Here is a 57671-nt window from a genome sequence, read left to right as displayed (position 1 = left end):
CTGAACCACACGCCGTACGGGCCCTACGACGCCCTCCACGACCGGCAGCCGGTCGAGGTGCTCGTCGAGCGCGAGGCGGCCTCGGGCCGCCTCGGCCAGGTCCGCGGGATCCTGCACGACATGGCCGCCGACCTCGCCGCCCGCGACACCACCCCGGTCCTCCTCGTCGGCGACTTCAACGTCCCCTCCCACCTGGACTGGACGGCCGAGACGGCGCCCCTGCACGGCGGGTACGGAGCCGTGCCCTGGCCGGTCACCCTCGCGACCGAGGCCGCCGGGCTGCGCGACTCCTACCGCGAGGCCCACCCGGACCCCGTGCGCGACCCCGGCACCACCTGGTCGCCCGTGAACCCCGAGCCGGAGCCGCAGGACCGGATCGACTACGTCCTGTACGCCGGACGGGGCCTGCGGGTGCTGGACGCCACGACCCTGGTGACCGGGGAGCCCCGCCCCGAGCCGCACGTGGCCGGCAACGCCTGGCCCTCCGACCACGCCGCCGTGGTCACCACGTTCGCCCTGGCCTGAACGGCGGGCCCGCGTGACCGCCCGGGTCGCGCGGGCCTACCGGCACTCGCTCATCTCGTCCGGTCTCGGCCGCTGGTCCGCCAGCTTCTGGGAGGCCAGCGGCTTGAGGTGCTTGACGTACGACGCGCGCCACGCCCCCGTGGAGATCTCGTCCTTGATGGCGTCGCATATGGCGTGCTTCAGCGCGGGCTCGTTCTTCTGCAGCCCCACGCCGTACTCCTCGGTGCCGAAGGGGACCCCCAGCAGGCGCAGTTGCTCGGTGTGCTGGGCGCGGTAGCCGGCCAGGATGATGTCGTCGGTGGAGACGGCGTCGACCTTGCCCGCGAGCAGTTCGTTGACGCAGAGCCCGTACGAGGCCTGCTGCTCGGTCCTTATCTGCGGGTACTCCTTGCGGAGCCGTTCCGCGGGTGTCGAGTCGGTGACGGTGCAGACCTCACGACCGAACAGGTCCTGCACGCTGTGGACGGGGGCGTCCATACGGACGAGGAAGTCCTGGCCGGCCTGGTAGTAGGGGCCCGCGAAGTCGACGTCCTTCTTGCGCGCCTCCGTTATCGAGTAGCTGGCCACTATGTAGTCGACGTAGCCGGCACGCAGGAAGTACTCGCGGGACTGGGTGTCCACAACCGTGAACTGCACCTTCTTGAACCCCAGATGCTCGGCGATGGCCCGCGCCAGATCGATGTCGAAGCCCTCGTAGCCGTCCCGGGCACTGCTGGAGGCCTCGCTGAGGCCCGGCTGGTCCTTCTTGACGCCGACGATGAGGTAACCGCGTTCGCGTGCCGTCCGGATGGTCGGCGAGGTGGAAAGGTCCGGCCCGTCGTTGCGCAGCCGGTCGACGGCGAACCAGCCGCCCGCCGCCAGGACCGCCAGACCCACCCCGCCCGCGACGAGCGCGTACCAGCGGCGGCGCCACGTCCGCGTCCCGGGCCCGGGCGCCGGCCGCGGATCGACGTCGGGCTCGGTGATGCGCGGCACGGGCAGGGCACCCGCGTCGGTCCGGGTGGCGTCCGGGTCGTAGTCCGGCTGGACGCCCACCGGGAACTGCGGGGTCTCCTGCGCCACGTGCTGCAGCAGTTGCTCGGCGCGCTCCGCGGTGAGCCGCTCCCCGGGGTCCTTGACCAGCAGCCCCTCGATCAGCGGCCGCAGCGGCCCCGCGTGCCCCATCGGCGGCGGCTCGGCCGTGCGGACCGCCTCCAGCACCTCGTACGGCGTCGGGCCGCGGAAGGGGGCCCGGCCCTCGACCATCTCGTACAGCGTGACGCCCAGCGACCACAGGTCCGCGGCGGGCGTGGGCGCGAGCCGGTTGGCCAGCTCCGGCGCCAGGTACTGCGGGGTGCCGACCGTCTCGTGCAGCCGGGTCACCTGGGCCGCGCCCTCGAAGGTCGCGATCCCGAAGTCCATGAGCACCGCCCGCCCGTCCCGGCGGAACAGGATGTTGTGCGGCTTCACGTCGCGGTGCAGCACGCCGGCGGCGTGCACGGCGCGCAACCCGCGCAGCACCTCCAGGCCGATCCGCGCCGCCTGCAGCGCGGGGATCCGGCCCCGCTCGCGCAAGTGGTCCGCCAGGGAATGCGGGTTGACCTGCTCCATGACGATCCAGACCTGGCCGTCGGCCTCGATCACGTCGTGCACGGCGACCACGTGCTCGTGCCCGATACGGGCGATGGCCTGGGCCTCCCGGCGCGCCCGCTCCACCCACTGGGCCTGCGTGTCCGGGTCCAGCGCGCCGCGGAACAGCAGCTCCTTGACGGCGACCTGGCGGCCGAGCCGGTTGTCGTACGCCTCCCACACCACGCCCATGCCGCCGCGTCCCAGCTGCCGTCGCAGTTCGTAGCGGCCGTCGACGAGGGTGTGCGGCGTCCCCCCAGAACTCATGCGTGTGCCCCCATCGGTACGTGGTCGGCAACAGGTTAGGGGGCGTTGACGGGGATGAACATCGTCCCCGGGGAGGGAGATGATCACATGTCGGGGCGGACCGGCGCGTACCGGCCCTAGGGCTTCACCGATTGGTAGTAGCGCTCGGCGCCCGCGTGCAGCCGCAGCGGATCGGTGAAGACCGCCGTCCGCAGGTCCACCAGCTGGGCGGCGTGCACCTCCTGCCCGATCCGGTCACGGCTGTCGATCACGGTGCGGGTGAAGCGGTCCACCAGCCCGATGTCCGTCCGGTCCGTGGTGATCAGCAGGTTGGCCACGGCGATCGTCTGCACCGCGCGGCCGCCCTGGATCATCGGGTACGCGTCCGCGGGCATGACCGCCTGCCGGTAGTAGGTCGACTCGTCGCCCTCGGCGTGCAGCCGGGCCACCAGGTCGCCGAGCTGGACCAGCTTCACGTCGGTGGTCTCCGCCAGGTCCGACACCGCCTTGGTGGGCAGCCCGCCCGACCAGAAGAACGCGTCCAGCTTCCCCTGGCGCAGCAGCTCCGGCGCCCGGTCGATGCCCACCGTCCTGCTCCGCACGTCCCCCGGTTCCCCGAGGCCGGCGGCCTCCAGCAGCCGCCGCGCTATCAGGTTCACCCCGGAGCTCGGCTGGCCGACCCCCACCCGCAGCCCGCCCAGGTCCTTCGCCGACCTGACCGGCGAGTCGGCGGGCACCACGAGCTGCATGTAGTCGTCGTACAGCCGGGCGCAGGCACGCAGCCGCGACGCGCCCCGGCCGTGGTAGTCGGCGACGGCGTCGGCCGCGGCGATCGCGAAGTCCGCCTTGCCGGTCGCCACCCGCCGGACGTTGTCCACGGACCCCTGGGAGGGCCTCAGGTGCACGCGCACCCCCGGCAGGTCGGTGCGCAGGTACGGCTGCAGCCGCTTCCCGTAGGTCTCGTAGACACCGTTGCGCGCGCCGGTGGCGAAGTCGACCGGGCCCTTCGGGTACGACGGCCCGTCCGAGGGCAGCACCCACCACAGCAGCATCGCGACCGCCGCCGCCACGGCCAGCACGGCCTGCACGGCCCGGCGTCTGCCGATGCGGGGGATGTCCATCCCCGCGATAGTGCCAGGCCCGGTGCCGCACTGGCCAGCGCCCTTCCGCAGGGGGCCCGGCGCCCGCCGCCCGCGCGATGGGGAGCGCGGGCACGAGCGCGCGCGGCACGCCCTTACCCTGGATGGGTGCAGCGTGAAGAGCAGGGTGTGAAGAGCTACGAGATCCGCACCTACGGGTGCCAGATGAACGTCCACGACTCCGAGCGGCTGGCAGGCCTCCTGGAGGCGGCCGGCTACGTCCGCGCGCCCAAGGGCGAGGACGGCACGGTGTCCGCAGATGTTGTCGTCTTCAACACCTGCGCGGTCCGCGAGAACGCCGACAACCGCCTCTACGGCAACCTCGGCCGCCTGGCGCCGCAGAAGGCCGCCCGGCCTGGCATGCAGATCGCCGTCGGCGGCTGCCTGGCGCAGAAGGACCGCGACACGATCGTCAAGAAGGCCCCCTGGGTCGACGTCGTCTTCGGCACCCACAACATCGGCAGCCTCCCGGTGCTGCTGGAGCGCGCCCGGATCGCCGAAGAGGCGCAGGTCGAGATCGCCGAGTCGCTGGAGACCTTCCCCTCCACGCTGCCGACCCGGCGCGAGTCCGCCTATGCGGCCTGGGTGTCGATCTCGGTCGGCTGCAACAACACCTGCACCTTCTGCATCGTCCCCGCGCTGCGCGGCAAGGAGAAGGACCGTCGCCCCGGCGACATCCTCGCCGAGGTCGAGGCGCTGGTCGCCGAGGGCGTCATCGAGGTCACCCTGCTCGGCCAGAACGTCAACGCCTACGGCTCGGACATCGGCGACCGCGAGGCCTTCAGCAAGCTGCTGCGCGCCTGCGGGCGGATCGACGGCCTGGAGCGCGTGCGCTTCACCTCGCCGCACCCGCGCGACTTCACCGACGACGTGATCGCGGCCATGGCAGAGACCCCGAACGTGATGCACCAGCTGCACATGCCCCTGCAGTCCGGCTCCGACGGGGTGCTGCGCGCCATGCGCCGCTCGTACCGGCAGGACCGCTACCTGGGCATCATCGAGAAGGTGCGCGCCGCCATGCCGGACGCCGCCATCTCCACCGACATCATCGTGGGCTTCCCCGGCGAGACCGAGGAGGACTTCGAGCAGACGCTGCACGTGGTGCGCGAGGCGCGGTTCGCGCAGGCCTTCACCTTCCAGTACTCCAAGCGCCCGGGCACCCCCGCCGCCGAGATGGAGGGCCAGGTGCCGAAGGCGGTCGTGCAGGAGCGCTACGAGCGACTGGTCGCCCTCCAGGAGGAGATCTCCTGGGCCGAGAACAAGAAGCAGGTGGGCCGCACCCTGGAGGTGCTGGTCGCCGAGGGCGAGGGCCGCAAGGACGACGCCACGCACCGCCTGTCCGGCCGCGCCCCCGACAACCGCCTGGTGCACTTCGCGCCGCCCGCCGAGCCCGTGCGCCCGGGCGACGTGGTCATGGCGGAGATCAGCTACGCCGCGCCGCACCACCTGCTCGCCGAGCACCCGGCCTTCGGCGTCCGCCGCACGCCCGCGGGCGACGCATGGGAGCGGCGCACCTCGGCCGCCGCCGCCAAGCCGGCGGGTGTCATGCTGGGGCTGCCGACGATCGGCGTACCGGCGCCGGCCGCGGCGGCGGCCGCACCGGGGTGCGGCTGCGACTGACCCGACCGCATCCGAGAACAAGGGGGGGATGAGCATGGCCCGTTGGGGTCTGTTCGTCGAGGAGACCGCGGGCAGCGGTGACGGCAAGCGCTGGGAGTTCGATCTCCTCGGTCACGCCGACGGCACCCGCGAGGACGCGCTGCGCGCACTGGAGGAGACGGCGCTGGCCTACCGGCCCAGCAAGCCCTTCAGCGTGCGGCGCAGCTGGCTGTACCGCAACGGGGACGGCTTCCTTCAGGTGAACGAGGGCGTGACCACGACCTACATCTGCCGATTCACGGTCGCGGAGCTGGTCCGGGACAGCAAGGACCCGAAGGTCGCCGCGATGGCCGAACCCTGGGACCGCGTGCCCGAGGGGTACTGAGGCGGCGGACGGTAGGGTTCCGATCATGCTGGTCGCCGCTGCCGTCTGCCCTGGTCCGCCGCTGCTCGTGCCCGACATCGCCTCGGGCGCGGCGCCGGAACTGGACCCGCTGCGCGCCGCCTGCGCGGACGCGCTGGCTGTGCTCGCCGCCGCCCGCCCCGATCTGCTGGTCGTGGTGGGCGCGGGGGAGTCCGCGCACGTCTGGGAGGGCGGCGGCACGGGCTCGCTGCGCCCGTACGGCGTGAACCTGACCGTGCGGCTGGGCGACGGCAGCGACCCCGAGCCCCTGGCGCCCTCGCTCACCGTCGCTGCCTGGCTCCTGGAGGAGGCGCGGTCCGCGGCGTCCCTGCACGCCTGTGCCGTGCCCGTGCACGCGCCCGCGGCGCGGATGCTGGAGCTCGGCCGGGGCCTGGCGGAGCTGGCCGACCGGGTGGCGCTGCTGGTCATGGGCGACGGCAGCACATGCCGTACGGTCAAGGCGCCGGGCTACCTCGACGAGCGCGCGGAGCCCTTCGACGCCTCCGTCGCGCGGGCCCTGGGCGCCGCGGACACCGCGGCGCTGGCGGCGCTGGACACAGCCCTCGCGGCAGAGCTGGGGGCGGCGGGACGCGCCCCCTGGCAGGTGCTGGCCGGCGCGGCGGCCGACGCCGGGCTCGGCGGGCAGCTGCTGTACGACGAGGCGCCCTACGGCGTCGGCTACTTCGTGGCGGCCTGGTCCTAGCAGGGCCTGCCCGGCGCTTGTCGGTCCCGTCACGCATCCGCGCGCGATCAGGCCCGTGGCGAACCGGCGGTACGACATCTGCGTCGGGCGCGGGCGCGACCGCCCGCCCGGGTGTGCGGCCCCCGCCGGAAGTCGGGCGCGGGCTGCTGCCCGCCCCGGGCGCCGGCGATCAATTCGGCCTCAAGGCGTTTCCTTGGTGCCGCTCTCCTTCAGGTGCTCCATGGCGCCCTTGGTCTTGTCCACACCCTTGTGGATCTTCCCGCTGTACTTGTGCTTGGTCTTCTCGTCGACCGTGCGCGCGACCTTGTCCAGCCGGGACCCGATCGCCTCGCCGTGGTGCTCCATGAAGTCCCCGGCCTTGGCGCCGGCCCTGGCCTTGGCGTGTTCGGCCTTGGCCTTCAGCGTGTCCTTGAGGCTCATGCGTCACCGTCTCCCATGGATACCTTTGCCGGAAATGACCCTTTTCCCGTAAAGATCTTACTCGTCCACCGGTAAATCCGCGCCGCCAGGATTTGCGAAACTGTGCACGTGAAGAACGACGCCCCCCACGTGATCGCCGTCGTCGGCCCCACCGCGGCCGGCAAGTCCGACCTCGGTGTCGCCCTTGCCCACGCCTTCGACGGCGAGGTGGTCAACGCCGATTCCATGCAGCTCTACCGCGGCATGGACATCGGCACCGCCAAGCTCACGGCCGAGGAGCGGGAGGGCGTGCCGCACCACCTGCTCGACATATGGGACGTCACGCAGGCCGCCAGCGTCGCCGAGTACCAGCGGCTGGCCCGCGCCGAGATCGACCGGCTGCTGGCCGCCGGACGCACCCCCGTCCTCGTCGGCGGCTCGGGGCTCTACGTGCGCGCCGCCATCGACGCCCTGGAGTTCCCCGGCACCGACCCGGACGTCCGCGCCAGGCTGGAGGCCGAACTGGACACCCTCGGCTCCGGACCGCTGCACGCCCGCCTGGCCGCCGTGGACCCGGAGGCGGCCCGCGCGATCCTGCCCAGCAACGGCCGGCGGATCGTCCGCGCGCTGGAGGTCGTGGAGATCACCGGCCGCCCCTTCACGGCGAACCTGCCCGACGCGCGGTCCGGCGAATCCGTGTACGACACCGTCCAGATCGGCGTCGACGTCCCCCGCCCCGAGCTGGACGAACGGATCACGCTGCGGGTCGACCGCATGTGGGAGGCGGGACTGGTCGGCGAGGTGGCCGTGCTCGAATCCGTCGGCCTGCGCGAGGGGCGCACGGCCTCACGGGCGCTCGGCTACCAGCAGGTGCTGTCCGCACTGGCCGGGGAGTGCAGCGACGCGGAGGCGCGCGCCGAGACCGTACGCGCCACCAAACGCTTCGCGCGCCGGCAGGACTCGTGGTTCCGCCGCGACCGCCGGGTGCACTGGCTGGCGGGGCGCGGACAGGAACTGGTCACCCAGGCGCTCGCCCTGCTGGGCCCCGCCCGGTCGGGCGGTCACAGCCTGATCACGTGATGGCATCGGGACGCTCCAGCGGCACTTGACGCCACTTCGACCGTGCCATCATCGAGCATCAGAGCTACGGTGTCGGACTTCTTGGGAGGGCGCGTGGCGATGGAAGCCGGCCCTCGCAACGGACCGCAGCCGGAACACACCGAGCGCACCCCCGGCGAAGACCTCGAGTCGCGCGACCAGCTCGTGGTCGACGGGCCACTGGAGGACCCGCTGGACCCGCAGACGCTCGCAGAGGAGGAGCAGTCCTTCCGCGAACTGCGGCCGGAGCGCCGACTGCGCGCGTGGCAGATCGCCCCGATCGTCGCCCTCGGCGTCCTGGGCTCGCTCATGTTCGCCTTCCCGCTGGCCTTCGAGGCCGGCGACGGCGGCGCGGTCGTCGCCATGCTCGGCTTCCTGCTGGGCTGCTGCTCCGCCGGCTGGGGTATCATCGCCGCCCGCCGGGTCGGCTACACATGGCCGGGACTGCCCGCCCGCGGCTCCGGCCGCCGCCCCGACTGGCGCTTCGTCGCGCTGTACGCGGCGATCACCGTGGTGCTGGCGCTGCTCGCCTTCTGGCGGGTCGCCCGCCTGCGCTGACCCGTAGACTCGGCGCATGACCACCGCAGCACCGCAGGGCCTGCCCTTCCTCAAGGGGCACGGCACGGAGAACGACTTCGTGATCATCCCCGACCACGACGGGGCCCTCGACCTGACCGCGGAGACGGTGGCGCGCCTGTGCGACCGCCGCGCCGGGATCGGCGGCGACGGGATGCTGCGGGTCGTGCGGTCGGCCAAGCACCCGGAGGCCGCCGCCATGGCCGCCGAGGCCGAGTGGTTCATGGACTACCGCAACAGCGACGGCAGCGTCGCGGAGATGTGCGGCAACGGCGTACGGGTCTTCGCCCACTACCTGGAGCGCGCCGGGCTGACCGGGGCCGGTGACCTGGCCGTGGCGACCCGCGCGGGCGTGCGCAGGGTGCACATCGCCAAGGACGGCGACGTCACCGTCGACATGGGCCGCGCGGCGCTTCCCGCGGGAGAGGTCGAGGTGGCCGTCGGCGACCACCGCTGGCCGGCCCGCAACGTGAACATGGGCAACCCGCACGCGGTCGCCTTCGTCGGCGACCTCGCGGACGCCGGCGAGCTGCAGGACCCGCCCGTCTGGACGCCCGCCGCGGCCTACCCTGACGGTGTGAACGTGGAGTTCGTCGTCGACCGAGGCGACCGGCACGTCGCCATGCGGGTCCACGAGCGCGGCTCCGGCGAGACCCGGTCCTGCGGCACCGGGGCCTGCGCCGTCATGGTCGCCGCCGCTCGGCGCGACGGCCGCGACCCGGCCGTGACCGGCGCCCCCGAGACGTACCGGGTGGACCTGCCCGGCGGCACCCTCGTGATCACCGAACACCCCGACGGCACCGTCGAGATGACCGGCCCCGCCGTCATCGTCGCCTCCGGGGTCCTCGACCCGGCCTGGCTCGACGCGCGCGGCTGAGGATACCCGCCGCGCAGGCCCGGTATTCGCTCGAACGGGTGATGCCGATCACGCTCGGCGAGAGCGTGGCAGCGGCTCGTGATGGGCTCGGTAGCATCAAGCACCGGCACGGAGGCCATCCCGCCGGTGGGTGACGCTGCCGGAGGTGCCGCATGAGACCGGACAACGCAGTGGAGACCGCCCCGGGCGCCGCAGGACGCAGGCGCATTCCACGGGCCGCGGACCTGCGCCGGCTGGGACGCGCGGCCCTGCTGGGCCCCGGCGGCCGCGCCGGCCGGCTGCCGGACGCCATCGAGCACATCGCCAAGGTGCACCGCACCCGACATCCCGGCGCGGACCTCGCCATCCTGCGCCAGGCATACGTGCTCGCCGAGTCCTCGCACCGCGGCCAGATGCGCAAGAGCGGCGAGCCGTACATCACGCACCCGCTCGCGGTGACCCTCATCCTGGCCGAACTCGGAGCCGAGACCACGACGTTGACCGCCTCGCTGCTCCACGACACCGTCGAGGACACCGATGTGACCCTCGATCAGGTACGGGAGGAGTTCGGCGAGGAGGTGCGCTTCCTCGTCGACGGCGTCACCAAGCTGGAGAAGGTGGACTACGGCGCCGCCGCCGAGCCCGAGACCTTCCGCAAAATGCTGGTCGCCACCGGCAACGACGTCCGCGTCATGTCGATCAAGCTCGCCGACCGGCTGCACAACATGCGCACCCTCGGCGTCATGCGCCCCGAGAAACAGGCCCGCATCGCCAAGGTCACCCGGGACGTGCTGATCCCGCTCGCCGAACGCCTTGGCGTCCAGGCGCTGAAGACCGAACTGGAGGACCTGGTCTTCGCCATCCTCCACCCCGAGGACTACCTCCGCACCACCGAGCTGATCCTGGAGCACGCGGCCGTGCCGGACCCGCTGGCCGCCGTCACCGAGGACGTCCGCAAGGTGCTCCGCGAGGCCGGCATCAGCTCCGAGGTCGAGGTACGGCCCCGGCACGTGGTCTCCGTGCACCGGGTCCGGCTCAAGCGCGGTGGCGCGCAGCCCGGCGGCAGCGACTTCGGACGGGTGCTCATCCAGGTCGCCGAGGACGCCGACTGCTACGCCGTCCTCGGCGAGCTGCACACCTGCTTCACCCCCGTCATCGCGGAGTTCAAGGACTTCATCGCGGCGCCCAAGTTCAACCTCTACCAGTCGCTGCACACCGCCATCCGCGACGGCGACGGCCGCGTCGCCGAAATCCTCATCCGCACCCGGCAGATGCACCACGTCGCCGAGGCGGGGGTCATCGCGCTCGGCAACCCGTACGCCACCGGCGACGCCCCGGACTCCGAGGAGGGCGAGCGCGCCGACCCCACCCGGCCCGGCTGGCTCGCCCGGCTGCTCGACTGGCAGCGCGACGCCCCCGACCCGGACTTCTTCTGGAGCACGCTGCGCGACGAGCTCGCCCAGGACCGCGAGATCACAGTCTTCTCCGCCGACGGCGGCACCGTGGGCCTGCCCGGCGGCGCCACCTGCACCGACGCCGCGTACGCACTGCACGGCGAGGGCGCCCACGCCTGCGTCGGCGTCCGGGTCAACGGGCGGCTCGCCCCGCTCGGCACGGTCCTCAAGGACGGCGACACCGTGCAACTGCTGATGACCGAAGCCGGCGACGGCGACGGGTACGGGCCCTCGCCCGAGTGGCTGGAGCACGCCCGCACCCCGGCCGCGCGCATCGCCATCGCCCGCTGGCTGGAGGCCCATCCGGTCCCCGCCGCCGAGGACGAGCCGGCCGTCCCGGCGGTCCGCGCCGCCGCGACGACCGCCCGCAGGGCCGCCGAGCCGCTCGCCGACACCGACCCGCCCGGCGCGGCCGTCCGCATGGCCCGCTGCTGCACCCCCGTGCCACCGGACGGGATCACCGGCTTCCCCATCCGCGGCGGCACCGTCGCCGTGCACCGCAGCGAATGCCCCGTAGCCGCCCGCATGGCCGGCTCGGGCCGCGCCCGGGTCGCCGTCCGGTGGCGTTCCGACGCCCCCGTGACCGGGCACCGGGCGACCCTGTACGCCGAGGCGCTGGGCCGGCCCCGGCTGCTCGCCGACCTCACCGATGTGATCGCCACCGAAGGCGTCGCCATCGTCTACGCCGCCGTGGAGCCGCCGCAGGAGCACCGCGTACGCCACACGTACACCGTCGAACTGCCCGACCCGGGAGCGCTGCCCGCCCTCATGCGCGCGATGCGCGCCGTCCCCGGCGTGTACGACGTATACCGCGCCCAGGAGGCCGTGGCCGCCGCGCAGCCGTAGAGGAGTACCCGATCGGGTGGGGTGCTGACGCGCCGCCGTGGGGCGGGCACGGTGCGCTGATAGCGGTATCCCATGATCGGATCCCTTGCGCGCCGCGCCGCCGTGACCGCTGCCGCCGTGGTGGCGCTCACCGCGGCCGGACTGCCCGGCGACACGACGCCCGCGGGGCTCGGTGACAGGCTCTTTCCCGACCTCGGCAACCCGGGGTACGACGTCTACGACTACGACATCTCGTTCACGTACCGCGGCAACGACCGGCCCCTCGACGCCGTGACCCGGATCGACGCCCTCGCCACGGAGACCCTGAGCCGCTTCCACCTCGACTTCGCCCGCGGCGACGTGCGCTCCGTCGAGGTCAACGGGCGCAGGGCGGCGTTCACCACCTGGCGCGAGGAACTGGTCGTCACCCCCGCCGTCCCCGTTCCCCGCGGCGAGCGCCTCCGGGTGACCGTCGTCCACACCAGCGACCCCGCGCCCAAGGGCGACACCGGCTGGATCCGCACCAAGGACGGCCTGGCCATGGCCAACCAGGCGGACGTCGCGCACACGGTCTTCCCCTGCAACGACCACCCCTCGGACAAGGCGCGCTTCGCCTTCCACGTGACCGCGCCCGGCGACCTCACGGTCGTCGCCAACGGCCTGCCCGAGACCGCCGTCCGCCGGGGCCCCGTGACGACGTGGAACTACCGCACCGTCCATGTGATGGCCACCGAGCTCGCCCAGGTCTCCATCGGCCGCTCCGCGATCCTCACACGCACCGGCCCCGGGGGCCTCCCGCTGCGCGACGTCGTCCCGGCCGCCGACCCCGACCGGGCCAAGCTGGAGCAGCGCCTGGCGATGACCTCCGGCCAGATCGCATGGATGGAGGAGCAGGTCGGCCCGTTCCCCTTCGAGACGTACGGCATCCTCAGCGCCGACACCGTCACCGGCTTCGAGCTGGAGACCCAGACCCTGTCGCTCTTCGAACGCCGGGTGCTGCTGGCCAAGGAGTCCGACGCGGGCCCTGTCATGGTGCACGAGCTCGCCCACCAGTGGTTCGGCGACAGCGTCTCGCCCGCGACCTGGTCCGACCTGTGGCTCAACGAGGGCCACGCCACCTGGTACCAGTGGCGCTACGCCGTCGAGCAGTACCACGAGCTCACCCTCGAGGGGCTCGCCAAGGCCGCCTACGGCGCCGACACACGGATGCGCCGCGACGGCGGCCCGGCCGCCGCCCCCAAGGTGCCCGGCACCGACGGCAAGCTCGGCATCTTCCGCGGCAACGTCTACTTCGGCGGTGCGCTCGTCCTGTACGCGCTGCGCCAGGAGATGGGCGCCGACGCCTTCCAGCGGCTGGAGCGCGCCTGGGTCGCCCGCCACCGCGACGGCGTCGCCTCCACCCGGGACTTCATCGCCCTCGCCTCCGAGACCGCCGGCCGCGACCTCGGCGGCTTCCTGCGCGCCTGGCTCTACGGGCCGACCACGCCCCCGATGCCCGGCCACCCCGACTGGAAGCGGTCCGTGCCCGCCAAACCGGTGCAAGGCCACGCGCACCAGCGGAAGGCGGGGAAAGTCGCGTGACCGGGCGGCGACGGGCGTGCGACCATCTACCTACGGCGACGACGGCGCGCCCGGACCGGGGGAATCCTCCGGGCCCGCGCGGCGTTCTCCCGTACGCGGGGCCAGGTGCCCCCCGTTCCCGTCGATCATCCGAGCAAAGGATCCAATGACCTCCTCTTCCTCCTCTTCTTCTGCCCGCAGCCGCCAGCGCCTCCCCGAGAGCCTTCGGGCCGACGCCCTGATGGAAGAGGACGTCGCCTGGAGTCACGAGATCGACGGAGAGCGTGACGGCGACCAGTTCGACCGCTCCGAGCGAGCGTCGCTGCGCCGCGTCGCGGGCCTCTCCACCGAGCTCGAGGACATCACCGAGGTCGAGTACCGCCAGCTCCGCCTGGAGCGGGTCGTGCTCGTCGGGGTGTGGACGGACGGCACGGTGCAGGACGCCGAGAACTCCCTCGCGGAGCTCGCCGCCCTCGCCGAGACCGCCGGCGCCCTCGTCCTGGACGGCGTCATCCAGCGCCGTGACAAGCCGGACCCGGCCACCTACATCGGCTCCGGCAAGGCCCAGGAGCTGCGCGACATCGTCATGGAGAGCGGTGCCGACACCGTGGTCTGCGACGGTGAGCTCAGCCCCGGCCAGCTCATCCACCTCGAGGACGTCGTCAAGGTCAAGGTCGTCGACCGCACGGCGCTGATCCTCGACATCTTCGCCCAGCACGCCAAGAGCCGAGAGGGCAAGGCACAGGTCTCGCTCGCGCAGATGCAGTACATGCTGCCGCGGCTGCGCGGCTGGGGTCAGTCGCTCTCCCGGCAGATGGGTGGCGGTGGCGCCGGATCCTCGGGCGGCGGAATGGCCACCCGTGGTCCCGGTGAGACCAAGATCGAGACCGACCGGCGGCGCATCCGCGAGAAGATGGCCAAGATGCGCCGGGAGATCGCGGAGATGAAGACCAGCCGCGATCTGAAGCGCCAGGAGCGCAAGCGCCACAAGGTCCCCTCGGTCGCGATCGCCGGCTACACCAACGCCGGCAAGTCCTCGCTGCTCAACCGGCTCACCGGAGCGGGCGTCCTGGTGGAGAACGCGCTGTTCGCCACCCTGGACCCGACCGTGCGCCGGGCGGAGACCCCCAGCGGCCGGCTCTACACCCTCGCGGACACTGTCGGATTCGTCCGGCACCTTCCGCACCACCTGGTCGAGGCGTTCCGCTCCACCATGGAGGAGGTCGCCGAGGCCGACCTCATCCTGCACGTGGTGGACGGCTCGCACCCCAACCCGGACGAGCAGCTCGCCGCCGTGCGCGAGGTCTTCCGCGACGTCGGCGCGCTGGACGTGCCCGAGATCGTGGTGGTCAACAAGGCGGACGCCGCCGACCCCGTGGTGCTGCAGTCCCTGCTGCGCCGCGAGAAGCACTCGATCGCCGTCTCCGCCCGCACCGGGCGGGGCATCGCCGAGCTGCTGGCCATGATCGACGACGAGCTGCCGCGGCCCGCAGTCGAGATCGAGGCCCTGGTGCCGTACACCCACGGCGCGCTCGTCGCCCGCGTCCACGCGGACGGCGAGGTGCTCTCCGAGGAGCACACCGGCGAGGGCACCCTGCTCAAGGCGCGGGTGCACGACGAGCTGGCGGCCGACCTGGAGCCCTACACGCTCGCGGCGCGCCGGTAGGCCCGCACGCACGCCTGTACAGGGCATGAGGAGGGCCCGCCCCCGACCGGGGGCGGGCCCTCCTCATGCCGTGCGCCCGCGCTAGCCGCGGACGGCGTCGAAGACCGCCTTCGCCTCGGACCCCAGATGCGGTCCCGCCAGCCAGCGGGGGCTGTCCTGCGGCCCGATGGAGGTGTTGCTGACCAGGGCCGGCTTCCCGCCCGGACCACGGGCGAACCAGCCGCCGCCGGAGGAGCCGGCCGTCATGGTGCAGCCGAGCCAGTGCATGGTGGGCGCGCCCGCGTCCAGCGCGAGCCGGACCGGGTCGCCGGAGCAGTGGTACTGCCGGTAGCCGAAGCCGTCGAAGGGGGCCGCCGCGGGGTAGCCGCGGATGTCCATGGAGTCGATGTCGGCCGAGGTGGGCGCGTCGAACCAGACGGGCACCGAGGCCCCGACCGTCTCCTCCAGGGACGTGGCGGAGTCCGGGTTGGTCACCTTCAGCACCGCGAAGTCGTAGGGGTAGGCGGAGCTGGTCTCCGAGGACTCCCCGCCCCCGTCGATCCACTGCTGCGAGGTTCCCGCCTTCCTCGCCCACCACGTGCCGTACGGGGCGAGCTGCTCCTTGCCGGCGTTCTGCAGCGCGGCGCCGCTCAGCCCCGCGTCGTTGAAGGAGGGCACGAAGACGATGTTGCGGTACCAGCCGCCCTGGGCGCCCGCGTGCACGCAGTGCCCGGCCGTCCACACCAGGTTGCTCCGGCCCGGGTTCGCCGGATCGCTGACCACGGTCGCCGAGCAGACCGCCTGGCCGTCGGGCATGTCGAAGAGCAGCTTGCCCGTCGCCGGGGAGGCGCTGTGGAACGGGGTCGCCAGGGGCTGCGCCCGGATCGGGGCCGGCTCCGGGTCGGTGGTGCCGTCGTCCGCCTGCCGGAGGTCGGGGGTCTGCTCGTCGTCCGGCGTCCCGTCGGCGTTGCGGAGCCGGTCCGCGTCCCAGAGGTCCTTGATGATGGGGTTGATGAAGTCGGCCGCGTCGCGCAGCCACTTGTCCTTGTCCCAGTCCTTCCAGCCGCCGTCCTTCAGCGCGTCGGCCCACTTCTGCAGGTCGTCGATGCCGGTGGGAAGGTCGGTCGGCAGTTGGAGGCCGCCGTCGGCGGACGTCGCGGTGGGCGACGGGCCGGTCTTGGCGTCGGCGTTGTCGTCGGACGGGCCGCAGGCCGTCGCCGTCACGGCGAGCAGTGCCGCGGTGACGGCGACCGCGGCCAACCGGCTTATCGATGCCATGGGTTGTGATCCCCCTGTTGTGGACATGTCGGCTGCTCGGCTGCCCGCTGAAGGGCAACCCCCCACTGTGCCCTCTCGTGGAGGGACGGCGGAGGCCGCGCCCGCGGTTCCGTCGCAGGATCTTCGGCGCAGGCAGTTGCCGGTGTGCGCGTGCCGTCGTTGGTAGCTCCGGGGACGCAAGCGCCGACACCGAGGAGGGAGCACGTGGCCGCCATGCCGAGCGCGGTGAGCCGACCGGCGGCGCACGAAGGCGGGTTCGACGACACCGAGGGCATCCTCCGGCGGCAGTCGATGCGCGAGTCCGCGGCCAGGACGTACGCCCGCTCCCTGCCCGTCGTCCCGGTGCGCGCCCGAGGCATGACCATCGAGGGCGCCGACGGCCGCCGCTACCTCGACTGCCTCTCCGGCGCCGGCACCCTCGCTCTCGGGCACAACCACCCCGTCGTCCTGGAGGCCATCCGCGCCGTCCTCGACTCCGGCGCCCCGCTCCACGTGCTCGACCTCGCCACCCCTGTCAAGGACGCTTTCACCACGGCCCTCTTCGAGACCCTGCCGCGCGAGCTCGCCGACCGCGGACGGGTCCAGTTCTGCGGCCCGGCCGGCACCGACGCGGTCGAGGCCGCCGTCAAACTCGTCCGCACCGCCACCGGGCGCGGCGGACTGCTCGCCTTCTCCGGCGGCTACCACGGCATGACCGCAGCCGCCCTCGCCGCCACCGGCGACACCGCCGTGCGCGGGGCGGCCGGCGGTACCGCCGACGCGCGGGTCACGCGGCTGCCGTACCCGTACGACTACCGCTGCCCGTTCGGGGTGGGCGGGGAGCAAGGCGCCGAGCTGTCCGCGCGGCTGACGGAGAGCCTGCTCGACGATCCCAAGGGCGGCATCCAGCCGCCCGCGGGCATGCTCCTCGAACCCGTCCAGGGCGAAGGCGGCGTCATCCCCGCCCCCGACACCTGGCTGCGGCGCATGCGTGACATCACCGCGGCGCGCGGCGTCCCGCTCATCGCCGACGAGGTGCAGACCGGCGTGGGGCGCACCGGGGCCTTCTGGGCCGTCGAGCACAGCGGCGTCGTCCCGGACGTGATGGTGATGTCCAAGGCGATCGGCGGCAGCCTCCCGCTCGCCGTCATCGTCTACCGCGAGGAACTCGACTCCTGGCGGCCCGGCGCCCACGCCGGCACCTTCCGCGGCAACCAGCTCGCCATGGCCGCGGGCGCGGCCACCCTCACCTATGTACGGCGCAACGGCCTCGCGGGGCGCGCCGCTCTGCTGGGCGCCCGCATGCTCGCCCACCTGCGGACCCTCGCCGCCGGGCACCCCTGCATCGGCGACGTCCGCGGCCGGGGCCTCATGCTCGGCATCGAACTCGTCGACCCGGACGCGGCCCCCGGCCTCCGCGGCGTCCTGCCCACGGCGCCGCGCCTGGCCGCCGCCGTCCGAGCCGCGGCCCTCGACCGCGGGCTCATCGTCGAACTCGGCGGCCGCGACAGCAGCGTGATCCGGCTGCTGCCCCCGCTCACCATCACCGAAGAACAGTCAGAAGCCGTCCTGGACCGCCTCGCCGACGCCCTCGCGGCGGCGACGGCCGGCCGGATGTGACCCCGCGCCCGCCGGCCCGCACCCGGGCCGGAGCCCACCGGGCGCCGATCATTCACGGAGCGAAGCGATGACCGTACGTCCCGGCGACGAAGCCACCGCGGCCGTCCCGCCCCAGGCACGACGCGCCGCGGCGGCCCACCTGCCGGGCCCCGCCGGACCGCTGGAGCGGGCCGCCCCGCAGGCCGAGGCCGACCGGCTGGAGCAGGCGGATCCCTGGGCGGCCGCCGACGCGGCCGGCACGGAGGCCCTGCTGCGCTGCTGGGTCCGCGAGACGGGGCTGCCGAGGGAACCCGACGGCACCCTGCGGGTCCCGCTGCCAGCGAGCGGCGCGGAACTCCTCGTCCCGGTCCGCCACTGGTCCGCCGTCGGCCACCACCGCTTCGGGGCGCCACGGCCCGCCGCCGGAGGCACCCCGCTGGACGCCGTCACCCTCGCCGCGCTGCTCGCGCGGGAGGCCGCCACGGCCGGACAGGACGGCCCGGACCTGGTCGCGAGGGTCGCCGACTCCGTACGCCACACGGCCGCGTTCCTCGCCGAACAACGCGCCCGGCCCGTCGCCCCGCACGGCACCCACCCCTTTCTCGACGCCGAGCAGGCACTCGTCCTCGGCCACCCGTTCCACCCCGCCCCCAAGGGCCGGGAGGGGCTCACCGAGTCCGAGGCCGCGGTGTACGCGCCGGAGCGGCGCGGGGCGTTCACCCTGAGCTGGTTGTCCGTGCACCGGTCGCTGCTGGCCTCCGACTCCGCCTGGACCGAGCGCGGCCGTCCCGTCCCCGCCGAGCGCCTGCTGGCGAACCTCGCCGGACCGGAGCTCGCCCGGCGGCTCCCCGCGGGCACCGTCCCGCTGCCCCTGCACCCCTGGCAGGCCCGCGACATCGCACACCGCCCCGGCGTACGCGAACTGCTTGAGGCCGGGCTGCTCCACGACCTCGGCGCCGTGGGCGGCCCCTGGCACCCCACGTCCTCGCTGCGGACCGTGTACCGGCCCGGCGCCCCCGCGATGCTCAAGCTCTCGCTGGCCCTGCGGATCACCAACTCCCGCCGGGAGAACCTCCGCAAGGAACTCCACCGGGGCGTCGAGGTGCACCGGCTGCTCCGCGCCGGCCTCGCCGAACGCTGGCACGCCGTCCACCCGGCGTTCGACATCGTCCGCGACCCCGCCTGGCTGGCCGTCGACACCGCCGCCGGCGCACCCGTGACCGGGCTCGACGTCGTCCTGCGGCACAACCCCTTCGGCCCGGGCGACGAGGTGCGCTGCGTCGCCGGGATCACGGCCCCGCGCCCCGCGCCGGACGGCCGCGGCGGCCTGCGCTCCCGGCTCGCGGAACTGCTGGCGGGGCTCGCGACCCGCACCGGACGGCCCGTGGCGGCCGTGGCCACCGAGTGGTTCCTGCGCTACCTGGACGCCGTGGTCCGGCCGGTGCTGTGGCTCGACGGCGAGGCGGGCATCGCCCTGGAGGCCCACCAGCAGAACACCCTGGTCGTCCTCGACGGCGACGGCTGGCCGGCCGGCGGCCGCTACCGCGACAACCAGGGCTACTACTTCCGCGAATCCGCACGGGCCGGCCTCAGCGCCCTGCTCCCGGGTGCCGGCGAGAAGAGCGACACCTTCGTCGCGGACGCCGTCGCGGACGAGCGCTTCGCGTACTACCTCGGCATCAACAACGTCCTCGGCCTCGTCGGCGCCCTCGGCTCCCAGCGCCTCGCCGACGAACGGGTGCTGCTCGCCGCCCTGCGCGGCTTCCTGGAGCGGGCCGCCCGCACCGGCCGGTCCGGCCTGCCCGCGCGGCTGCTCGACGCGCCCGTCCTGCGCTGCAAGGCCAACCTCCTCACCCGTCTGCACGGCATGGACGAGCTGGTCGGCCCCGTCGACACCCAGTCCGTGTACGTCACCGTGCCCAACCCCCTCACCGCCTGACGAGAGGAGGCGGCGACCGCCATGACGACCGCCGACCCCACCCGCTCCGCAGCGCCCCAGCCCGGGCCCGCCGGGCCCCGCACCGCCGGGTCCGGGAGCGCCGACGACACCCTGGACCTGGAACTGCCCCCCGAGGTCCGCGCCCTCTTCGACGAGGACGTCACAGCCGACGACCGCGCCGGGAGCCCGGCCCCGCTCGACGACCTCCTCGACGGCGTCGCCGACTGGGGCCCGGTCGGCACCCCCGCGGGCACGTTCCAGCTCGTCCCCGTACGGCCGGAGCGCGACCTCCCCGTCATCACCCGCTGGATGAACGACCCCGCCGTCGCGGAGTTCTGGGACCTCGCGGGCAGGCCCGAGGTCGCCGAGCGGCACCTGCGCGCCCAGCTCGACGGCGACGGGCGCAGCGTTCCCTGCGTCGGCGTCCTCGACGGCGTGCCCATGAGCTACTGGGAGATCTACCGTGCCGATCTCGACCCGGTGGCCCGCTACTACCCGGCCCGCCCGCACGACACCGGGCTCCACCTGCTCATCGGCCCCGTCGCCGACCGGGCCCGGGGCCTCGGCGGCACTTTGCTGAGGGCCGTCGCGGACCACGTCCTGGAGCATCGCCCCCGGTGCCCCCGGGTGATCGCCGAGCCGGACCTGCGCAACACCCCGTCCGTCGCGGCCTTCCTGGCCGCGGGCTTCCGTTTCTCGGCGGAGGTCGAGCTGCCCGGCAAGCGGGCCGCGCTGCTCGTCCGCGACCGCGCGCTGCGTCACCTTCTGTGACCGCCCGGGCCGGCGGGAGGGCCGCCGGGACGTCTGCCGACGACCGCGTTGTCAGTGCCGCCCCGTAGGCTGGACGCCCTATGACACAGCCCGCGAAGCCCGCCCTCACCGACCTCCTCCACGCCGCCGTCACCGCGGTCGGCGGGGTGGAGCGCCCCGGCCAGGTCACCATGGCCGAAGCCGTCGCCGAAGCCGTGGACAACGGCTCCCACCTGCTGGTCCAGGCCGGCACCGGCACCGGCAAGTCGCTCGGTTATCTGGTGCCCGCGCTGGCGCACGGTGAGCGCGTTGTGGTGGCCACCGCGACCCTGGCGCTGCAGCGCCAGCTCGTCGAGCGCGACCTGCCGCGCACTGTCGCCGCGCTGCAGCCGCTGCTGCGCCGCGAGCCGCAGTTCGCGATGCTCAAGGGCCGGTCCAACTACCTGTGCCTGCACCGGCTGCACGAGGGCGTGCCGCAGGACGAGGGCGACGGGCTCTTCGACCAGTTCGAGGCTGCCGCGCCGACCAGCAAGCTCGGCCAGGACCTGCTGCGGCTGCGCGACTGGTCGGACGAGACCGAGAGCGGCGACCGGGACGACCTGACCCCGGGTGTCTCCGACCGCGCCTGGCAGCAGGTCTCCGTGACGTCCCGCGAGTGCCTGGGCGCCTCCCGTTGCGCGTACGGCGCCGAGTGCTTCGCCGAGGCCGCGCGCGAGCGCGCCAAGCTCGCCGACGTCGTGGTCACCAACCACGCGCTGCTGGCCATCGACGCCCTCGAGGGTGCGCCCGTCCTGCCCGGTCACGAGGTGCTCATCGTCGACGAGGCCCATGAACTGGTCTCGCGCGTCACCGGCGTCGCCACCGGCGAGCTGACCCCCGGCCGGGTGAACCGGACGGTGAAGCTGGCCGCCAAGCTGGTCAACGAGAAGGCCGCGGACGCACTGATGAGCGCCTCGGAGGGCTTCGAGCGACTCATGGAGCTGGCCCTCCCCGGCCGCCTGGAGGAGCTGCCCGAGGATCTGCGCTACGCCCTGATGGCGCTGCGCGACGCCTGCCGCCTGGTCATCACCTCCCTCGGCGAGACCCGCGACCGCTCCGTGCAGGACGAGGACGCCGTCCGCAAGATGGCCCTCGCCTCCGCCGAGAACGTCCACGAGGTCGCCGAGCGCATCGTCCAGGGCTCCGAGTACGACGTCGTCTGGTACGAGCGCCACGACCGCTTCGGCGCCTCGCTGCGGGTCGCGCCGCTCAGCGTCTCCGGACTGCTGCGGGAGAAGCTCTTCACCGAGCGCTCCGTCGTCCTCACCTCCGCCACGCTCAAGCTCGGCGGCGACTTCAACGGCGTCGCGGCCTCGCTCGGGCTCGCCCCCGAGGGCACGGTGGCCGCCGAGGGGGAGGAGGAGCCGCCGGTCTGGAAGGGCGTCGACGTCGGCTCGCCCTTCGACTATCCCAAGCAGGGCATCCTCTACGTCGCCCGCCATCTGTCGCAGCCGGGCCGGGACAGCGGCCGCGAGGACATGCTGGACGAGCTCGCGGAGCTGATCGAGGCGGCGGGCGGCCGCACGCTCGGGCTCTTCTCCTCCATGCGCGCGGCCCAGGCCGCCGCCGAGGCGCTGCGCGGCCGCATCGACCACCCGATCCTGCTGCAGGGCGAGGAGACCCTCGGCGAGCTGATCCGCCGCTTCGCCTCGGACGCGCGCACCTGCCTGTTCGGCACGCTCTCGCTCTGGCAGGGCGTGGACGTGCCCGGGCCCAACTGCCAGTTGGTGGTCATGGACCGGATCCCCTTCCCCCGGCCCGACGATCCGCTGATGAGCGCCCGCCAGAAGGCGGTGGAGGAGCGGGGCGGCAACGGCTTCATGGCGGTCGCCGCCACGCACGCCGCCCTGCTGATGGCGCAGGGCGCCGGCCGGCTGGTGCGCGCCTCCGGGGACCGCGGGGTCGTCGCCGTCCTCGACCCGCGGCTGGTCACGGCCCGCTACGGCGGCTTCATCAAGGCCTCGATGCCGGACTTCTGGCAGACGACCGACCGCAACCAGATCCGCCGCTCCCTGGCCGCCATCGACGCCGCCGCTTCGGCGGCCGAGTGACCTGACGGGCACCCCCGGCAGAACACGCACCCCGGCAGAACACACCCTGCCGGGACACAACGGGGCCCCGGAACCGGCGCAGAGGTCCCGGGGCCCGGACACGGGCGGGTCTTGGGTCAGACCCGGCGCAGCACCGCCACCACCTTGCCGAGGATGGTCGCCTCGTCACCGGGAATGGGCTGGTACGCCGCATTGTGGGGGAGCAGCCACACATGCCCGTCCTCGCGCTTGAAGCGCTTGACCGTGGCCTCGCCCTCGATCATCGCGGCTACGATGTCGCCGTTCTCCGCGACCGGCTGACGGCGCACGGTCACCCAGTCGCCGTCACAGATGGCGGCCTCGATCATCGAGTCGCCGACGACCTTCAGGACGAACAGCTCGCCGTCGCCCACCAGCTGGCGGGGGAGCGGGAACACGTCCTCCACGGACTCCTCGGCGAGGATCGGCCCACCGGCGGCGATCCGGCCCACCAGGGGGACGTACGACGCCGACGGCTTGCCCGCGGTGTCCGTCGGCTGGGCCTGCGCGGAATCGGACGCGCGTACCTCGTACGCGCGGGGCCGGTGCGGGTCCCGACGGAGGAAGCCCTTGCGCTCCAGGGCCATGAGCTGATGGGCGACCGACGACGTGCTCGACAGTCCGACGGCCTGGCCGATCTCGCGCATGGACGGCGGATAGCCGCGCCGCTGGACGGAATCGCGGATCACCTCGATGACACGCCTTTGGCGGTCGGTGAGTCCGGAACTGTCCGCCCGGATTCCTGGAGGTCGTCCGGGTAGCGCTCGTGCTGGCTTGGGCGTCTCGTCGTTCATCGCTTCCATCGGGCGTAGCCGGTCCTGGGGGCGGTCATGGGCGGTCAATGTGGCGCTGTCGGCGGTGGTGGTCACGGCGGCCCCTCTCGAGATGTTCTCCCTAGTAGGACAACGGTAGTTGCTTTCGAAAGGTTGCGCCAAACACACGTTCGAGTGAATTTCCTCAGATCCGCTGACGCGATCAAGGCATCGATGGTATTGATCGAATGCGAATTCGAATTCATCCGGCAATCGGGAGCCGAACGGTGTTTCCCCGAGCGGGTATTGACCCGCGCCGCCCTCGCTGCCCTCGCTGCCCCCGCCGCCCCGTGGTGCCGGCCCGACCCATGATGCGCGAGCCGTGACGATCCGTACACCCAGTGTGTCACTTCTGCCCCGGCTCTCCCGGGAGGCGGCGCGTCGCGTAGGCTCCCGTCCCGTCGGCGGGCCGCGACACGCAGTCCGTGTGATGGGCGCATTTGGGCACCACGCCACCAGATCTAGTGGTTGGATAGGACCCAGCCCCCACAAGTAGTGGTCCTGAGGTCTTCAAGCCTCCGTGGATCGCCTATGCTTGTGGCTGCTTCGCGGGGCCCTGACCGGCCCCTCAAGCTCAAAAGTCGTGCGCTCACCGTGGGTGAGGAGGGAGAGGGAAACGATGCACTGCCCCTTCTGCCGACACCCCGACAGCCGCGTCGTCGACAGCCGGACCACCGATGACGGCACCTCGATCCGCCGTCGTCGGCAGTGTCCCGACTGCGGTCGCCGGTTCACCACCGTGGAGACGGCCTCGCTGATGGTGATCAAGCGCAGCGGGGTCACCGAACCCTTCAGTCGTAACAAGGTCATCGCCGGAGTCCGCAAGGCCTGCCAGGGCCGGCCCGTCACCGAGGACGCCCTCGCCCAGCTCGGGCAGCGCGTCGAGGAGGCGGTGCGCGCCACGGGCAGCGCCGAGCTGTCGACCCACGATGTCGGGCTGGCCATACTCGGCCCGCTGAAGGACCTGGATCTGGTCGCCTACCTCCGGTTCGCCTCGGTCTACCGGGCCTTCGACTCGCTCGAGGACTTCGAGGCGGCGATCGCCGAGTTGCGCAACCAGGGGCCACCCAACGACACCGGAGTGCGGGACCGGGACGGAGCTGTCCCCGTGCCCGCCATCGCCGCCGAGTAGCGGCGGCGACCGGCACTGACTTGCCGGGCACCTGTGGGGGTGCACCGGCCGCGAGACACACCGACGCGGGAAGACCGCGGCGCTTCAGGGCGTTTTACCTGTAATGCCTGTAATGGGAGGCGGCACATGACAGAGACGGCGAGCGGCCCGGCGCGGGGTTCCCGAGCCAAGGCCGGCAAGGCGGCCGCGGCGGCCCCGGCGGCCAAGGGCCTGCGCATCGAGCGCATCCACACCACCCCGGGGACGCACCCCTATGACGAGGTGGTCTGGGAGCGCCGTGACGTCGTCATGACCAACTGGCGCGACGGCTCGATCAACTTCGAGCAGCGCGGCGTGGAGTTCCCCGACTTCTGGTCGGTGAACGCGGTCAACATCGTCACCAGCAAGTACTTCCGCGGCGCCGTCGGTTCCCCGCAGCGCGAGAGCAGCCTGCGGCAGCTCATCGACCGCGTGGTCAGGACCTACCGCAAGGCCGGTGAGGACCACGGCTACTTCGTGTCGCCCGCCGACGCGGAGATCTTCGAGCACGAGCTCACCTGGGCCCTGCTCCACCAGGTCTTCAGCTTCAACTCCCCGGTCTGGTTCAACGTCGGCACCTCCCAGCCGCAGCAGGTCTCGGCCTGCTTCATCCTCTCGGTCGACGACTCCATGGAGTCCATCCTCGACTGGTACAAGGAAGAGGGGATGATCTTCAAGGGCGGCTCCGGCGCCGGCCTGAACCTCTCCCGCATCCGCTCCTCCAAGGAGCTGCTCTCCTCCGGCGGCAACGCCTCCGGCCCGGTCTCCTTCATGCGCGGCGCCGACGCCTCCGCCGGCACCATCAAGTCCGGTGGCGCGACCCGCCGCGCGGCCAAGATGGTCGTCCTGGACGTCGACCACCCGGACGTCGAGGCCTTCATCGAGACCAAGGTGAAGGAGGAGGAGAAGATCCGCGCCCTGCGCGACGCGGGCTTCGACATGGACCTGGGCGGCGACGACATCACGTCCGTCCAGTACCAGAACGCCAACAACTCCGTCCGCGTGAACGAAGAGTTCATGAAGGCGTACGAGAGCGGCGCCAAGTTCGGCCTGCGCGCCCGGATGACCGGCGAGGTCATCGAGGAGGTCGACGCCAAGGCCCTCTTCCGCAAGCTGGCCGAGGCCGCCTGGGCCTGCGCCGACCCCGGCATCCAGTACGACGACGTCATCAACCACTGGCACACCACGCCGGAGACCGGCCGCATCACCGCGTCCAACCCCTGCAGCGAGTACATGCACCTGGACAACTCGTCCTGCAACCTCGCCTCGCTCAACCTGATGAAGTTCCTCGACGACGACGGCAACGGCAACCAGCGCTTCGACGCCGTGCGCTTCGCCAAGGTCGTCGAGCTCGTCATCACCGCGATGGACATCTCCATCTCCTTCGCGGACTTCCCGACGCAGAAGATCGGCGAGACCACGCGCGCCTTCCGCCAGCTGGGCATCGGCTACGCCAACCTCGGCGCCCTGCTGATGGCGACGGGCCACGCCTACGACTCCGAGGGCGGCCGCGCGCTCGCCGGTGCCATCACCTCCCTGATGACCGGCATCTCGTACAAGCGCTCCGCGGAGCTGGCCGCGGTCGTCGGCCCGTACGACGGCTACGCCCGCAACGCCACCGCCCACAAGCGCGTCATGAAGCAGCACTCCGACGCCAATGCCGTCGCCCCGCGGATGGACGACCTGGACACCCCGGTCTGGGCCGCGGCCACCGAGGCCTGGCAGGACGTCCTGCGCCTCGGCGAGAAGAACGGATTCCGCAACGCCCAGGCCTCCCTGCTGGCCCCGACCGGCACCATCGGCCTGATGATGGACTGCGACACCACCGGGATCGAGCCGGACCTCGCCCTGGTCAAGTTCAAGAAGCTGGTCGGCGGCGGCTCCATGCAGATCGTGAACAACACGGTCCCGCAGGCCCTGCACCGCCTCGGCTACCAGCAGGAGCAGATCGAGGCGGTCGTCGCCCACATCTCCGAGCACGGCAGCGTCATCGACGCGCCCGGTCTGAAGCCCGAGCACTACGAGGTCTTCGACTGCGCCATGGGCGAGCGCTCCATCGCGCCGATGGGCCACGTCCGGATGATGGCCGCGACCCAGCCGTTCCTGTCCGGCGCCATCTCCAAGACGGTCAACATGCCGGAGTCGGCGACCGTCGAGGAGATCGAGGAGATCTACTACGAGGGCTGGAAGCTCGGCCTGAAGGCGCTGGCGATCTACCGCGACAACTGCAAGGTCGGCCAGCCGCTCTCCGCCAAGAAGAAGGCCGAGGAGAAGAAGGCCGACACGGCGGAGGCCGCCGCTCCCGCCGCGGTCGAGAAGGTCGTCGAGTACCGCCCGGTCCGCCGCCGCCTCCCCAAGGGCCGCCCGGGGATCACCACCTCCTTCACGGTGGGCGGTGCCGAGGGCTACATGACCGCCAACTCCTACCCGGACGACGGCCTCGGCGAGGTCTTCCTGAAGATGTCCAAGCAGGGCTCGACCCTCGCGGGCATGATGGACGCCTTCTCCATCGCCGTCTCGGTCGGCCTGCAGTACGGCGTGCCGCTGGAGACCTACGTCTCGAAGTTCACCAACATGCGCTTCGAGCCGGCCGGTCTCACCGACGACCCGGACGTGCGGATGGCCCAGTCGATCGTCGACTACATCTTCCGCCGCCTGGCGCTGGACTTCCTGCCCTTCGAGACCCGCTCCGCCCTCGGCATCCACTCCGCCGAGGAGCGTCAGCGCCACCTCGACACGGGTTCGTACGAACCCGCCGCCGAGGAGGTCGACGTCGAGGGCCTGGCGCAGTCCGCGCCGCGCCAGACCGAGTCGCCCAAGCCGGCCGCGACCGCCAAGCCCGAGGCCGCCGCGGTGACCCCGGCGCCGAAGACCGCCCACAACTCCACGGAGCTGCTGGAGATCCAGCTCGGCCTCAACGCCGACGCCCCGCTCTGCTTCTCCTGCGGCACGAAGATGCGCCGTGCGGGCAGCTGCTACCTGTGCGAGGGCTGCGGCTCGACCAGCGGCTGCAGCTGAATCCGATCATGCTCAACGCGTTCCCGTCGGCTCGCGAGTGAAGCTCCGGCGGGAGTAGCACAGGGTCACGGGTGACCACCTGACGTGTCCCCTCGAAGCGAAGTGCTTCGGGGGGACACGTCGCGTTGGGGGGGGGGCACTGCCGTCGAACGGCGGCGGGGAGTGCGCCGCGCCCCTTCCCGCGCCCGCTGCCCATCACCCGGCTCAGCGCCGGATGCGCGACCACGGCTGACACGGGAACCTGGTGGTGTCCGAAGCGGCGGCCGTGGTGACCGTCGACGGAATCCGATTGCCGTCACGCCGCACGGCCCGAGCCGCTCTCGGCTTGCCGGCGAAAGCGAGGCACACGTGATGCAGATGCGAGCAGCCCGGATGTACGGATACCGGGAACCCCTTCGGATCGAAGAGGTTCCCGTCCCCGAGATCGGGCCGGACGAGATCCTGTTGAAGGTCGCCGCGGCGGGCATGTGCCGAAGCGACTACCAGCTCGTCGACGGCTACTTCAAGGGCCCGTTCCCCGTGGAGCTCCCCTATATCCCCGGTCATGAGGTCGCGGGCCGAGTGGCGGCACTGGGAAGCCGCGTACCGGCGGCGGTGGGCTACTCCGAGGGCGACATGGTCGTGGTCAATCCCAGCTGGGGAGACGGCACGTGCCGGCAGTGCCGGGAAGGCAACGAACAGCTGTGCAGCGGGAACGGCAGGTGGGTGGGTTTCGGGCCTCCGGGAGGCTTCGCCGAGTACATGGCGGTGGAGCACCGGCACGCGATCCCGGTCTCCGCGGCCGCCGCGCGAGCGCCTGAGACCCTCGCTCCGCTGACCGACGCGGGCATGACCCCGTACCGCGGGCTGCGGAAGCTCCGGGACGCGGGCAAACTCGGCCCCGGACGCACCGTCGCCGTGACCGGCATCGGCGGTCTGGGAAGCTACGCGGTCCAGTACGCGCGGCTCCTCGGAGGCGGGGCGACCGTCGTGGCACTCGGCCGCACGGACGGCAAACTGGCCGTGGCCGTGGCGAACGGCGCGCACCACGGGATCAACACCAGGGACAAGTCCGCGCAGGCCGTCCAGGACGAACTCGAACGCCTCACCGGCCGGAGGACGATCGACGCCATCCTGGACTGCGTCGGCAGTGAGGCGTCCCTCGCACTGGGGTTCGACCTGCTGGGTCCCGAGGGCGCGCTGGCATCCGTCGGGCTCATGAGCCACCGCGTCGAGCACCGTCTCTTCCCCTTCGTGGGGACGGAGCTCTCCTACTTCGGCTCCTTCTGGGGCAATCACATGGACCTCGTCGAGGTGCTGTCCCTCGCCGATGCCGGCCTCATCAAGCACAACGTCACCAAGGTCAAGCTCGAGGACATCAACGAGACCCTGGAGGCACTGGGCCGCGGGGAGATCGTCGGGCGCCAGGTCATCGTCTTCGACTGAGTGCCGCGGCAGACGAATCCGAGCAGTCGCGACGGCCGCCGCCCACGTCGACGTCGCCCCACACCGCCTTGCCGCCTGTGGGTCCGGACTCGTCCTTGAACGCCGGAGACGGGTCGGCAGGCCGCGGCCGCGGAGAGCCGGGGACCCCGGCGCGGGGCGGTGACCTTTCCCCGGACCAGGGGGCCCTGAGGCCAGGCAGCCACGTGGCCGATGGCGACGAGGACGGCTGCCTGGCGTGACGTGGGCCGGCGGTCGACGGTCAGAGGCCGGTGAGCGCGGCGACGCGCCGAACGCGCCGCGCCGGCACCAGGAGCACGCCGAGGACGAGGGCGCGCACCACGGCGACGACGGCGGTGCCACCGACGGCGCTCACCGAGGGGCCCGTGAGCGTGCCGAACCACGGGTCGGAGGGCGAGTCGAGCAGGAAGTACCGGACCGCGGGCAGCCGGAAGCCGAGCGTGACCGCGCACACGGTCACCAGCAGGCCCCCGGCACCGCGGATCTGTGGGAACGCCGCAAGCCCGGCTGCGGGCTGGAGCGCCGCCAGCCCCGGGTCCGGGGAGGGCGTCGCCGACAGGCCGGGGTGTGGCCCGCCGTCCACACCGCCCACGCGCCCGGTAGCCCGCGGGCGGCGATGTCGTGCACGAGCCACATGGCCGTCTGGGCGAACAGCGCGAGGCTGAGCACGGCCATGGCGACGCGCACCTGATGGATCGACACACGCGGATGATTCACACGGCGCTTTCTCCTTGGACGTCAATCAGTGGTCGATGCACCGACGACCCGGCGACGGGCCGGATCGCGAATGGCCGCCTCCCTCATCCGGCGTCGCAACGCGTGAGGTGGAGGCGTCAGGGAGATCTTCTGTTCGGCGGCCGGTGGGGTCCCGACGGCGAAGGCTCCGGGGCTTCCGCGATCCTGCCCCTCGCATCGGGCCCTCGAATTCCGGCGATCTATCTTGTGCGCGTCGACCGCGCCGACTGAATGCAGGTGCATCTATTTGGTGCCGGGGAGATATTCCAATTGAAAGACCAGAGGAAGGTCAGTTCGTGATGACCGATGTCCACGACCCGCTCGCGCCGGTCGCATCCGCTTATGCGGATGTCGTGGAGAACCTGTCCGCCGTCGCCACAGGGCGCACCCGCAGGGGCCCGGGTGGTGCCGTGCTGGGTATCACCGGGGCACCCGTCGCCTCGCTCAACGGAATCGTCGTTCCCGCGCTGGAGCCGAGTCCGGATGAGATAGCCGCGTTGGCGGCCTCCGAGGAGTGGGATCTTCCCTGGAGCATCTACGTGCGCGGGGTACCGGGACCACTGGTCATCGAAGTGGCGGCGCGGCATGGACTGACGCGACTCGACAGCACACCGCTCATGATCAGGCGTCCCGGTCGAGGACTGCCGCCCGAGCCGGCCACCGAGTCCCTGAGCGTACGTGCGTTGGGCGCCGGCGAACTCGATCTGTACGCCAAGGTCATGGCGGAGGGCTTCGAGGCACCGTACGAGTGGTTCAGCATGTTCGCGGATCCGGCCGTAGCGGGTATCGACGGGTTCACGTGCTACCTGGCCGAGGTGGACGGCGTCCCGGTGGGGACGGGGCTGGGAGCGGTCTCGGGTGGTCTGACGGGGATCTTCAACATCTCCACGCTCCCGGAACACCGGCGTCGCGGCTACGGGAGGGCCGTCACCATGGAGATCGTGCGCGCGGGTCATGCCGCCGGAGCCACCACGGCGTATCTCTACGCCAGCAAGATGGGCGAATCCGTGTACACATCGGCCGGGTTCCGCACCGAGGAATATCTGACGATGATCTCGGCTCCGTCGCGGGCGTGACGATCGGCGCGGAAATACCCGGAGCCCGTTCGGCAGTCGCCGAACGGGCTCCCGGTCACCGGGGCGGTTGCCGAACGGCGTCGCCGTCACGGTCGTTGGGGTGACTCGTGCGCCACCGCCGCCCTCGGTTCGAGGACCTGCCGCGGCACCGTGTGGTCTGCGTGGACCGCCACAGGCATGGTCACCACGATCGCCAGCGAAGGCTTGAATTCTCCTCCGAGGACCGCCCTTGTGCCCGCGTCGGAGCGGGACTCGCCGTGCGGGGCCGCGACCGAGAGGGGGAACGGTCAGGCGAGGTCCTCCACGGCTCCTTCGAGGTACTCGGGCGGCAGTGCCTCGTGGGGCAGCAGGCCGGACAGAACCGCTGAAAGGAGCCGGTGCTCGTCCTCGGTGCGGGCGGTCCAAGCCGTGATCAGGTACGGCAGCCGGAACCAGCGGGGCGGCCGTCGACGCGGCGTGAAGTGTTCCCCGGCCGCACTGTCCATGGACAGAACGAACGCGCCATGTTGCTCCAGCGTGCGCCGTGCGCTGTAGGCCGTACGCCGGCCGCCGGCATCGGCGGAATCGAGCCCTGCCCAGGCGGCGCCGCAGGGGGCGGATGAACGCGGGGGACCCCCGGGGCGGTCAGGTCCTCGTGAATCCCCTCCCGTGAGGGCACGAAATCACCACGGAGGGCCGGCAGTGCGTGCCATCAGGCCGTGCGACGTTCATTGCATGACCTCCAGATGAGGGTGGTCGAACGAGGCGGGGCAGATGTATATCTGCATGTTGTAGCCGCGGCCGATGGTGACCATGACCGGGTCCGACGGCTGCCGGAGGCCGATTCTTCCGGTGGGCTGCACACGGTCCTCGACGGGAATCCAGCTGTGGGCGCCCCCATGGTGTTCGCCCGAGGATACGGTCAGCAACGGCAGGAGTCCGGTGCCGCATTCGGCACACTCCATGGGCCAGGGGTCGCAGAAGCTCCACGGCCCCCAGCCGCCGACTTTCCAGCCGGGGGCGACGGACAGCTCGTACTGGTAGAACGCGCTCCCGGCCTTGTCGTTCTCCTCGCCCCAGGAACAGAGCCTCTTCCGCAGGTCCTCGTCCAGTTCGTGCGGCGCGGGATACTCGGTGACCACCTCCGGGTGCAGGACGCAGGGCTCCGGCACGTAGTTGTCATAACGCTCGACGTGGGCGGGCGCCGGGGGGTCGTGGAGGAGGCGGGTCCCGGCGGCCGTCGACGAGCGCCAGACCAGCCGCGTCGCGGGCATGTAGGTCTCGTCGTGGTCGAGCGGGCACCACAGCACCTGGAGCAGATCCGCTCCCTCGGGTCCCTCCAGCCCGGGGATGTCGCGCAGGTAGAGCTGTGCGACCGGAAGCAGGGCATTGGGCTCGTCGTCCCAGGGATGCCCCTCGGATGTGGCGTCCAGGACCTTGCGTTCCTCCGGCGTGAGGAGATCCTGCTGCGACTCCCGGGGGCGGAGCCAGGCGGCCTCGAGAAGGGCGCGCCGCGTGCGGACGTCGTCGAGGGACACGGGCGGTTCCGAGGTGTCGTGTGGCTCGGTGCAGAGCGGCCATGCCTCGTCGGCCGGCCACAGCAGGGGGCCGCCCACGGAACTGGTGCGGATCGTCGGCTCGCCAGGGCGGGGATGCAGCCGGACGGCCCGCCGTGCCAACGGCGCCAGTTCCGGGAACACGGTCGCGATGTCGACCGGTCGTGGCGGCGTGTTCCGTGCCATCAGGGCTCCTCGGGCTCGCGGCTGTTCGATCTCGTCAGGACCCTAGCTGCGGGGTCCGACAGCCGGGCGGGCGTACGGGGCCCCCTGTGGACGGGCGCCCCGCGGCGGATGCCGCGGCCGGGCCCGGCCGACCGGGCGGCCCGCCGTCAGCCGGACCCCTGACCCTCGACTCCGGTCCCCGTCAGCTGGAGCGCCCGTCCGCGCGCGGCGTCCGCAGCACCACGGCGGCGAGCACGAAGGCCACCGCGAGCAGTGCCGCGCCCGTACCGAAGGCGAGGCGGAAGCCGCCGGTGAGGGCGGACGCGGTGTCGTGCCCATCGGTGAGGAGGGCGCGCGTACGGGAGCCGGCGAGGGTGGAGAGGGCGGCGACACCGAGCGCACCCCCCACTTGCTGGGTGGTGTTGAACAACCCGGACGCGACGCCGGCGTCCTCCGCCCCGGCGCCGGACATGCCGAGCACGGTCAGGGCGGAGATGGCGAGGCCGAAGCCGCCGGCGAGGAGCATCGTCGGGAGCAGATCGGCGGCGTATGCGGAGTGGGCCGGCAGCCGGGTCAACAGGCCGAGTGCCGCCACGAGCAGGGTGATGCCGGTGAGCAGGACGCGGCGTTCGCCGAATCGCGCGTTGAGGCGGGCCGAGAGGGCCAGCGAGACGGTGCCGATGGCGAGCGCGGCGGGCAGCATGGCGAGCCCGGTGGCGGCGGCACCGTATCCCCGGACGTTCTGCAGGTAGAGAGCCATGAGGATCTGGAAGCCGAACAGGGCGGAGACCATGAGCACTTGGACGAGGTTGGCCCCGGAGACACTGCGCGAGCGGAACATGCGCAGCGGCAGCAGCGGGGAGGCCGCCGTCGCCTGACGGATGACGAAGGCGGCGAGGAGGCCCAGGGACAGGGCGAGGAGGCCGAGGGTGCGTGCGGAGCCCCAGCCGTGCCCGGCGGTCTGGACGATGGCGTAGACCCCGGCCATCAGGCCGGCGGTGACCAGGAGCGCGCCGAGGGCGTCGGCGGCTCGGGAGGGGGGACGGTCCGGGTCGGGCCCGAGGACGCGTGCGGCCAGGAGCGCGGCCGCCAGGCCGATCGGCAGGTTGACGAAGAAGATCCAGTGCCAGCTGACGGCCTCGGTGAGCACCCCGCCGAGCACCTGCCCGATCGATGCTCCTGCGGCGCCGACGAAGCTGAACGCTCCGATGGCCCGGCCGCGTTCGCGGGGCTCGGGGTAGAGCGTGACGATCAGGCCGAGGCTGACGGCCGAGGTCATCGCGCCGCCGATGCCCTGGAGGAAGCGGGCGCCGATCAGCATCGCCCGGCCGTCGGCGACTCCGCACAGCAGTGAGGCCCCGGTGAAGACGGCCAGCCCGGCCACGAACATCCGCTTGCGCCCGAAGAGGTCGCCGAGCCGTCCGGACAGCAGGAGCAGCCCGCCGAAGGCGATCATGTAGGCGTTGACCGTCCAAGTGAGGCCGGCGGGGGAGAAGTGCAGGTCGCGCTGGATTGCGGGCAGCGCCACGGTGACGATGCTCCCGTCCAGGATGATCATCAGCATCCCGGCGCACAGGACGATGAGGGCCAGTCCGCGCGAGCGGTTGCCGGGGGAGGTGTGGAGGGTTGCTGACGTGGGCGAGAGCTGGGCACGCGAAGGCATGGCGTCGTCTCCTGGTTGTCGAGGACCCAGACGTGACGCTAGCAGATTGTTTTGTTCGGGACTATCTGTTTCGGCCCTTCCGGGTCCCCATCAGTACGACTGGAGCTCAACCAGGGACCCGTCCGGGGTGCGCAGATGCGCGGTCCGCAGGTTGGGGCCCCAACCGGGGCGGTTCTGGGGCTCGGTGAGGACGGCCGCCCCGTGCGCGGTCAGTTTTCCGGTGGCCGCCTCGACGTCGTCGACCCGCAGGACGAGCATGGCCGAGTCCTGCACGGGGGCGCGCGACGGAAGCGCGTCGGCGCCGATCGCCCGGGCGAGCGCCGAGCGGGAGAAGAGCGTGAGAGCCGCCTCTCCGCCCAGGTCCCAGTTGGCGTATCCGGCCTCCGGGATCACCTTGACCGGCTCGATGCCGAGCAGGTCGCGCAGCGCGGCGGTCCAGAAGCGGGCTGCGGTGTCGAAGTCCTCGACGAGGAGGCGCGGGTGCAGGGCGTCCATGTCTTGATCGTATTCCTTTCCCCCGTACGGGAGTTGCCGCTTCGGTGGGGCTGGACGACCGCTGGCGGGCCATAGGATGGCGCGGTGCTGGTGAAGTGGATTCGCTGCGGCGTCGTCGAGCGCGCCGGATTCGAGCGCGGGCAGCGGAAATGGGTCAACGGGCTCATGGGGGAGCCCGGGTTCCGGGGGCAGGGCGGCGGCTGGAGCCGCAGCCAGCCGGGTGTCGCGCACCTCTTCGCCTTCTGGGAGGACCGCGACTATTACGACGCCTTCATGGACGGCCCGCACGACCGCCTCGCGGCCGCCCAGGCCGGTACGTACGAGAGCCTGGGAGTGAAGCTCTTCGAGCACCGGCTGGACGTCAAGGTCGGCTTCCGCCCCCGCTTCGGCGACAGCGACGTGCTGCGGGTGGCCCACTGCAAGGTGCGGCCGGACCGTGTCGACCACTTCGTGCTGATGCAGGAGAAGGTGTGGAACCCGGCGATGGCCGGCTCCCCGGGTATGGTGCGCGGGGTCTTCGCGCAGGGACCCGAGTCCGATTTCCTGGTGCTGTCGATATGGGACTCGGCCTCCGAGCACGCCAAGTACCGGGACGGCTCGATCGTCCGGCTCTCCGAACGTGCCGATCTGGAATCGGACGTGCTCACCGTCGCCGGTGACGTCGTCGACCTGGAGCAGGCCTGGTCGATATGACGACATGGCGATCCGGGGCCGGTCCCGTGACCGCCGCGGCTCGCACGGCCGACCCGGAAGGCGCCCCCGGGATCAGTCCTTCCCGCCCTGCGTGGGACGGGTGATCACCGAGAAATACGCGCCGTGCGGATCGTCTAGCACGGCGACACGCCCGACGTGCTCGAGGTCGAACGGCGGCACGGAGACGCTGCCACCGAGTTCGGTGGCCCGCGCGGCGGCCGCGTCGGTGTCGGCGACGGAGAAGTAGTGCATCCAGTGCTGGGGTATCTCCTGCGGCCAGGCGTCGTTCATGAGCAGGATGCCGCCGAACTTCTTTCCCACGCCCTCCACTTCGAGCTCGGTGTACGAGCTGTCCCCGGCGAAGGGATGGGTCTCGCCCGTCCAGCCGAAGACATTCCGGTAGAAGGCGCGGGAACCGTCCACGTCCCGGGTGTTGAGCTCGATCCAGCACAGCGCGCCCGGCTCGTTCAGCAGGCCCGCACCCTTGAACTGGCCGGGCTGCCAGGCGGCGAACTCCGCCCCGTGAGGGTCGGTGAACTGCGCGAAACTGCCCTGGTCGAAGACGGCCATCGGCGGCACGCACACCGAGCCGCCCGCCGCCTCGACCGCCTTGGCCGTGCCGGTGACGTCACTCGTCGCCATGTAGGTGATCCAGCGCGGCCGGTCGCCCTCGGCCATCACGGGGCCGACGGCCGCCACGTGCTCGCCGCGCAGGCTGAAGAAGGTGTATCCCCCGGCCTCCGGGGGGCCGGCCTGCGAGTCCCAGCCGAACAGGCCGCCGTAGAAAGCGCGGGAGGCCTCGATGTCGGGACTGCTCAGGTCGGTCCAGCAAGGTGTGCCGGGAACGAACGACGTGGTCTTCATGGCGGCCTCCAACCGTGGCGCCCGCGAAGGCGCTCCCCTCTTCATGCTGAGTCTGCGGTACGCCACTGACAATCGGGGGCGAGCGGATCCCGCTCGCTCCGGCGGGGATGCCGCGCCCTGGGGGGCGATCGACGGGAGGGGCGGGAGCCGGATCGACAGGCCTGCGGAAGCGATGCCGGTGACGGGCGCGGGACCGGGCTTACGGGGCGGCGCAACGGGGGGCGCGGGACCGAGCGGGCTCGAGGAGCCGTTCCAGCGCGGCGGTGATCTGCCGGGCCAGCGGGGCGTCGACCGGCGCGTGGTGGTTCATGAGGCGGTACCACATGGTGCCGAAGGCGAAGTCGACGGCGAGGTCCAGGGACGTGTCCGCACCGCTCAGCTCGCCGCGCTCGACACCGCGGGCGAGTATCCGGCGCAATGCCTGGCGGCGCGGTCCGATGACGCCGCCTTGCAGGCGCCGGGAGAGTTCCGGGTCGTGCTGCGCCTGCGCCATCAGACCGACCAGGGCCTGTCCGGTCAGCCTGCGCGCGACGTCGAACGTGGCCTCCAGCAGGCTCTCGACGTCGCGGAGGGTGTCGCCGGTGTCCGGGTCGAGCCGGGGGCTCTCGCGCAGACCGAGGTCACGGAGCGCGTCGAGGAGGACCGCCTCCTTCGTGGGCCACCAGCGGTAGACGGTCTGCCGGCCCACGCCCGCGGTCTCCGCGATGGCCTTGACGGTGAGTCCCTGGAAGCCGTCGCGCTGGCAGAGGTCGAGCGCCGCGTCCAGCACCGCCCGTCGGGCGGTCTCGCTGCGGGGTCTGCCGCGTGGTGCCGGTGCTGTCATGGGACCACTTTACAGGACACGGTGTCTCGCTTATCCTTAACGAGTCACGATGTCTTGTAATCGGCCGGCCGGGGACCGGGCGGAGAAGGGGGTCCGTCAAGGCGGAGCGGATCGTGATCGTCGGCGGTGCGTCGGGGAGCGGGCTCGCGGTTGCCGAACGCCGGCTGAAGGAGGGGCGCCGGGTCGTCGTCACCGGGCGGGACGGCAAGCGGCTCGCGAGCGCCCTCGAGCAGCTCGGCGAGGGGCCGCCGCGGGCACGGCGGTCGCGCGGGACGACGGCGCGCGCCTGCGGCCGGCGGCGCTGTGACCACGGCCCCGGGCCGGACCGTGCTGGTCACCGGCTCCACCGACGGGATGGGTCGGTGGCTGGCGGCACGGCTCGCGGCCGCAGGCGCCCGGGTGCTGGTGCACGGCCGCGACGCGGCGCGCGCCGCCCGCGTGCGGGAGGAGGTGCGGCGGGCAGGCGGGGAGGGGCGCGTCGAGGTGCTGCTCGCCGATCTGGCGGAGTTGCGTCAGGTCGACCGGCTCGCCGACGAGGTGGCCGCGCGCTGCGCCCGGCTGGACGTCCTCGTCAACAACGCGGGCATAGGCGCCGCCTCGCCGGGCGGTCTTCGGGAGCTCAGTGCCGACGGCATCGAGCGTCGCTTCGCCGTCAACCACCTCGCCGGCTACCGGCTCACGCGTCGCCTGCTGCCCCTGCTCACGGCCTCCGCGCCGGCGCGGATCGTCAACGTCGCCTCCGCCGGCCAGCGCCCGATTGACTTCGGCGACCCCATGATCGAGTACGGCTACACGGGGGTGCGGGCCTACGCGCAGAGCAAGCTCGCGCAGATCATGTTCACCTTCCACCTTGCGGAGGAGCTGCGCGGCACGGGGGTCACGGTCAACGCGTTGCACCCGGCGACGTACATGGACACCACGATGGTGAGGGAAGGAGGAGTGACCCCGTGGAGCACCGTCGAGGAGGGCGGCGAGGCGACCCTCCGTCTCATCGAGGGGCCGGACGCCGGCACCGGCCGGTACTTCAGCGGGCTGCGCGCGGCCCGCGCGGACGAGCAGGCGTACGACCCGGAGGCCCGCCGCCGGCTGCGTGGGCTCTCGGACGCGCTGCTCGGCGGCGCGGGGCGGCCCTGAGCGCCCGCGGCAGGGACCGCCGCGCCCCTGCTCGTGCGTACGAATTACAGTGAGGCCATGGCCCGACCGCGTCGCATAGTGCTCATCAGGCATGGAGAGTCCCAAGGCAACACGGACGACACGATCTACGAGCAGGTGCCCGATCACGCGCTGACCCTCACCGCCAAGGGCGAGGAACAGGCCCGGGCGGCGGGGCGCGATCTGCGGGAGCTGTTCGGCGACGAACGGGTGCAGGCCTTTGTGTCGCCATATCGCCGGACGCATCAGACCTTCCACCTCCTCGGACTCGACCCGTGCCGTACCCGGGCCAAGGAGGAGCCCCGGCTGCGCGAGCAGGACTGGGGCAACTACCAGGACGCCGAGGACGTGCAGCGGCAGCGCAAGGCCAGGGACGCCTACGGTCACTTCTTCTACCGCTTCGCCCAGGGGGAGTCCGGAGCGGATGTCTACGACCGGGTCGGGGCCTTCCTGGAGACCCTGTACCGTGCCTTCGACAAGCCGGAGTTCCCGCCGAACGTCCTGCTGGTGACGCACGGGCTGACCATGCGGCTGTTCTGCATGCGGTGGTTCCACTGGACGGTCGACGAGTTCGAGTGCCTGTCGAACCCCGACAACGGCGAGACGCGGATGCTGCTGGCCGAGCCCGACGGCCGGTACCGGCTCGACCGGCCCTTCGCCCGCTGGCGGACCACCGACTCCGGCCTGGCGCGATATCACGGGTGAGATTGCGCACAGGACGATTGACCGGGGTGGCACCGGATGTCAGAGTTCTCCCGCCATGACCGCTGATCCGCTTGACCTCCCACGCCGCCGCGCGCTCGCCAGCCTGCGCGGACTCGCCCTGGGTGACGCCCTCGGCTCCCAGTTCTTCGTCCCGGCCCACTACCCGGCACTTCAGAGCCGCAGCCTGCCGCCGGGAGTCTGGCAGTGGACCGACGACACCGAGATGGCGTGCTCGGTGGTCGCGGTGCTGGACACGCACGGCGCGATCGACCAGGACGCCCTGGCCGCGTCCTTCGCCGAGCACCACGACTTCGACCGCGGCTACGGGCCCGGTGTGAACCGGATGCTGCGGCTGATCCGGCAGGAGGGCGCCGACTGGCGCACGCTCGCCGCAGAGATGTTCAACGGGCAGGGTTCCTGGGGCAACGGGGCCGCCATGCGCGTGGCGCCCCTGGGTGCCTGGTACGCGGGCGAGCCCGAGAAGGCCGCCGAGCAGGCCGAGCTGTCCGCGTACACCACCCACCAGCATCGCGAGGCCGTCGTCGGTGCCATGGCGGTCGCGGCCGCCGCCGCGCTCGCCGCGGACCCCGCCGGCCCCACCGACTCGGCGGAACTCATCACCCGGGTCGTCGCGCTGCTCCCGCGCAGCGCCGTGCACGCGGGGCTGCGCCGCGCGGTGGACATGCTCGACTACGACGACGTCGCCACCGTCGCGGCCGTGCTCGGCAGCGGCCGTCGCACCAGCGCCCACGACACCGTCCCCTTCGCCCTGTGGGCCGCGGCCCGCGGCCTGGGCGACTACGAGGGTGCCTTCTGGGCCACCGCACGCGCCGGCGGTGACGTGGACACCACCTGTGCCATCGTCGGCGGGATCATCGCCGCCGCGCCCGGCGGCGAACCCCCGCGGGAGTGGCGGGAGCGCTGCGAACCCCTGCCGGAATGGCTGTCGGCCGGCTGAGCGGCGCCCCGGCCCCCTCTGCCGTCCGTTCAACCCTCTGCATTGTCACGGCCCTGTCACAGACCTCGCCGTGGGACCCTTCCCCCGTACCCGCCGCTGGTCGGCGCGCCTAGCCTGTCGGCCACGCCCATCCGGCTGATCTTGGCCGGTTGCGCAGTCGAGCACCGGTCCTGCGTCGCCCCTCAGCTGTCGCGCGACCGGAGGGGAGGGGTTCTCTTGTCCGACAAGCCGTCCGACGCCGCGCCGCCGCGGTCTGCGCAAGCGCCTCCGCAGGCGCACCGTCCACCCGTCCACCCGACGGCGCCGTACGCGCGCCCCTGGACGCCGCCACCCCCGCCTCCGCCGCCGGCCTGGGTGACCGCGAGCCGTGCGAAGACCCCGCGCGCCGTGCGGCCGGCCGTGCTGTGGACGGCCCTGCTCACGGGAGTACTGGCCGCGGTGCTGATGCGCGGCGGTCTGGGCATCAACCTCCTGCTGGTCACCGTCCCCGCCGCGGTCGCGGCCGCGGTCGCCGCCCTCGACCACGGCCGCCGGCTCAGGCCCTGGACGGCGGTCTGGGCGGTGGCGGGTCTGACACTGCTGCTGATCCCGGCACTGCGGGACGCCTGGTGGCCGTCGTTCCTGGCCGTCGCCGCCGCCGCCGTCCTGGGCTCGCTGGCGCTGCACGGAGGACGTCGCTGGCCGGGCGTCCTGCTGGGCGGCGCCGGGCTCTGGTTCGCCCCGGTGCCCGCGATCGGCTGGGCGCTGCGCGGGCTGCGTGAGCGGACCACCCAGGACCGGCACCGCGTGGTGCCCATGCTGAAGGCCGTCGGTGTGACCGTCGTGCTCCTCGTCGTCTTCGGCGGGCTCTTCGCGGGTGCCGACGCGGCGTTCGCCGACCTGCTGGGCGACCTCACACCCGATGTGACCGTCACCGATGTCCCGCTGCGCGTCCTGCTCCTCGCGGCCGGCACGCTCTTCGCGCTCTGCGCCGCGTGGACCGCCGCCGCGCCGCGCCGCTGGGACCGGATCCAGGTGAAGCCGGGCCGCGCGCGCCGCCGTACCGAGTGGGCACTGCCGCTGATCGTCCTCGCCGCGCTGTTCGCCGCCTTCAACGCGGTCCAGCTCGCCGTGCTGTTCGGCGGCTACGAGAAGGTCCTCGCCAAGACCGGCCTGACCTACGCGGAGTACGCGCGGCAGGGCTTCTGGCAACTGCTCGTCGTCACCCTGCTCACCGTGGTGGTGATCGCCCTCGCCCTGCGCTGGGCGCCGCGAGGCACCGACCGCGACCGTCTGCTGGTGCGCGCCGTCCTCGGCGTGATCTGTGTGCTGACCCTGGTCGTGGTCGCATCGGCGCTGCGCAGGATGGACCTGTACGTCGACGCGTACGGCCTGACCCGGCTGCGGATATCGGTGGCGGGGGCGGAGCTGTGGCTCGGGCTGCTGATCATCCTCATCATGGCCGCCGGGGTGTTCGGCGCGCGCTGGCTGCCGCGGGCCGTGGTGGTGAGCGCCGCGGCCTCCGTACTCGCCTTCGGCCTGGTGTCACCGGACGGGCTCATCGCCGACCAGCAGGTGAGCCGCTACCAGAACAGCGGGAAGATCGACCTGGCGTACCTGCGGAACCTCTCGGCGGACGCCGTCCCGGAGCTGGACCGGTTGCCGGAGCCGCAGCGCTCCTGTGCCTTGGGGAAGATCGTGGAGCACCTGAACGAGGACGAGGGCCGGGGGTGGTTCACCGACAGCCTGAGCGAGTTCCGGGCGCGGTCGCTCCTGGACGAGCGCCCGCCGTCGACCATGCACCAGCCGTGCCGGGCGGCGGGGCTGGACGGCTTCTACGACGAGTGGCGCGAACCCGAGTTCCCCTGACGGACCGCCGTGTGCCGCCGTCCCGGCCTCCCCTCGGGCCGGGCGGCGGCGCCCCGTCAGGCCGCGGGCATCCCCGCGGTGCCGCTGAGCGCCTCCAGGTCGCTCTTGCGTACCCGGAGCACGAACAGCGCGGTGGCCAGGGCCAGTACGACCAGCCCCACGGCCGCGTAGAACGCGGTCGAGATGCCGTGCGCGAGGACCTCGTGGCCCCACGGCGGAGGCAGTTCGTGCGTCCGCTGGAAGGCGGCCTGCTGCTCCGGTGTGGCGTGGGCGAGGAAGTCCGGGACGAGGTCGGCGGCCTTGTTGCGGCTTGCCGTGCCGAACACCGTGACCAGGATCGACAGCCCGAGGGAACCGCCCACCTGCTGCATCGCGTTGAGGAGGCCCGAGGCTGCCCCCGCCTCGTGCTGGGCGACGCCGGAGACGGCCGTCAGGGTCAGCGTGACGAAGTTCAGGCCCATGCCGAAGCCGAACAGCAGCATCGGGCCCAGCACCCCGCCCGCGTAGCTGCTGCCGGGGTCGATCAGGGTCAGCCACGCCATGCCGAGACCGGTCAGCGCGGAGCCGGCGACGAGGAACGGCTTCGGGCCGAGCACCGGCAGGAAGCGGGTCGACAGCCCGGCCCCGGTCACGATCGCGACGGTGACCGGCAGGAAGGCGAAGCCCGCCGCGATGGCGCTGTACCCGAGCACGTTCTGCACGAAGATGACGATGAAGAAGAACATGCCGAACATCGCCGCGGCCAGGCTGAGCATCATCACGTACGTGCCCGAGCGGTTGCGGTCCGCGAACATCTTCAGCGGGGTGATCGGCTCCCGTGCCCGCCGCTCGATGGCCACGAACGCGGCGAGCAGCACGACCGCCGCCCCGAACGACGAGAGGGTCAGGGTGTCCCGCCAGCCCTTGTCGGCGGCGCGGATGAAGCCGTAGACCAGCGAGGCCATGCCGAGCGTCGAGGTGACGGCGCCGGCGATGTCGAAGCGCCCGGGGTGCCGCTCCGACTCGCTGATGAACTTCGGCGCCAGGAACGCGATCAGCAGGCCGATGGGCACGTTGACGAAGAGCACCCAGCGCCAGTCGAGCCAGTCGGTGAGCATGCCGCCGGCCAGCAGGCCGACGGCGCCGCCGCCCGCCGAGACCGCTGCGAAGACGCCGAAGGCGCGGTTGCGCTCCGGGCCCTCGGGAAAGTTGGTGGTGATGAGGGCGAGGGAGGTGGGCGAGGCGATCGCCCCGCCGACGCCCTGCAGGGAGCGGGCCGCGAGCAGCTGCCACGGCTCCTGGGCGAAGCCTCCGAGGAGGGAGGCGAGGGAGAACAGCAGGATGCCGAAGACGAACACCCGGCGCCGTCCCAGGATGTCGCCGGCCCGCCCGCCGAGCAGCAGCAGCCCGCCGAAGGTGAGCGTGTAGGCGTTCAGCACCCAGGACAGATCGGTGGTGGAGAAGGAGAGCGCGTCCTGAATGTGCGGGAGCGCGATATTCACAATGGTGGCGTCCAGCACGACCATGAGCTGGCAGGCCGCGATCACCGCGAGTGCGATGCCCGGCCTGCCGTCGCGTCGCGCGGCGCCGGGCCTTCGTGGTGAGGTGATTTGCTCAGTCGTCACGAGGTCCCCCAGTCGGTGACTTAGTGAACGGTTACGTTCACTGTTCACGACAGTAGAGTGGTGGCGGTAGGGAACGCAAGCGTTCACTACGGAGCGAATGAGAAGGTTGGCATGGCCATGTCGCAGGGAACGGGAACCCGTCGTCGCGGGCTCGTTCTGGAGCGGGCGATCCTCGGGGCCGCCCTGGAGCAGCTGAGCACGGTGGGCTGGCGAGGGCTGACCATGGAGGGCGTCGCCGCCGGCGCCCAGACCGGCAAGGCGGCCGTCTACCGCCGCTGGCCCTCCAAGCAGGCGCTGGTCGCCGATGCCCTGCAGTCGGCCTTCCCCGAGGTCCCCGACGTCCCGGACCTGGGCGGTCTCCGGGAGGACCTGGTCTTCCTCGTGCTGCGGATGCGCGAGGCGATGTACTCGCGCGGCGGGCTCGCCCTGCGTTCGGTGATCGACGAGTGCGACCAGGAGGCCGCTCACTGCTTCTTCCGGCTGATCATGGAGGGGGTCGTCGAACCGACCAAGCACCGCATCCTGGACGTCGTGCGGCGCGGCATCGAGCGGGGCGAGGTGCGGCCCGACGCCACCGGTGACATCGTCGCCGACGTCGTGCCCGCGCTGATGATGTACCGGTCGAAGATCGGCGGCCGGGAGATCACCGAGGAGGACCTGATCGAGGTCGTCGACCAGGTGATGCTGCCGCTGCTGCGCCCGTGAGGGCGGTCGCCGCCAGGGGGCCCAACACGGAAGCGTAGGCTAAGCCCTGCCATGGTCCACGAACCTCCCACTCACAGCGTCGAGCGCTCGCTGCGCGCGACCCTCGGCGTCAAGGTCGTCGCGGGCGTCGACGAAGTCGGACGGGGGGCCTGGGCCGGGCCGGTCACCGTCTGCGCGGCCGTCACCGGACTGCGGCGACCGCCCGAGGGCCTCACCGACTCCAAACTGCTCACGGTCAAGCGCCGTACCGCGCTCGCCGGGCTGCTCGCCGGATGGGTGAACTCCTACGCGCTCGGACACGCGTCGCCCGAGGAGATCGACGAGCTGGGGATGACGGCTGCGCTCCGGCTCGCCGCCACACGTGCCCTGGACGCCCTGCCCGAGCGGCCCGACGCGGTGATACTCGACGGCAAGCACGACTACCTCGGCGGCCCGTGGCGCGTGCGCACGGTCATCAAGGGCGACCGGTCGTGCGTGGCCGTGGCGGCCGCGTCCGTGATCGCCAAGGTGCGGCGGGACGCCATGATGGCGGAACTGGGCGTCGACTATGCTCCGTTCGGCTTCGAGGACAACGCCGGGTACCCTTCGCCGGTGCACCGGGCGGCACTGGAGGAGCTGGGGCCCACCCCCCTCCACCGACTGTCCTGGGCATATCTCGATACGCTGCCGCGTTGGCAGCACTTGAAGAAGGTCCGGGAGACCGCGGAGGCGGGGGAGACGGGTGAGCAGCTCGGGTTCGATTTCTGAGCCGAGTTGTGACCTACCCGCCGCTGCGTTGTTCCGGTGCATTTGATAGACATCAGCACATGCCTCTCACCCCCGAGGAGCCTCAGATTCACGAGAGTGTCCCGGGTCCCCGCGTAGCCCCGGCCGCCGGCCGGTCCGCGTCGACCCCCCGCCCCGTACCGGGCCCCGGCCCCCGTCCCGCGCCTCCGCGTGGCGCTCCGGCGGCGAACGCCCGTCCCGGCCGTCCCGGACCGGCCCGCGGGCCCGTCGTACCCCCGCAGCAGCGCTCGCCGCGGGACCCCGAGGCCGTGGCCCCCGTCTCCGCCGACTCCGCGGCGGCGCAGATCCAGCTCATCCCCGCCTCGGTGGACGGCGCGCTCGACGCCGCCGACGAGGCCGTCGACCTGCTGCTCGACAGCGGGCGCGCGCCGGGTGAGGTCCTGGTGCTCACCACCGGCGAGCAGCACCCGTGGGCGGCCCACGAGCTGAGCTTCGGCGAGGCGTCCTACTGGGCCCAGCACGACGCCGGCGACGACGTGTTCTACGCCGCTCACGACGCCGACCGCGCCAAGGGCCGGCCCGTCGTGGTCGTGGCCGTCAACGGCGGATCCGACGAGTCCGTGGCGCGTCTGCTGCCCTCGGCGATGACGCGTGCCGGAACGCTGCTGATCGTCTGCGGCGACCCGCAGCGGATCAACGCGCTGCTCGGCGCGAACGCCTGATCAGCGCGCCGCCGCGCGGCGCAGGGGCGGCGTCCCGGTGGGACGCAGGGTCGCTGCGCCGCGGCTCGTGGCCGACCAGGAGGTCGCGTTCGGTGTCCGCCCGGTGCGGTCCTCGCCCTGGACCCGCCACCCTTCCTCGGTCATCGTGATGTACGAACCGGGGCGCAGCCCGTACAGGGAGCAGGCGTCCCGCAGCCCCCACATCCAGGCGCCGTCCACCTCGGTCCATCCCGCGTCGCCGTCACGGCAGACGAGCAGGACCGCGGTGCGCACCGGCCTGCGGCGCCGCAGGTCGTCCGCGGTGATCCGACGCAGGTGGGCGAGGATCGCGTTCCGCCGCTCCCAGCCGTCCGTGACGCCGGGGCGCTGCGCGAAGGAGGCGCTGGCCGTCAGCCGTCCGTCGGGGGAGTAGACCGCGACCACGGCGGTGCCCGGCGCCGGGAGATGCCGCGCGTGGAGGTCCGTCACCACCTCGCGCGGGTTGATGAGCAAGGGGATGCCCGCGGCGGTCCATTCGGCCGGTTCGACGGTGCGATGCCGTCCGGCACGGCGGGAGGAAGTCACGGAAGTGGTTTCCGGAGCGAAGCCGATGGCCACGGTCCTCCCTTCGGGTATGCGTCCGCGACCGGGCATGCGTGAGCATGCCGGTCGTAGGGCTCGAAGAGCCGATGCGGGGATCCGGCTTCAATTGTTCCTGCCGCACACGCGAGCGGCAACGGTCATTTTGTCGACCTGTCTGTTATCTGACCCTCCGCCGCATAGATCCCTTCTCCATCTCACATGGTGACTACCGGTCAGGCCTGCAGGGCCAGGACCAGCGGAAACACCGCCGTTACACCGGCACGGCGCAACAGCCGCGCTGCGACGGCCAAAGTCCACCCGGTTTCGGTGAAGTCGTCGACCAGCAGGACCGGCCCCTGGGCCGAGGCCAGGGCTTCGGAAAGCCCGGGCGGGACGGTGAACGCCCCGTGCAGGGCACGCAGTCGCTGCGCGCTGTTGCTGCGCGGCACCCGGGAGGGCTCGAGGTCACCGCTGTGCGCGACTTCTCCGAGCAGCGGCATGCGGCCGACCTCGGCGATGCGCGCGCCGAGTGACGCGATGAGTTGCGGGCGGGTGTGCGAGGCGACGGTCACCACGCCGACCGGACGCTGCGGGGCCTCGGGCTCGCCGCTCGCCCAGCCGCCCGGTCCCTTAGCCCAGTCCGCCAGCACCTGCACCACCGCCTGCGCGACGTCGTCCGGAACGGGCCCGTCCGTCGCGTTCGCGGCGAACAGCGGACGGAGCCGGTTGCCCCAGCCGATGTCAGAGAGCCGACCCAGCGCCCGTCCGGTCGCGGCCTGTTCGCCCGGCGGGATCTTCCCCTTGAGGTCGATGCCGATCGCCGGCAGGCCCGTCGGCCACATGCGGCGGGGCTCGACCTCCACGCCGGGGCGGCCGAGGGCCGCCCGCGCGGCCTCCAGGGCCTCGCGGGAGACGTCCGCGGTGAAGCGGGGCCCGGCGCAGTTGTCGCAGCGGCCGCAGGGCGCGGCCTCCTCGTCGTCGAGCTGGCGGCGCAGATACTCCATGCGGCACGTGGCGGTCGTGGCGTACTCGCGCATCGCCTGCTGCTCCGCCTTGCGCTGCCGGTCGACCCACGCGTACCGCTCGGTGTCGTACGTCCAGGGCTGTCCAGTGGCCGTCCAGCCCCCGCGCACCCTGCGCACGGCGCCGTCCACGTCGAGGACCTTGAGCATGGTCTCCAGCCGGCTGCGGCGCAGATCCACCCGGGCCTCGAGCGCCGGCACCGACATCGGGCCCTCGGAGGCCCCCAGCGTCTCCAGGGTGCGCCGCACCTGTTCCTCGCGGGGGAACGCGAGCGAGGCGAAGTAGCGCCAGATCGCCTCGTCCTCGGGGCCGGGGAGCAGCAGGACCTCCGCGTGGTCCACGCCGCGTCCGGCGCGGCCGACCTGCTGGTAGTAGGCGATGGGGGAGGAGGGCGAGCCCAGGTGCACCACGAATCCCAGGTCGGGCTTGTCGAAGCCCATACCGAGAGCCGAGGTGGCGATCAGGGCCTTGACCTCGTTGTTCAGGAGTGCGGCCTCGGCGGCGCGGCGGTCGGCGTCCTCGGTGCGTCCCGAATACGCGGCGACCCGGTGGCCGCGCTGCCGCAGGAAGGCCGTGACCTCCTCCGCGGCCGCCACCGTGAGGGTGTAGACGATGCCGGAACCCGGGAGGTCACCGAGGTGGTCGGCGAGCCAGGCGAGCCGGTGGGCGGCGTCGGGCATGCGCAGCACCCCGAGCGAGAGACTCTCGCGTTCCAGCGGCCCGCGCAGTACGAGCGCACCCTCGTGGTCGCCGGTCCCCAACTGCTCGGCGACGTCGGCCGTCACGCGGGCGTTGGCGGTCGCGGTCGTGGCCAGCACGGGTACGCCCGGCGTGAGATCGGCGAGCATGGTGCGCAACCGGCGGTAGTCGGGCCGGAAGTCATGGCCCCAGTCGGAGATGCAGTGGGCCTCGTCGACGACGAGCAGACCGGTCGTGGAGGCGAGCTTGGGCAGCACCTGGTCGCGGAAATCCGGGTTGTTGAGCCGTTCCGGGCTCACCAGGAGGACGTCGACCTCGCCCGAAGCGACCTCGGCCTGCACGGTGTCCCATTCCTCGGGGTTGGCCGAGTTGATCGTCCGGGCCCGGATGCCCGCGCGCTCCGCGGCGTCGATCTGGTTGCGCATCAGCGCCAGAAGCGGGGAGACGATCACGGTGGGACCGCTGCCGCGCTCACGTAGCAGTGCGGTGGCCACGAAGTACACGGCCGACTTGCCCCAGCCCGTGCGCTGCACCACCAGGGCCCGGCGGCCGTGCGCGACCAGCGCCTCGACGGCGCGCCACTGGTCCTCGCGCAGGCGGGCGGTGCCCGTCGGGTCCCCGACGAGCCGGCTGAGGATCGTGTCGGCGGCGGTGCGCAGTGCGGTGGTCATGGCCCCATGCAACCCGATGACACCGGCACCGCGCCAACCGCGCGGATGCGGCCTGTGGACAACGCGGCATAGATAATTGCGATGATATGCGCGAGTTATCCACAGGTATCCGAGGGGCCTGGCGGAGATCCACGGCGTAGGGGACCTTCGGATCATGACTCAGCACACCGAATCCCCCCGCCCCTCGGACGACCCCAAGGTCACGCTGCGCAGCCCGGCCGAACTCGCCGCCGCGCTCCCGTACCTCTGCGGATTCCATCCGGACGACAGCATTCTCATGATCGCCCTGCACGGCGAGCGCGGCCGCTTCGGCGGCCGGGCCCGGCTGGGTATTCCGCGGGACGCCGGCGAATGGCCGGATGCGGCACAGCAGTTGGCGGAGTGCCTGGTGCGTGGCAGCGAGCAGCGCAGTGCACGGCCGGACGCGATCGTGCTCTTCCTCGTCCAGGACCCCGCGCCCGGTGAGAGCCCGGCCCAGGTCATGGAGCGGTTGCGCCCGCTGGCCCAGCGGCTGCGGATCGCCTGCGGCACGCTCGACGTCCCCGTCGTCGAGGCGCTGTGCGTCTCGGCCGGCCGCTGGTGGTCCTACTGCTGCCCGGACGCGGAGCACTTCCCACCCGAGGGCCTCGGGATCACGCGGTCCGGCGATTCCGTGATGGCCGCGGCGGCCGCCTACGCGGGGCTCCGCATCAGCGGCTCCCTCAAGGAGATGGAGGACCGCCTCACCCCGCCGCCACCCGGCGCTCCGGCCTCCGCCGCCCGCGGGGAAGCCCTGGACGCGGCGGCCGCCGCACTCGTCCCCCGCATGCTGGAGCGCGACGACTCCGATGAGGTGCGCCGGATGACCTTGCGCCTGCTGAGGGAAGCACTCGAGCGCTTCCGGGCAGCCACCCCGGTGGACGACGGGCCGGACGGCGACCGCGACGACGACGCGCTGCTGGGCGACGACGAGGCCGCCACGATGATCCTCGGCCTCCAGGACCGCGCGACCCGCGACGAGGCAGCCGAGTGGATGGACCCGCCGCACACCGACCCGGCGATGCGCCTGTGGCGGGCACTCGCCCGGCGCTGCGTCGAGCCCTACCACGAGCACGCCGCGGCGCCCCTGACCCTCGCGGGCTGGGTGGCCTGGTCCGCCGGGGACGAGGCGTCGGCACGCGTGGCCTTCGGCCGCGCCCTCCACCTCGCCCCCGACTACACCTTTGCCCGACTGCTGCACGCCGCCGTCAACAACGGGATCTCGCCCGAGCCGCTGCGCCTCTATCTGCGCCGGCAGCGCAGCGGGCGCGCCCGGCGCGCCGCCATCCTCACAGCTCGCCGCGGACCAGCCGGATCAGCCGGTCGAGGACCCGGCCGCCGCTCACCCGGAGCCCGTCGTGCTCGTACTCGTCGGTGACCCAGGTGCGCAGGCCGCGCACCGAGCGCGCCGTGGCCAGCGAGTCGGCCGTGTCGACGTACATGTCCTCGTGGTAGACGGCCGCCGCCACCGGGACCTCGTTCCGTGCCAGTTGCTGTGGGTCGTACAGGTCCGGCCACTCCTCGTGCTGAGCCAGGTGATGCGCCGCCTCGCGCAGCGGGGCCAGCGCCGGATCCGTGGCGAACATCCAGGGGTAGATCATCTCGCCGGTCAGCAGCACCGGCGCGTCGTCAGCCAGGGGCTTGTCGACGTCGAACTGCGGGAACTCCGTGCGGACGGATTCGGCGGCCCAGCCCGTGGCCCGCGGGGACACCGACTGCTGACCGTAGATCGACTCGTGCAGCACCGCGTAGAGCGGGTTGGCGGCGAAGGAGAGGTGGCCCTGGACCTCGGCGAGGAAGGAGTCGGAGAGCTGGCGGCCCGACCCTCCGGCCACGAAGGCGTCCTCGAGCAGATAGTGCAACGTGTGCGAGCCGGTGCCGGTGCCGAGCAGCATTCCGGTGACCTGGAACGCCTCCGCGGTCAGCAGACCGCCGCCCGGCAGCCTGACCTCGCGCTCGCGCAGGTGCCGCACGATCGAGCGGACCGTCTCGACATCGTCCGGGTAACGCGCGTAGTGCGCCTCGACCTTCCGCTCCACGCGAGGGTAGGCGGCGCGGTAGACGTCCTCCGCCGTGCTGCGCAGGCCCGCGAGCCCGCCCGTCACAAAGGCCTCGCGGATCCCCTCGGGGGCGAAGGACAGATAGGTGAGCGTGCAGAATCCGCCGTAGCTCTGGCCGAGCAGGCTCCACCGGCCGTCCTCGCCGAGGAGTTCACGGCGGATCAGCTCACAGTCGCGGACGATCGAGTCGGCCCGGAAGTGCTCCAGATACCGGGCCTGGGCGGCCGCGTCCCCGCGAAGCGGCAGGGTCTGCCGGTTCGCGGGGGTGGAGCGGCCGGTGCCGCGCTGGTCGAGCAGCAGTACCCGGTAGTCGTCCAGCGCGCGGGTCAGCCAGCCGTCACGGCCCAGCGGCCGCGGTGAACGGCCGCCCGGCCCGCCCTGCAGGAACACCAGCCAGGGCAGCGGATCTCGTTCCTTGCCGGCGGCCACGACCTCCCGTGCGTACACCTCGATCCGCTCACCGCCCGGGTCCGCGTGGTCGAGCGGCACCTGGAAGGTGTGATCGGTGATGACGGTTCCCGGCTGGCGGTAGACGGCCATGGCTCTCTTTCCGGTGATACGGACGGCTTCTCGATCAGGAACGGTAGACGGCGCGTGACCCGAGTGCCCACACGGCCGTTCATGTGGTGAGTGGCGGCAGCGCCCGAGCGACCGAGTCGACGAGGAGGTGGCATGAGCCCGCAGCCGGTCAATCGGCCGTCCCGGCAGGACCGGGGGCCGCAGCCGGTGCACGACGCGGTGATCTGCGTCGCGGCCCCGGCCCTGGCGGTCTCGGCAGAGCACGGACAGCTGCACGGAAGCGGCCTCGACGGCTTCTACCAGGGCGGCCGCCGAGTGCTGGCCCGGTGCGAGCTCCGGATCGCCGGGGCGGCACCCGTGCCCGTGCAGGGCGGGCTGGTCACTGCGGGGCGCGCCCGGTTCACCTCGGTCGCCCGCGTTCCAGGCGACACGGCCCCGGACCCGGCCCTCACCATCGAGAGGCTCCGCACCGCCGGGGGCACCGAGCGCATCACGGTGCACAACACCGGCTCCCGCGACCTGCGCATCCCGTTCGAAGTGGCCCTGGCCACCGATCTCGCCGAGCTGGCGGCGATCGCCGCCGGATCGTCCGGGCCCGAGCTGTCCGCCAGCGTCTGCGACGCCGGACTGCTGTGGTCGGCAGAGGGCCTCCGTGCCCGGGTCACCGCCGTGCCGGCACCCGAGAGCGCCTTGGCCTCGGCCGGGCTGCTGTGCTGGGAGCTGGCCCTGCCCGCCGGTGCGTCCCGCACGATCGAGCTGCGCGCGACGCTGGAGCCCCCCGTGGCCGGCGTGAACGGTGGATCCGCCCCGGCGGTCCCCGTGCCCTGGTCGGCCGCGGAACTCCGCAGCAGCGACCGCCGGGGGGAGACGCTGCTGCGCGCCGCCCTCGACGATCTGCGCGCGCTGCTGCTGCGCGATCCGGGGCACCCGCTGGACGTCCATGTGGCCGCCGGCGCGCCCTGGCGGCTCGGGCCCGCCCCGGCCGACGCCCTGTGGGCGGCCCGCATGCTGCTGCCGCTGGGCACCCGCCTGGCGGCCGGCACCCTGCGGGCGTTCGCCCGCCGCCAGGACCCGGAGACCGGCGGCCTGCCGGGGCCGCTGCGGCACGCCGGTCCGCATCTGCCGCCCACTTCCTCCGGGGTGGAAGCAGGGCTGCTCTTCGTCACGCTGCTCGCCGAGGCCCGCCGCTGGGGGCTGCCGGAGCGGGACACCGAGCAACTCCTGCCCGCCGCCGAGCGCAGCCTGCGGTGGCTGCGGTCCGTCGTGGGCGAGGGCGGATACGTCCCCGACCCCGCACCGGGCGGCCCCTTGCGCTGCGACGTGCAGGCACACGCCCACCGGGCCATGCTGCACGGCGCCGATCTGCTGAACGCCCACGGGCGCCCGGGCGCGGAGGAGTGGCGGGAGCGGGCCGAGGCACTGCGCCGGAGGTTCCGGGAGGACTTCTGGCTGGACGACTCCGGCGGCGGGTGCCCCGCCGCGGCGCTCACCCCGGACGGCAGACCCGTGCCCCACCTGGGCTCGGCCGCCGCGCATCTGCTCGACACCGGCCTGCTCGGCGGCTGCGAACTCGCCCCGGGCCTGCTGGACAAGGTGCAGACGGAGCAGCTCGCCCGCCTCCTCGCGGCGCCGGAGCTCGATGCCGGATGGGGCCTGCGCACCCTGTCCGCCAAGGCCCCCGGCTACAACCCCTTCGGCCACCGCGGCGGTGCGGTCCGGGTCCACGAGACGGCCGTCGCCGTCGCCGGGCTGGCGGCGGGCGGTTACGAACGGGAGGCCGCCGCCCTGCTGCTGGGAGTGCTGGACGCGGCAGGTGCGTTCGGGTACCGCCTCCCCGAGATGTACGCGGGCGAGCAGCGCGACGAATCCCGCCGCCCCGCCCCCCACCCGACCGCCTCGCGGCCCGCCGCGGTGGCCGCCGCCGGGGCCGTCCACATGCTGACGGCCCTCGCCGGAATCCGCCCCGACGCCCCCGATCGGATCGTGGCCGTGCGTCCGCTGGGCAACACCCCGCTCGGCGAGTTGTGGCTCGGCGGTCTGCGGCTGGCCGAGGAGCCCTTCGCCCTGCGGGTCGGCGCCTCCGGCACAGCCGTGATCGAGGAGGCCGCTCCAGGACTCCAGCTGGGCGCCTGATCCGTCGGGCGGCATCAGCTCGCAAAGCCGCCGCCGAGATGTCGAACAACAGGCCGAAAGGAGTCCTCGTCATCCCGCCAACCTGCTGTTTATCGTCAGGCAGACGACTATGATCGCGGGCATGGCGCCCTACGACCCGTCAGCTTTTCCCCCCTTCGCCGTCACTGTCGATCTCGTCGTGCTCACAGTGCGCAGCCACGCCCTGTGCGCCCTCGCGGTCCGCCGCGGTGAACCGCCCTATCAGGGCCGGTGGGCGCTGCCCGGCGGCTTCGTACGCGGTGACGAGGACCTGGCCGAGGCGGCCGCCCGCGAACTGGAGGAGGAGACCGGACTGCGCGCCGGCAGCGGCGTCCACCTCGAGCAGCTGGCCACCTACGGCGACCCCAAGCGCGACCCGCGCATGCGCGTGGTGAGCGTCGCCCATCTCGTGCTCGCCCCCGACCTGCCCGCACCGCGCGCCGGGGGCGACGCGCGCAGCGCCCGCTGGGCCCCCGTCGAGGAACTGCTGCGCAACGGCGACGAAGGCGCCCTCGCCTTCGACCACGCGCGCATCCTGGCCGACGGCGTGGAGCGCGCCCGCTCCAAGCTCGAGTACTCGGCACTGGCCACCGCCTTCTGCCCGCCGGAGTTCACCGTCGGCGAGCTGCGCCGGGTCTACGAGGCGGTGTGGGGCGTCGCCCTCGATCCGCGCAACTTCCACCGCAAGGTGACGGGCACGGTCGGCTTCCTCGTGCCCACCGGCGGCACGACGACCCGTCAGGGCGGTCGCCCCGCACAGCTGTTCCGAGCGGGGGGAGCAACCATCCTCAATCCGCCCATGTTGCGGCCAGAGGTATAAATTCCGGGTCATTTGCGCGTTATGGTGCAATGGTGATCCAGGCCATCGGATTGACCAGCGCGTCCCGGGGCGAAGAACCCCCTGCCGTCGACGACCTCACCTTCGACGCCCGCCCCGGCGAGATCACCGTTCTGCTCGGCGAGAGCGGCGCCGGCAAGTCCGCGACCCTGCGGCTGATGCTCGAACTCGAACCGGGCCGCGGCATCACGCTGTTCGGCGGCCGCCCCCTGCACCGCCACGCCCATCCGGCCGGCGCGGTGGGCGTCCTCCTCGGCGACGTCCCCGGCCACCCCGCCCGGACCGCCCGCGGCCACCTGCGCATGCTCGCCGCCGCGGCCGGCGCCCCGTCCGAACGCGCCGACCAGGTCCTGGAGATCGTGGGTCTGCGCGAGATGGCCGGCCGCCGCCTGGCGACCTTCTCCCTCGGGATGGACCGCCGTCTCGGCGTGGCCGCCGCGCTCCTCGGCGACCCGCCCGCGCTGCTCCTCGACGACCCCGCGCAAGGGCTTTCCCCGCACGACACCGCCTGGTTGTACGGTCTGCTGAGGGCCTACGCCGCGCGCGGCGGCACCGTCGTCGTCACCTGTGCCGATCCCAGGGCGGCAGCCCGGCTCGCCGATCGCATCGTCACCCTCGACAAGGGGCGGCTCGTCGCCGACCAGTCCGCCCACGAGTTCGGCCGCCGCCGGCTCCGTCCGTACGTGGCCGTCCAGTCGCCCCAGGCCGAACGCCTGGCCCTGCTGCTCGCCGACGACGAGACCGAGATCACCCACGAGAGCGGCAGCCGCATCCGCGTCCACGGCGCCAGCACCGCGCAGGTCGGCGAGACGGCCTTCCGGCACGGCATCCTCCTGCACCGCCTCGCGGACGAGATCGCCGACACCGGTGTGCCGGAGCGGCCCCACGGCGGCCGCGACCGGCCCACCGTGCCCCTGGCGGTGGCGCGCGCCGCCGTGCCGCCCGCAGGACCCGCCAGGCCCGTCCGCTACGAACTGCGCCGCCTCACCGGCGTCCGCGGTCCCTGGGTGGTCACGGCAGCCTCCGTCCTGGCTTCGGGGCTCGCCACCCTGGTGCTGCTGCGCACCGGGCACCACGCCTTCTCCCTGCGCCTGCTGACCGGCTGGTCGCACTCCCTGCCGCTGCCGCCCGCCGCGCTGGGCGGCGGACTCCTCGGCGCGCTCGCCTACGGCCAGGAGTTCCGCTATCCCGCGCTGGCGCCCGCGAACGCGCCCGTGCCCCGCCAACTCCGTTTGCTGCTCGCCAAACTCGTCGTCAACGGGTCCGCGGCCGTGTTGATCGCCCTCGCGGGCGCCGCCCTCGGTCTCGTCGCGATGGACCTCGAACTCGGGCCGTCCGGAGAGCCGTCCCCGTCCGCGCTGGCGTCCGCCATGGCGGCCTGGTCCGGTCTCGCGCTCGTCTGCTGCTGGGCCGGGGTGCTGGCGGCCGGGGTGTTCCGGACCACGGCACTCGGGCTGGCCGGTGTGCTCGCGGTGCCCTTGCTGGTGGCCCCGCTGGTCAGGCGGGCGGCGACCACTCCGGCGATCGACGCGGCCCGCTTGGCGACCCAACCGGTGCGCTATTCCTTCGCTTTGTCGCTGTTCGCTCTCTTGTGTGCCTATGTGGCAACGGTCTTGCGCCGGAGAAACCCCATTTCCTTCCGATAAAGCGTCAATTATCAGGTGATGAGTGCTCACCCTTTCGTGTGCTTTTCAGGAAAGCCCTCAAGGCTTCCGGCGCCATCGCCGACAAAGGATGCGTGAGTACCCTTGCGCACACCATGATGACCGCGGCCCGCCCCGCCGACTCCAGTCTCGGCGGCGGGGACCTCGACCGCTATCCGTACGCCGACGCCCCCGCCGGCTCCCCCCTCGACCGTCCGGGCCCCGTGCCCTCCTGGGACGGCGGCGACACCGACATGGGCCGGGTCGGCCGCCGGACCGCGGGGAGCCGTGGCCGCGGGCTGCACGGCCAACTCGTCCAGCAACTCGGCCAGATGATCGTCTCCGGCGATCTCGGGGCCGACCGCCCGCTCGTCCCCGAGGAGATCGGCCAGCGTTTCGAGGTCTCCCGTACCGTCGTCCGCGAATCGCTGCGGGTGCTGGAGGCCAAGGGCCTCGTCAGCGCCCGGCCCAACGTCGGCACCCGGGTCCGCCCGGTCAGCGACTGGAACCTGCTCGACCCCGACATCATCGAATGGCGGGCCTTCGGCCCGCAGCGCGACGACCAGCGCCGCGAGCTGTTCGAGCTGCGCTGGACGATCGAGCCGCTCGCCGCCCGGCTCGCGGCGGGACACGGCCGCGAGGACGTTCAGCAGCGCCTCATCGACATGACCGACATCATGGCCCACGCCGTGGCGCAAGGTGACGGCCTCACCTTCTGCCGCGCCGACGCCGAGTTCCACGCCCTGCTGCTCCAGGTCGCGGGCAACCGCATGCTGGAGCACCTGTCCGGCATCGTTTCCGCCGCGCTTCAGGTCTCCGGCGGCCCCGTCACCGGCTGCGAGCGCCCCGGTGAGCACTCGGTGGCCCTGCACACGCGGGTCGTCGAGGCGCTGGCCGCCTCCGACGGTGCCGAGGCGGAGACCGCCATGCGCCAGCTGCTCGCCGTGCACCCCGACGCGGGCTCGGGCGGGTCCCCGGACCATGTCGTCCCCGCCCCGCGCGAGCACTGACCGTTCCGACGCAGCACGAGACGGCACCGACTTCCGCCGCCGGCCCACGCCCTCCGGGCCCGGCGGCGGAGCCGTCCGCCGCGTTCCCCCTGCGCGTCCGCCTCGCACAGTCGCCCGGTGTACGGCGAGTGTCCGGCTATTGACGGTTTGGTGCCGATCCGGGGTGTGACTCGGACCACGTGGAGCTGGGCGTAACGCTCTCGGCGGCAGCGCGATGAGCTAAGAGGTGGCGGCCGCACTAGGAATATCCGCGACGAACATGACGCTGAGTTGCTGAGCGGTTCCCACCGTAGTCGTTTTCCATCGTTCCGAGAGGTTGTTCGTGTCGGCCAGCACATCCCGTACGCTCCCGCCGGAGATCGCCGAGTCCGAGTCTCTGATGGCGCTCATCGAGCGGGGTAAGGCTCAGGGTCAGATCGCCGGCGACGACGTGCGCCGAGCCTTCGAAGCGGACCAGATCCCGGCAACCCAGTGGAAGAACGTTCTGCGCAGCCTCAACCAGGTCCTCGACGAGGAGGGTGTGACGCTGATGGTGAGTGCCGCCGAGGCGCCCAAGCGCACCCGTAAGAGCGTCGCAGCCAAGAGCCCGGCGAAGCGTACTGCCACCAAAACCGTCGCCACCAAGGCCGCCCCGGTCAAGAAGACCGTCGCGGCCAAGACCCCCGCGGCCGCCGCCCCTGCTCTGGCGGCGGAGCCCGTGGAGGAAGCGGAGGACGAGGCCGTGGCACCCGCGAAGAAGGCCGTCGCCAAGAAGACTGCGGCGAAGAAGACCACCGCCACCGCCAAGAAGACCGTGGCGAAGAAGACCACCGCCACCAAGACCAAGAAGGACGACGAGCTCGTCGAGGGCGAGGAGCTCCTCGAGGACGTCGCTCCCGGCAAGGACGAGGACGTTCCGGCCGAGGCCGAGGCGGAGAGCTTCGTGCTGTCCGACGAGGACGAGGACGACGCGCCCGCGCAGCAGGTCGCCGCGGCCGGCGCCACCGCCGACCCGGTCAAGGACTACCTGAAGCAGATCGGCAAGGTCCCGCTGCTCAACGCCGAGCAGGAGGTGGAGCTCGCCAAGCGCATCGAGGCCGGTCTGTTCGCCGAGGACAAGCTGGCCCAGGCCGACAAGCTCGCCCCCAAGCTCAAGCGCGAGCTGGAGATCATCGCCGAGGACGGCCGCTGGGCCAAGAACCACCTCCTGGAGGCCAACCTCCGTCTGGTGGTCTCGCTGGCCAAGCGCTACACCGGCCGCGGCATGCTCTTCCTGGACCTGATCCAGGAGGGCAATCTCGGTCTGATCCGCGCCGTC

48 protein-coding genes (2 of these 48 running past the window's edge) are annotated in these 57671 nt (G+C 72.6%); 32 read left to right on the top strand and 16 right to left on the bottom strand.

Features of this window, described 5'->3' with window-relative positions; genetic code table 11:
- Positions 1–525, top strand: the 3' portion of a protein-coding gene (locus ACWDAS_RS21820; RefSeq protein ID WP_450393286.1) for an HAD-IA family hydrolase. The gene continues 1257 nt to the left of window position 1, outside the view; only the last 525 of its 1782 coding nucleotides appear in the window; its start codon lies beyond the left edge, outside the window; it ends in the stop codon at positions 523–525.
- A gap of 36 nt (positions 526–561) precedes the next feature.
- Here ACWDAS_RS21820 and ACWDAS_RS21815 read toward each other — a convergent pair whose 3' ends face one another.
- Positions 562–2400: a bifunctional serine/threonine-protein kinase/glutamate ABC transporter substrate-binding protein gene (locus tag ACWDAS_RS21815; protein ID WP_450393283.1), complete on the bottom strand. Its 1839-nt coding sequence runs from the start codon at positions 2398–2400 to the stop codon at positions 562–564.
- Positions 2401–2516: 116 nt separating this feature from the next.
- Positions 2517–3500 (bottom strand): TAXI family TRAP transporter solute-binding subunit, encoded by a 984-nt coding sequence (locus ACWDAS_RS21810; RefSeq protein ID WP_450393280.1) that lies wholly within the window; start codon positions 3498–3500, stop codon positions 2517–2519.
- 147 nt (positions 3501–3647) lie between these two features.
- On the opposite strand from ACWDAS_RS21810, the gene miaB reads away from it, so the two are divergent.
- The 3 genes from miaB to ACWDAS_RS21795 are packed head-to-tail and all read left to right on the top strand — an operon-like array spanning position 3648 to position 6223.
- The gene (gene miaB, locus ACWDAS_RS21805; protein WP_450393421.1) at positions 3648–5138 is read left to right on the top strand and encodes a tRNA (N6-isopentenyl adenosine(37)-C2)-methylthiotransferase MiaB; all 1491 of its coding nucleotides are present in this window, start codon (positions 3648–3650) and stop codon (positions 5136–5138) included.
- A gap of 28 nt (positions 5139–5166) precedes the next feature.
- Positions 5167–5502, top strand: coding sequence for a hypothetical protein (locus ACWDAS_RS21800; protein WP_450393277.1), 336 nt, complete (start codon positions 5167–5169; stop codon positions 5500–5502).
- Between the two features lie 25 nt (positions 5503–5527).
- On the top strand, positions 5528–6223 hold the full coding sequence (locus ACWDAS_RS21795; RefSeq protein ID WP_450393275.1) for a hypothetical protein: 696 nt from the start codon (positions 5528–5530) through the stop codon (positions 6221–6223).
- Positions 6224–6403: 180 nt separating this feature from the next.
- Here ACWDAS_RS21795 and ACWDAS_RS21790 read toward each other — a convergent pair whose 3' ends face one another.
- Positions 6404–6643, bottom strand: coding sequence for an antitoxin (locus ACWDAS_RS21790; protein WP_450393273.1), 240 nt, complete (start codon positions 6641–6643; stop codon positions 6404–6406).
- Positions 6644–6751: 108 nt separating this feature from the next.
- On the opposite strand from ACWDAS_RS21790, the gene miaA reads away from it, so the two are divergent.
- From miaA to hflX, 6 genes are all read left to right on the top strand, one after another.
- Entirely contained in the window at positions 6752–7702 is a 951-nt protein-coding gene (miaA, locus tag ACWDAS_RS21785) for a tRNA (adenosine(37)-N6)-dimethylallyltransferase MiaA (RefSeq protein ID WP_450393271.1), read from the top strand.
- A 99-nt stretch (positions 7703–7801) separates the two neighbouring features.
- Entirely contained in the window at positions 7802–8278 is a 477-nt protein-coding gene (locus ACWDAS_RS21780; RefSeq protein WP_450393418.1) for a hypothetical protein, read from the top strand.
- A gap of 16 nt (positions 8279–8294) precedes the next feature.
- A complete protein-coding gene (gene dapF, locus ACWDAS_RS21775) occupies positions 8295–9173 on the top strand; it encodes a diaminopimelate epimerase (protein ID WP_450393268.1) in 879 nt (292 codons plus the stop codon).
- A 152-nt stretch (positions 9174–9325) separates the two neighbouring features.
- Positions 9326–11452: a RelA/SpoT family protein gene (locus ACWDAS_RS21770; RefSeq protein WP_450393266.1), complete on the top strand. Its 2127-nt coding sequence runs from the start codon at positions 9326–9328 to the stop codon at positions 11450–11452.
- A 72-nt stretch (positions 11453–11524) separates the two neighbouring features.
- On the top strand, positions 11525–13012 hold the full coding sequence (locus ACWDAS_RS21765; protein ID WP_450393264.1) for a M1 family metallopeptidase: 1488 nt from the start codon (positions 11525–11527) through the stop codon (positions 13010–13012).
- A gap of 145 nt (positions 13013–13157) precedes the next feature.
- A complete protein-coding gene (gene hflX, locus ACWDAS_RS21760; RefSeq protein WP_450393262.1) occupies positions 13158–14657 on the top strand; it encodes a GTPase HflX in 1500 nt (499 codons plus the stop codon).
- Between the two features lie 81 nt (positions 14658–14738).
- Here hflX and ACWDAS_RS21755 read toward each other — a convergent pair whose 3' ends face one another.
- Positions 14739–15914 (bottom strand): trypsin-like serine peptidase, encoded by a 1176-nt coding sequence (locus ACWDAS_RS21755; RefSeq protein ID WP_450393260.1) that lies wholly within the window; start codon positions 15912–15914, stop codon positions 14739–14741.
- A gap of 213 nt (positions 15915–16127) precedes the next feature.
- On the opposite strand from ACWDAS_RS21755, the gene ACWDAS_RS21750 reads away from it, so the two are divergent.
- The 4 genes from ACWDAS_RS21750 to ACWDAS_RS21735 all read left to right on the top strand — a co-directional run bounded on the left by ACWDAS_RS21750 (position 16128) and on the right by ACWDAS_RS21735 (position 22271).
- Positions 16128–17513 (top strand): diaminobutyrate--2-oxoglutarate transaminase family protein, encoded by a 1386-nt coding sequence (locus tag ACWDAS_RS21750; RefSeq protein WP_450393415.1) that lies wholly within the window; start codon positions 16128–16130, stop codon positions 17511–17513.
- A 67-nt stretch (positions 17514–17580) separates the two neighbouring features.
- Positions 17581–19431, top strand: coding sequence for an IucA/IucC family protein (locus ACWDAS_RS21745; protein WP_450393258.1), 1851 nt, complete (start codon positions 17581–17583; stop codon positions 19429–19431).
- A gap of 21 nt (positions 19432–19452) precedes the next feature.
- Complete coding sequence (locus ACWDAS_RS21740) at positions 19453–20202, top strand: GNAT family N-acetyltransferase (protein ID WP_450393256.1); 750 nt, start codon at positions 19453–19455, stop codon at positions 20200–20202.
- Positions 20203–20282: 80 nt separating this feature from the next.
- Entirely contained in the window at positions 20283–22271 is a 1989-nt protein-coding gene (locus tag ACWDAS_RS21735; protein ID WP_450393254.1) for an ATP-dependent DNA helicase, read from the top strand.
- Positions 22272–22387: 116 nt separating this feature from the next.
- On the opposite strand, the gene lexA is transcribed toward ACWDAS_RS21735, so the two are convergent.
- Positions 22388–23158: a transcriptional repressor LexA gene (lexA, locus tag ACWDAS_RS21730; protein WP_450393253.1), complete on the bottom strand. Its 771-nt coding sequence runs from the start codon at positions 23156–23158 to the stop codon at positions 22388–22390.
- A gap of 562 nt (positions 23159–23720) precedes the next feature.
- Between lexA and nrdR the strand changes: the two genes are divergently transcribed.
- The 3 genes from nrdR (at position 23721) to ACWDAS_RS21715 (ending at position 28694) form a co-directional block, all read left to right on the top strand.
- Positions 23721–24233 carry a transcriptional regulator NrdR gene (nrdR, locus tag ACWDAS_RS21725; RefSeq protein ID WP_450393250.1) on the top strand — a complete coding sequence of 171 codons (513 nt, stop codon included), beginning with the start codon at positions 23721–23723 and terminating at the stop codon, positions 24231–24233.
- A 126-nt stretch (positions 24234–24359) separates the two neighbouring features.
- A complete protein-coding gene (locus tag ACWDAS_RS21720) occupies positions 24360–27269 on the top strand; it encodes a vitamin B12-dependent ribonucleotide reductase (protein ID WP_450393247.1) in 2910 nt (969 codons plus the stop codon).
- Positions 27270–27620: 351 nt separating this feature from the next.
- Entirely contained in the window at positions 27621–28694 is a 1074-nt protein-coding gene (locus tag ACWDAS_RS21715) for an NAD(P)-dependent alcohol dehydrogenase (RefSeq protein ID WP_450393244.1), read from the top strand.
- A gap of 259 nt (positions 28695–28953) precedes the next feature.
- On the opposite strand, the gene ACWDAS_RS21710 is transcribed toward ACWDAS_RS21715, so the two are convergent.
- Positions 28954–29304, bottom strand: a complete 351-nt coding sequence (locus tag ACWDAS_RS21710) for a hypothetical protein (protein ID WP_450393242.1) — start codon at positions 29302–29304, stop codon at positions 28954–28956.
- Positions 29305–29746: 442 nt separating this feature from the next.
- Between ACWDAS_RS21710 and ACWDAS_RS21705 the strand changes: the two genes are divergently transcribed.
- Positions 29747–30523, top strand: a complete 777-nt coding sequence (locus tag ACWDAS_RS21705) for a GNAT family N-acetyltransferase (RefSeq protein ID WP_450393239.1) — start codon at positions 29747–29749, stop codon at positions 30521–30523.
- A gap of 287 nt (positions 30524–30810) precedes the next feature.
- Here the strand turns inward: ACWDAS_RS21705 and ACWDAS_RS21700 are convergent, their stop codons facing one another.
- From ACWDAS_RS21700 to ACWDAS_RS21685, 4 genes are all read right to left on the bottom strand, one after another.
- A complete protein-coding gene (locus ACWDAS_RS21700; RefSeq protein ID WP_450393236.1) occupies positions 30811–31008 on the bottom strand; it encodes a Pvc16 family protein in 198 nt (65 codons plus the stop codon).
- A gap of 222 nt (positions 31009–31230) precedes the next feature.
- A complete protein-coding gene (locus ACWDAS_RS21695) occupies positions 31231–32244 on the bottom strand; it encodes a hypothetical protein (protein ID WP_450393233.1) in 1014 nt (337 codons plus the stop codon).
- Between the two features lie 181 nt (positions 32245–32425).
- Positions 32426–33886, bottom strand: coding sequence for an MFS transporter (locus ACWDAS_RS21690; protein ID WP_450393230.1), 1461 nt, complete (start codon positions 33884–33886; stop codon positions 32426–32428).
- 90 nt (positions 33887–33976) lie between these two features.
- Entirely contained in the window at positions 33977–34381 is a 405-nt protein-coding gene (locus ACWDAS_RS21685) for a VOC family protein (protein ID WP_450393228.1), read from the bottom strand.
- A gap of 84 nt (positions 34382–34465) precedes the next feature.
- Between ACWDAS_RS21685 and ACWDAS_RS21680 the strand changes: the two genes are divergently transcribed.
- Positions 34466–35074 carry a YdbC family protein gene (locus tag ACWDAS_RS21680; protein ID WP_450393226.1) on the top strand — a complete coding sequence of 203 codons (609 nt, stop codon included), beginning with the start codon at positions 34466–34468 and terminating at the stop codon, positions 35072–35074.
- Positions 35075–35146: 72 nt separating this feature from the next.
- Here the strand turns inward: ACWDAS_RS21680 and ACWDAS_RS21675 are convergent, their stop codons facing one another.
- Both ACWDAS_RS21675 and ACWDAS_RS21670 read right to left on the bottom strand, forming a co-directional pair.
- Positions 35147–35938, bottom strand: coding sequence for a VOC family protein (locus ACWDAS_RS21675; protein WP_450393224.1), 792 nt, complete (start codon positions 35936–35938; stop codon positions 35147–35149).
- Positions 35939–36137: 199 nt separating this feature from the next.
- Positions 36138–36761 (bottom strand): TetR/AcrR family transcriptional regulator, encoded by a 624-nt coding sequence (locus ACWDAS_RS21670; RefSeq protein ID WP_450393221.1) that lies wholly within the window; start codon positions 36759–36761, stop codon positions 36138–36140.
- Between the two features lie 303 nt (positions 36762–37064).
- Between ACWDAS_RS21670 and ACWDAS_RS21665 the strand changes: the two genes are divergently transcribed.
- From ACWDAS_RS21665 to ACWDAS_RS21650, 4 genes are all read left to right on the top strand, one after another.
- A complete protein-coding gene (locus tag ACWDAS_RS21665; protein WP_450393218.1) occupies positions 37065–37895 on the top strand; it encodes an SDR family NAD(P)-dependent oxidoreductase in 831 nt (276 codons plus the stop codon).
- A gap of 57 nt (positions 37896–37952) precedes the next feature.
- Entirely contained in the window at positions 37953–38618 is a 666-nt protein-coding gene (locus tag ACWDAS_RS21660) for a phosphoglycerate mutase family protein (RefSeq protein ID WP_450393216.1), read from the top strand.
- A 55-nt stretch (positions 38619–38673) separates the two neighbouring features.
- On the top strand, positions 38674–39576 hold the full coding sequence (locus ACWDAS_RS21655; protein WP_450393213.1) for an ADP-ribosylglycohydrolase family protein: 903 nt from the start codon (positions 38674–38676) through the stop codon (positions 39574–39576).
- Between the two features lie 354 nt (positions 39577–39930).
- Positions 39931–41424, top strand: coding sequence for a DUF4153 domain-containing protein (locus ACWDAS_RS21650; protein WP_450393210.1), 1494 nt, complete (start codon positions 39931–39933; stop codon positions 41422–41424).
- A gap of 56 nt (positions 41425–41480) precedes the next feature.
- On the opposite strand, the gene ACWDAS_RS21645 is transcribed toward ACWDAS_RS21650, so the two are convergent.
- Positions 41481–43028 (bottom strand): MFS transporter, encoded by a 1548-nt coding sequence (locus ACWDAS_RS21645; RefSeq protein ID WP_450393207.1) that lies wholly within the window; start codon positions 43026–43028, stop codon positions 41481–41483.
- A gap of 111 nt (positions 43029–43139) precedes the next feature.
- On the opposite strand from ACWDAS_RS21645, the gene ACWDAS_RS21640 reads away from it, so the two are divergent.
- Genes ACWDAS_RS21640 through ACWDAS_RS21630 form a run of 3 tightly spaced genes read left to right on the top strand, consistent with a single transcriptional unit; the run spans position 43140 to position 45181 of the window.
- A complete protein-coding gene (locus ACWDAS_RS21640; protein WP_450393204.1) occupies positions 43140–43733 on the top strand; it encodes a TetR/AcrR family transcriptional regulator in 594 nt (197 codons plus the stop codon).
- Between the two features lie 51 nt (positions 43734–43784).
- Positions 43785–44480 (top strand): ribonuclease HII, encoded by a 696-nt coding sequence (locus tag ACWDAS_RS21635; RefSeq protein ID WP_450393201.1) that lies wholly within the window; start codon positions 43785–43787, stop codon positions 44478–44480.
- A gap of 59 nt (positions 44481–44539) precedes the next feature.
- Positions 44540–45181 carry a hypothetical protein gene (locus ACWDAS_RS21630; RefSeq protein ID WP_450393199.1) on the top strand — a complete coding sequence of 214 codons (642 nt, stop codon included), beginning with the start codon at positions 44540–44542 and terminating at the stop codon, positions 45179–45181.
- Here ACWDAS_RS21630 and ACWDAS_RS21625 read toward each other — a convergent pair whose 3' ends face one another.
- Both ACWDAS_RS21625 and ACWDAS_RS21620 read right to left on the bottom strand, forming a co-directional pair.
- Positions 45182–45778 carry a hypothetical protein gene (locus ACWDAS_RS21625; protein WP_450393197.1) on the bottom strand — a complete coding sequence of 199 codons (597 nt, stop codon included), beginning with the start codon at positions 45776–45778 and terminating at the stop codon, positions 45182–45184.
- A 197-nt stretch (positions 45779–45975) separates the two neighbouring features.
- Complete coding sequence (locus ACWDAS_RS21620; protein WP_450393194.1) at positions 45976–48135, bottom strand: RecQ family ATP-dependent DNA helicase; 2160 nt, start codon at positions 48133–48135, stop codon at positions 45976–45978.
- Between the two features lie 154 nt (positions 48136–48289).
- On the opposite strand from ACWDAS_RS21620, the gene ACWDAS_RS21615 reads away from it, so the two are divergent.
- Positions 48290–49531, top strand: coding sequence for a DUF4192 domain-containing protein (locus tag ACWDAS_RS21615; protein ID WP_450393192.1), 1242 nt, complete (start codon positions 48290–48292; stop codon positions 49529–49531).
- On the opposite strand, the gene ACWDAS_RS21610 is transcribed toward ACWDAS_RS21615, so the two are convergent.
- The gene (locus tag ACWDAS_RS21610) at positions 49443–50753 is read right to left on the bottom strand and encodes an alpha/beta fold hydrolase (protein WP_450393189.1); all 1311 of its coding nucleotides are present in this window, start codon (positions 50751–50753) and stop codon (positions 49443–49445) included. The two genes, ACWDAS_RS21615 and ACWDAS_RS21610, sit on opposite strands and share 89 nt — an antisense overlap.
- 132 nt (positions 50754–50885) lie before the next feature.
- Here ACWDAS_RS21610 and ACWDAS_RS21605 point away from each other — a divergent pair, with 132 nt between their 5' ends.
- From ACWDAS_RS21605 to ACWDAS_RS21585, 5 genes are all read left to right on the top strand, one after another.
- On the top strand, positions 50886–52865 hold the full coding sequence (locus ACWDAS_RS21605; protein WP_450393187.1) for a glycogen debranching N-terminal domain-containing protein: 1980 nt from the start codon (positions 50886–50888) through the stop codon (positions 52863–52865).
- Positions 52866–52986: 121 nt separating this feature from the next.
- Complete coding sequence (locus tag ACWDAS_RS21600; protein ID WP_450393186.1) at positions 52987–53703, top strand: NUDIX hydrolase; 717 nt, start codon at positions 52987–52989, stop codon at positions 53701–53703.
- A 29-nt stretch (positions 53704–53732) separates the two neighbouring features.
- Positions 53733–55367, top strand: coding sequence for an ATP-binding cassette domain-containing protein (locus ACWDAS_RS21595; protein ID WP_450393183.1), 1635 nt, complete (start codon positions 53733–53735; stop codon positions 55365–55367).
- A gap of 38 nt (positions 55368–55405) precedes the next feature.
- Entirely contained in the window at positions 55406–56374 is a 969-nt protein-coding gene (locus ACWDAS_RS21590) for a FadR/GntR family transcriptional regulator (protein ID WP_450393181.1), read from the top strand.
- A 322-nt stretch (positions 56375–56696) separates the two neighbouring features.
- A protein-coding gene (locus ACWDAS_RS21585) for an RNA polymerase sigma factor (protein WP_450393178.1) crosses the window boundary here: on the top strand, positions 56697–57671 show its 5' portion. 591 nt of this gene lie beyond the right edge of the window; 975 of the gene's 1566 nt are visible here — the first part of the coding sequence; the start codon lies at positions 56697–56699; the stop codon falls past the right edge of the window.

It is taken from the genome of Streptomyces sp. NPDC001070 (assembly GCF_053598835.1).
The sequence above is the reverse complement of the archived record's forward strand: the minus strand, read 5'-3'. Positions and strand labels throughout refer to the sequence as shown.

Coding starts and splice junctions, on each gene's coding strand:
- ACWDAS_RS21815 (WP_450393283.1), bottom strand. CDS start 2,400: ATGAGTTCTGGGGGGACGCCGCACACCCTCGTCGACGGCCGCTACGAA.
- ACWDAS_RS21810 (WP_450393280.1), bottom strand. CDS start 3,500: ATGGACATCCCCCGCATCGGCAGACGCCGGGCCGTGCAGGCCGTGCTG.
- ACWDAS_RS21800 (WP_450393277.1), top strand. CDS start 5,167: ATGAGCATGGCCCGTTGGGGTCTGTTCGTCGAGGAGACCGCGGGCAGC.
- ACWDAS_RS21795 (WP_450393275.1), top strand. CDS start 5,528: ATGCTGGTCGCCGCTGCCGTCTGCCCTGGTCCGCCGCTGCTCGTGCCC.
- ACWDAS_RS21790 (WP_450393273.1), bottom strand. CDS start 6,643: ATGAGCCTCAAGGACACGCTGAAGGCCAAGGCCGAACACGCCAAGGCC.
- ACWDAS_RS21780 (WP_450393418.1), top strand. CDS start 7,802: ATGGAAGCCGGCCCTCGCAACGGACCGCAGCCGGAACACACCGAGCGC.
- dapF (WP_450393268.1), top strand. CDS start 8,295: ATGACCACCGCAGCACCGCAGGGCCTGCCCTTCCTCAAGGGGCACGGC.
- ACWDAS_RS21770 (WP_450393266.1), top strand. CDS start 9,326: ATGAGACCGGACAACGCAGTGGAGACCGCCCCGGGCGCCGCAGGACGC.
- ACWDAS_RS21765 (WP_450393264.1), top strand. CDS start 11,525: ATGATCGGATCCCTTGCGCGCCGCGCCGCCGTGACCGCTGCCGCCGTG.
- hflX (WP_450393262.1), top strand. CDS start 13,158: ATGACCTCCTCTTCCTCCTCTTCTTCTGCCCGCAGCCGCCAGCGCCTC.
- ACWDAS_RS21755 (WP_450393260.1), bottom strand. CDS start 15,914: ATGGCATCGATAAGCCGGTTGGCCGCGGTCGCCGTCACCGCGGCACTG.
- ACWDAS_RS21750 (WP_450393415.1), top strand. CDS start 16,128: ATGCCGAGCGCGGTGAGCCGACCGGCGGCGCACGAAGGCGGGTTCGAC.
- ACWDAS_RS21745 (WP_450393258.1), top strand. CDS start 17,581: ATGACCGTACGTCCCGGCGACGAAGCCACCGCGGCCGTCCCGCCCCAG.
- ACWDAS_RS21740 (WP_450393256.1), top strand. CDS start 19,453: ATGACGACCGCCGACCCCACCCGCTCCGCAGCGCCCCAGCCCGGGCCC.
- ACWDAS_RS21735 (WP_450393254.1), top strand. CDS start 20,283: ATGACACAGCCCGCGAAGCCCGCCCTCACCGACCTCCTCCACGCCGCC.
- nrdR (WP_450393250.1), top strand. CDS start 23,721: ATGCACTGCCCCTTCTGCCGACACCCCGACAGCCGCGTCGTCGACAGC.
- ACWDAS_RS21720 (WP_450393247.1), top strand. CDS start 24,360: ATGACAGAGACGGCGAGCGGCCCGGCGCGGGGTTCCCGAGCCAAGGCC.
- ACWDAS_RS21715 (WP_450393244.1), top strand. CDS start 27,621: ATGCAGATGCGAGCAGCCCGGATGTACGGATACCGGGAACCCCTTCGG.
- ACWDAS_RS21705 (WP_450393239.1), top strand. CDS start 29,747: ATGACCGATGTCCACGACCCGCTCGCGCCGGTCGCATCCGCTTATGCG.
- ACWDAS_RS21700 (WP_450393236.1), bottom strand. CDS start 31,008: ATGGACAGTGCGGCCGGGGAACACTTCACGCCGCGTCGACGGCCGCCC.
- ACWDAS_RS21695 (WP_450393233.1), bottom strand. CDS start 32,244: ATGGCACGGAACACGCCGCCACGACCGGTCGACATCGCGACCGTGTTC.
- ACWDAS_RS21690 (WP_450393230.1), bottom strand. CDS start 33,886: ATGCCTTCGCGTGCCCAGCTCTCGCCCACGTCAGCAACCCTCCACACC.
- ACWDAS_RS21685 (WP_450393228.1), bottom strand. CDS start 34,381: ATGGACGCCCTGCACCCGCGCCTCCTCGTCGAGGACTTCGACACCGCA.
- ACWDAS_RS21675 (WP_450393224.1), bottom strand. CDS start 35,938: ATGAAGACCACGTCGTTCGTTCCCGGCACACCTTGCTGGACCGACCTG.
- ACWDAS_RS21670 (WP_450393221.1), bottom strand. CDS start 36,761: ATGACAGCACCGGCACCACGCGGCAGACCCCGCAGCGAGACCGCCCGA.
- ACWDAS_RS21660 (WP_450393216.1), top strand. CDS start 37,953: ATGGCCCGACCGCGTCGCATAGTGCTCATCAGGCATGGAGAGTCCCAA.
- ACWDAS_RS21655 (WP_450393213.1), top strand. CDS start 38,674: ATGACCGCTGATCCGCTTGACCTCCCACGCCGCCGCGCGCTCGCCAGC.
- ACWDAS_RS21640 (WP_450393204.1), top strand. CDS start 43,140: ATGGCCATGTCGCAGGGAACGGGAACCCGTCGTCGCGGGCTCGTTCTG.
- ACWDAS_RS21635 (WP_450393201.1), top strand. CDS start 43,785: ATGGTCCACGAACCTCCCACTCACAGCGTCGAGCGCTCGCTGCGCGCG.
- ACWDAS_RS21630 (WP_450393199.1), top strand. CDS start 44,540: ATGCCTCTCACCCCCGAGGAGCCTCAGATTCACGAGAGTGTCCCGGGT.
- ACWDAS_RS21620 (WP_450393194.1), bottom strand. CDS start 48,135: ATGACCACCGCACTGCGCACCGCCGCCGACACGATCCTCAGCCGGCTC.
- ACWDAS_RS21615 (WP_450393192.1), top strand. CDS start 48,290: ATGACTCAGCACACCGAATCCCCCCGCCCCTCGGACGACCCCAAGGTC.
- ACWDAS_RS21610 (WP_450393189.1), bottom strand. CDS start 50,753: ATGGCCGTCTACCGCCAGCCGGGAACCGTCATCACCGATCACACCTTC.
- ACWDAS_RS21605 (WP_450393187.1), top strand. CDS start 50,886: ATGAGCCCGCAGCCGGTCAATCGGCCGTCCCGGCAGGACCGGGGGCCG.
- ACWDAS_RS21600 (WP_450393186.1), top strand. CDS start 52,987: ATGGCGCCCTACGACCCGTCAGCTTTTCCCCCCTTCGCCGTCACTGTC.
- ACWDAS_RS21595 (WP_450393183.1), top strand. CDS start 53,733: ATGGTGATCCAGGCCATCGGATTGACCAGCGCGTCCCGGGGCGAAGAA.